The sequence below is a fragment of the Thermomonospora echinospora genome, assembly GCF_900108175.1.
Lineage (GTDB): Bacteria > Actinomycetota > Actinomycetes > Streptosporangiales > Streptosporangiaceae > Thermomonospora > Thermomonospora echinospora.
Window position 1 is genome coordinate 56,622 of sequence record NZ_FNVO01000007.1, and the last position, 41,699, is coordinate 98,320.

45 protein-coding genes, 1 tRNA gene and 1 pseudogene (1 of these 47 only partly in view) are annotated in these 41,699 nt (G+C 72.1%); 14 read left to right on the top strand and 33 right to left on the bottom strand.

What is annotated here, in order from left to right; all coding sequences use genetic code 11:
• Positions 1-66, bottom strand: partial view of a peptidoglycan recognition protein family protein gene (locus C4U03_RS17750; protein WP_103938907.1) — the 5' end (the start) only. The gene continues 1,980 nt to the left of window position 1, outside the view; the window shows 66 of its 2,046 coding nt (coding positions 1-66); the start codon lies at positions 64-66; the stop codon falls past the left edge of the window.
• A 159-nt stretch (positions 67-225) separates the two neighbouring features.
• Positions 226-987 (bottom strand): SDR family NAD(P)-dependent oxidoreductase, encoded by a 762-nt coding sequence (locus C4U03_RS17755; protein WP_103938908.1) that lies wholly within the window; start codon positions 985-987, stop codon positions 226-228.
• A gap of 115 nt (positions 988-1,102) precedes the next feature.
• Between C4U03_RS17755 and C4U03_RS17760 the strand changes: the two genes are divergently transcribed.
• Together C4U03_RS17760 and C4U03_RS17765 are read left to right on the top strand one after the other, a co-directional pair.
• Positions 1,103-1,870, top strand: a complete 768-nt coding sequence (locus C4U03_RS17760) for an SDR family NAD(P)-dependent oxidoreductase (RefSeq protein ID WP_103938909.1) — start codon at positions 1,103-1,105, stop codon at positions 1,868-1,870.
• Between the two features lie 150 nt (positions 1,871-2,020).
• Positions 2,021-2,479, top strand: a complete 459-nt coding sequence (locus tag C4U03_RS17765; RefSeq protein WP_103938910.1) for a hypothetical protein — start codon at positions 2,021-2,023, stop codon at positions 2,477-2,479.
• Positions 2,480-2,489: 10 nt separating this feature from the next.
• Here the strand turns inward: C4U03_RS17765 and C4U03_RS17770 are convergent, their stop codons facing one another.
• From C4U03_RS17770 to C4U03_RS17825, 12 genes are all read right to left on the bottom strand, one after another.
• Complete coding sequence (locus C4U03_RS17770) at positions 2,490-3,470, bottom strand: zinc-binding dehydrogenase (protein ID WP_103938911.1); 981 nt, start codon at positions 3,468-3,470, stop codon at positions 2,490-2,492.
• Positions 3,471-3,565: 95 nt separating this feature from the next.
• Positions 3,566-4,177, bottom strand: a complete 612-nt coding sequence (locus tag C4U03_RS17775) for a LysE family translocator (RefSeq protein WP_103938912.1) — start codon at positions 4,175-4,177, stop codon at positions 3,566-3,568.
• Between the two features lie 180 nt (positions 4,178-4,357).
• Complete coding sequence (locus C4U03_RS17780; protein WP_103939146.1) at positions 4,358-4,837, bottom strand: cupin domain-containing protein; 480 nt, start codon at positions 4,835-4,837, stop codon at positions 4,358-4,360.
• Between the two features lie 72 nt (positions 4,838-4,909).
• Positions 4,910-6,739 carry an ABC transporter ATP-binding protein gene (locus C4U03_RS17785; RefSeq protein WP_103938913.1) on the bottom strand — a complete coding sequence of 610 codons (1,830 nt, stop codon included), beginning with the start codon at positions 6,737-6,739 and terminating at the stop codon, positions 4,910-4,912.
• On the bottom strand, positions 6,736-7,281 hold the full coding sequence (locus C4U03_RS17790; protein ID WP_103938914.1) for a TlpA family protein disulfide reductase: 546 nt from the start codon (positions 7,279-7,281) through the stop codon (positions 6,736-6,738). Before C4U03_RS17790 ends, C4U03_RS17785 begins: the two co-directional genes overlap by 4 nt.
• Positions 7,282-7,299: 18 nt before the next feature.
• A complete protein-coding gene (locus tag C4U03_RS17795; protein ID WP_146087426.1) occupies positions 7,300-7,851 on the bottom strand; it encodes a MauE/DoxX family redox-associated membrane protein in 552 nt (183 codons plus the stop codon).
• 15 nt (positions 7,852-7,866) lie between these two features.
• Entirely contained in the window at positions 7,867-8,889 is a 1,023-nt protein-coding gene (locus C4U03_RS17800; RefSeq protein WP_103938916.1) for an MvdC/MvdD family ATP grasp protein, read from the bottom strand.
• Between the two features lie 4 nt (positions 8,890-8,893).
• The gene (locus tag C4U03_RS17805; protein WP_103938917.1) at positions 8,894-9,178 is read right to left on the bottom strand and encodes a hypothetical protein; all 285 of its coding nucleotides are present in this window, start codon (positions 9,176-9,178) and stop codon (positions 8,894-8,896) included.
• A gap of 52 nt (positions 9,179-9,230) precedes the next feature.
• Positions 9,231-9,566, bottom strand: a complete 336-nt coding sequence (locus C4U03_RS17810) for a hypothetical protein (RefSeq protein ID WP_146087427.1) — start codon at positions 9,564-9,566, stop codon at positions 9,231-9,233.
• Between the two features lie 256 nt (positions 9,567-9,822).
• Entirely contained in the window at positions 9,823-12,057 is a 2,235-nt protein-coding gene (locus C4U03_RS17815) for an AfsR/SARP family transcriptional regulator (protein ID WP_160147026.1), read from the bottom strand.
• Positions 12,058-12,368: 311 nt separating this feature from the next.
• The gene (locus C4U03_RS17820; protein ID WP_160147027.1) at positions 12,369-13,109 is read right to left on the bottom strand and encodes a VOC family protein; all 741 of its coding nucleotides are present in this window, start codon (positions 13,107-13,109) and stop codon (positions 12,369-12,371) included.
• Positions 13,110-13,348: 239 nt separating this feature from the next.
• Positions 13,349-13,948, bottom strand: a complete 600-nt coding sequence (locus C4U03_RS17825; protein ID WP_146087428.1) for a hypothetical protein — start codon at positions 13,946-13,948, stop codon at positions 13,349-13,351.
• Between the two features lie 291 nt (positions 13,949-14,239).
• Between C4U03_RS17825 and C4U03_RS17830 the strand changes: the two genes are divergently transcribed.
• On the top strand, positions 14,240-14,833 hold the full coding sequence (locus C4U03_RS17830) for a hypothetical protein (protein ID WP_146087429.1): 594 nt from the start codon (positions 14,240-14,242) through the stop codon (positions 14,831-14,833).
• Between the two features lie 382 nt (positions 14,834-15,215).
• On the opposite strand, the gene C4U03_RS17835 is transcribed toward C4U03_RS17830, so the two are convergent.
• Positions 15,216-15,288: transfer RNA gene (locus C4U03_RS17835), tRNA-Asn, on the bottom strand.
• Between the two features lie 148 nt (positions 15,289-15,436).
• Here C4U03_RS17835 and C4U03_RS17840 point away from each other — a divergent pair.
• Positions 15,437-15,829: a YtxH domain-containing protein gene (locus C4U03_RS17840; RefSeq protein WP_103938923.1), complete on the top strand. Its 393-nt coding sequence runs from the start codon at positions 15,437-15,439 to the stop codon at positions 15,827-15,829.
• 35 nt (positions 15,830-15,864) lie between these two features.
• On the opposite strand, the gene C4U03_RS17845 is transcribed toward C4U03_RS17840, so the two are convergent.
• The 10 genes from C4U03_RS17845 to C4U03_RS17890 form a co-directional block, all read right to left on the bottom strand.
• The gene (locus C4U03_RS17845) at positions 15,865-16,365 is read right to left on the bottom strand and encodes a hypothetical protein (RefSeq protein WP_103938924.1); all 501 of its coding nucleotides are present in this window, start codon (positions 16,363-16,365) and stop codon (positions 15,865-15,867) included.
• Between the two features lie 17 nt (positions 16,366-16,382).
• Entirely contained in the window at positions 16,383-17,711 is a 1,329-nt protein-coding gene (locus C4U03_RS17850; protein ID WP_103938925.1) for an MGH1-like glycoside hydrolase domain-containing protein, read from the bottom strand.
• 91 nt (positions 17,712-17,802) lie between these two features.
• Positions 17,803-18,657 (bottom strand): HAD family hydrolase, encoded by an 855-nt coding sequence (locus C4U03_RS17855; RefSeq protein ID WP_103938926.1) that lies wholly within the window; start codon positions 18,655-18,657, stop codon positions 17,803-17,805.
• Positions 18,654-19,808 (bottom strand): cysteine protease StiP family protein, encoded by a 1,155-nt coding sequence (locus C4U03_RS17860; protein WP_103938927.1) that lies wholly within the window; start codon positions 19,806-19,808, stop codon positions 18,654-18,656. Before C4U03_RS17860 ends, C4U03_RS17855 begins: the two co-directional genes overlap by 4 nt.
• Positions 19,805-21,412 (bottom strand): phosphoribosyltransferase family protein, encoded by a 1,608-nt coding sequence (locus tag C4U03_RS17865; protein ID WP_103938928.1) that lies wholly within the window; start codon positions 21,410-21,412, stop codon positions 19,805-19,807. The genes C4U03_RS17860 and C4U03_RS17865 overlap by 4 nt, the downstream gene beginning before the upstream one ends.
• On the bottom strand, positions 21,409-22,566 hold the full coding sequence (locus tag C4U03_RS17870; protein ID WP_103938929.1) for an HpcH/HpaI aldolase/citrate lyase family protein: 1,158 nt from the start codon (positions 22,564-22,566) through the stop codon (positions 21,409-21,411). Before C4U03_RS17870 ends, C4U03_RS17865 begins: the two co-directional genes overlap by 4 nt.
• Positions 22,567-22,756: 190 nt before the next feature.
• Positions 22,757-23,332: a TerD family protein gene (locus C4U03_RS17875; RefSeq protein ID WP_103939147.1), complete on the bottom strand. Its 576-nt coding sequence runs from the start codon at positions 23,330-23,332 to the stop codon at positions 22,757-22,759.
• 26 nt (positions 23,333-23,358) lie between these two features.
• Entirely contained in the window at positions 23,359-24,465 is a 1,107-nt protein-coding gene (locus C4U03_RS17880; RefSeq protein WP_103938930.1) for a DUF475 domain-containing protein, read from the bottom strand.
• 41 nt (positions 24,466-24,506) lie between these two features.
• Positions 24,507-25,085: a TerD family protein gene (locus tag C4U03_RS17885; protein ID WP_103938931.1), complete on the bottom strand. Its 579-nt coding sequence runs from the start codon at positions 25,083-25,085 to the stop codon at positions 24,507-24,509.
• A 148-nt stretch (positions 25,086-25,233) separates the two neighbouring features.
• Entirely contained in the window at positions 25,234-25,809 is a 576-nt protein-coding gene (locus tag C4U03_RS17890; RefSeq protein ID WP_103938932.1) for a TerD family protein, read from the bottom strand.
• A 199-nt stretch (positions 25,810-26,008) separates the two neighbouring features.
• On the opposite strand from C4U03_RS17890, the gene C4U03_RS17895 reads away from it, so the two are divergent.
• The gene (locus C4U03_RS17895; protein ID WP_103938933.1) at positions 26,009-27,268 is read left to right on the top strand and encodes a molecular chaperone DnaJ; all 1,260 of its coding nucleotides are present in this window, start codon (positions 26,009-26,011) and stop codon (positions 27,266-27,268) included.
• 138 nt (positions 27,269-27,406) lie between these two features.
• Here the strand turns inward: C4U03_RS17895 and C4U03_RS17900 are convergent, their stop codons facing one another.
• From C4U03_RS17900 to dnaG, 4 genes are all read right to left on the bottom strand, one after another.
• A complete protein-coding gene (locus C4U03_RS17900) occupies positions 27,407-27,883 on the bottom strand; it encodes a YbjQ family protein (RefSeq protein ID WP_103939148.1) in 477 nt (158 codons plus the stop codon).
• Between the two features lie 29 nt (positions 27,884-27,912).
• Positions 27,913-28,263 carry a hypothetical protein gene (locus C4U03_RS17905; protein ID WP_103938934.1) on the bottom strand — a complete coding sequence of 117 codons (351 nt, stop codon included), beginning with the start codon at positions 28,261-28,263 and terminating at the stop codon, positions 27,913-27,915.
• A gap of 34 nt (positions 28,264-28,297) precedes the next feature.
• Entirely contained in the window at positions 28,298-29,443 is a 1,146-nt protein-coding gene (rpoD, locus tag C4U03_RS17910; protein WP_200827301.1) for an RNA polymerase sigma factor RpoD, read from the bottom strand.
• A gap of 71 nt (positions 29,444-29,514) precedes the next feature.
• Positions 29,515-31,386, bottom strand: a complete 1,872-nt coding sequence (dnaG, locus tag C4U03_RS17915; RefSeq protein WP_103938936.1) for a DNA primase — start codon at positions 31,384-31,386, stop codon at positions 29,515-29,517.
• A gap of 75 nt (positions 31,387-31,461) precedes the next feature.
• On the opposite strand from dnaG, the gene C4U03_RS17920 reads away from it, so the two are divergent.
• Positions 31,462-32,067 carry a putative glycolipid-binding domain-containing protein gene (locus tag C4U03_RS17920; RefSeq protein WP_103938937.1) on the top strand — a complete coding sequence of 202 codons (606 nt, stop codon included), beginning with the start codon at positions 31,462-31,464 and terminating at the stop codon, positions 32,065-32,067.
• A 64-nt stretch (positions 32,068-32,131) separates the two neighbouring features.
• Here C4U03_RS17920 and C4U03_RS17925 read toward each other — a convergent pair whose 3' ends face one another.
• Both C4U03_RS17925 and C4U03_RS17930 read right to left on the bottom strand, forming a co-directional pair.
• Positions 32,132-32,776 carry a Rid family hydrolase gene (locus tag C4U03_RS17925; protein ID WP_103938938.1) on the bottom strand — a complete coding sequence of 215 codons (645 nt, stop codon included), beginning with the start codon at positions 32,774-32,776 and terminating at the stop codon, positions 32,132-32,134.
• Positions 32,777-32,787: 11 nt separating this feature from the next.
• Complete coding sequence (locus tag C4U03_RS17930) at positions 32,788-34,395, bottom strand: flavin monoamine oxidase family protein (protein WP_235017943.1); 1,608 nt, start codon at positions 34,393-34,395, stop codon at positions 32,788-32,790.
• A 230-nt stretch (positions 34,396-34,625) separates the two neighbouring features.
• On the opposite strand from C4U03_RS17930, the gene C4U03_RS17935 reads away from it, so the two are divergent.
• Genes C4U03_RS17935 through C4U03_RS17960 form a run of 6 tightly spaced genes read left to right on the top strand, consistent with a single transcriptional unit; the run spans position 34,626 to position 39,076 of the window.
• Positions 34,626-34,928 (top strand): urease subunit gamma, encoded by a 303-nt coding sequence (locus tag C4U03_RS17935; protein WP_103938940.1) that lies wholly within the window; start codon positions 34,626-34,628, stop codon positions 34,926-34,928.
• Positions 34,925-35,236, top strand: coding sequence for an urease subunit beta (locus C4U03_RS17940; protein WP_103938941.1), 312 nt, complete (start codon positions 34,925-34,927; stop codon positions 35,234-35,236). Before C4U03_RS17935 ends, C4U03_RS17940 begins: the two co-directional genes overlap by 4 nt.
• Positions 35,229-36,965 (top strand): urease subunit alpha, encoded by a 1,737-nt coding sequence (locus tag C4U03_RS17945; RefSeq protein ID WP_103938942.1) that lies wholly within the window; start codon positions 35,229-35,231, stop codon positions 36,963-36,965. Before C4U03_RS17940 ends, C4U03_RS17945 begins: the two co-directional genes overlap by 8 nt.
• Positions 36,965-37,630 (top strand): urease accessory protein UreF, encoded by a 666-nt coding sequence (locus C4U03_RS17950; protein ID WP_103938943.1) that lies wholly within the window; start codon positions 36,965-36,967, stop codon positions 37,628-37,630. The genes C4U03_RS17945 and C4U03_RS17950 overlap by 1 nt, the downstream gene beginning before the upstream one ends.
• A gap of 19 nt (positions 37,631-37,649) precedes the next feature.
• Positions 37,650-38,312, top strand: coding sequence for an urease accessory protein UreG (gene ureG, locus C4U03_RS17955; RefSeq protein ID WP_103938944.1), 663 nt, complete (start codon positions 37,650-37,652; stop codon positions 38,310-38,312).
• Entirely contained in the window at positions 38,309-39,076 is a 768-nt protein-coding gene (locus tag C4U03_RS17960) for an urease accessory protein UreD (protein WP_103938945.1), read from the top strand. The genes ureG and C4U03_RS17960 overlap by 4 nt, the downstream gene beginning before the upstream one ends.
• Here the strand turns inward: C4U03_RS17960 and C4U03_RS17965 are convergent.
• Complete coding sequence (locus C4U03_RS17965; RefSeq protein ID WP_103938946.1) at positions 39,025-39,417, bottom strand: MerR family transcriptional regulator; 393 nt, start codon at positions 39,415-39,417, stop codon at positions 39,025-39,027. The two genes, C4U03_RS17960 and C4U03_RS17965, sit on opposite strands and share 52 nt — an antisense overlap.
• A gap of 102 nt (positions 39,418-39,519) precedes the next feature.
• On the opposite strand from C4U03_RS17965, the gene C4U03_RS17970 reads away from it, so the two are divergent.
• Positions 39,520-40,377 carry an LLM class F420-dependent oxidoreductase gene (locus C4U03_RS17970; protein ID WP_103938947.1) on the top strand — a complete coding sequence of 286 codons (858 nt, stop codon included), beginning with the start codon at positions 39,520-39,522 and terminating at the stop codon, positions 40,375-40,377.
• 37 nt (positions 40,378-40,414) lie between these two features.
• Here the strand turns inward: C4U03_RS17970 and C4U03_RS17975 are convergent, their stop codons facing one another.
• The gene (locus C4U03_RS17975) at positions 40,415-41,083 is read right to left on the bottom strand and encodes a DUF305 domain-containing protein (protein WP_235017944.1); all 669 of its coding nucleotides are present in this window, start codon (positions 41,081-41,083) and stop codon (positions 40,415-40,417) included.
• 226 nt (positions 41,084-41,309) lie between these two features.
• On the opposite strand from C4U03_RS17975, the pseudogene C4U03_RS17980 reads away from it, so the two are divergent.
• Positions 41,310-41,699: pseudogene (locus C4U03_RS17980) on the top strand (hypothetical protein); the annotation flags it as partial.

Genomic DNA, 41,699 nt, shown 5'->3' on the forward strand with positions numbered 1-41,699 from the left:
ATGCACGACGCTCCCGGGCACCACCAGCCCCGCCGCGGACAGCACGACGACCGCGCGCCTTCTCATGACCCTCCGATCATGCGGCGAATCCGTCGTGTCACCGCGGCACGGCCCCACCCGGCAAGGGAAAGCGGCGATCGTCGATCATAGCCACGGCCGCCCTGGCGTCAGGGACATTCCGGTTACACCGGCCACGGTCTGGCCTGCCGGTGAAAGGGGGGCGGGTCAGCGCAGAACGGTGCCGCCGTCGACGTTGACCGTCTGTCCGTTGATCCAGGAGCCCTCGTCCGACAGCAGGTAGGCGACCATGCCGGCGACATCGCTCGCCTCGCCGTGGCGAGGACTGCGGGTGCGGGCGAGCATGGCTTTGAGCATCTCCGGCGGTGCGCCGTCGCGGATCTCGGGGGTCAGGATCAGGCCGGGGGTGATGGCGTTGGCGCGGACGCCGTCCCTGCCCCAGCGCGAGGCGACGTGGCGGGCCAGAGCGTTGATGCCGGCCTTGGTCACGGCGTAGGCGGGGCGCTTGGGCTCGCCCGTGAAGGAGGCGATGGAGGAGGTGTAGACGATCGCGCCGCCGCCGCGGGCGAGGAGTTCGGGAACAGTGTGGCGGGTGACGAGCATGTGGCCGCGCAGGTTGACGGCGATGGTGCGATCCCAGATCGCCAGGTCGATGTCGACGACATCGGTGTCCTGCTGGACCGCGCCCATGTCGCCGGCGTTGATGTGGACGGCGTCCAGCCCTCCGTAGGTCCGCACGGCCACGGAGACCAGTTCCCTGACGGAGGCGTCGTCGGAGATGTCGAACCGCACCGCGACCGCCCGGCCACCGGTGTCGTTGATGGCCGCGGCGGTCTCTTCGGCTCCGGCGAGGTTCAGGTCGCCGACCACGACCTTGGCGCCCTCCTGTGCCAGCCGCCGCGCCGAGGCGGCGCCCAGCCCGGTGGCGGCACCGGCGATCAGGATGACCTTGTCCTGCAGACCCTGCATGTTCCCGTGCTCCGCTTCCCCTGTGTCGAATTGCGTTCTAACCTTAGCAGAACGCAATTCTCTACAACGAGAACGTGATGTAGGCCGCACGGCGGGGCATGTCGGAGGGAAGCAGATGGGGTACGCGGACGAGCTTTTCGACCTGACCGGCAGGGTCGTCCTGGTCACCGGCGGCAGCCGGGGTCTGGGCCGGGAGATGGCCTTGGCCGCCGCCCGGTGCGGCGCCGACGTCGTCATCGCCAGCCGCAAGTACGACGCCTGCGCGGCCACGGCCGAGGAGATCGAGCGGGCCACCGGCCGCGCCGCGCTGCCCTACGGCGTGCACATCGGCCGCTGGGACCAGCTGCCGGGCCTGGTCGACGCCGTCTACGAGCGCTTTGGCAGGCTTGACGCACTGATCAACAACGCGGGCATGTCACCGGTGTACGACTCGCTCGACTCGGTGACGGAGAAGATGTTCGACGCCGTACTGAACCTCAACCTCAAGGGCCCGTTCCGGCTGTCGGTGCTGGCCGGCGAGCGGATGAAGGCGGCCGGCCGGGGCGCGATCGTCAACGTCAGCTCCACAGGGTCGATCCGGCCGCGAGCGGCGATCGTGCCCTACGCGGCCGCCAAGGCCGGGCTCAACGCGCTCACCGAGGGCCTCGCCCAAGGGCTCGGCCCGCAGGTGCGCGTCAACACCCTGATGGCCGGCCCGTTCGCCACCCAGGCCACCCGGCACTGGGAGGACGACAAGAACAAGCTCGACGAGGGGGTGCGCCCGCACGCGCTCCAGCGCATCGGGAAGCCGTCCGAGGTGGTCGGCGCCGCGCTCTACCTGATCTCGGACGCCTCCAGCTACACCAGCTCCGCGACGCTCCGGGTCGACGGCGGAATGCCCTGAAGGCGGCCCGGACCACTGAGCCCATGGCCGCCCGGCGGACTACCGGCCCCGGCGGAATGCCCTGAACGCGGCCCGGCCCCCGAGAACCTCCAAGCCGTGGATCACCGAACGGCCTCGCCGGACGGACCCGGGGTCGGGCAGCATGGACTTATGCCTGACAGGCCGGATCCTTCCACCGCCTCCTGGCGGCCCGAGCTCTTCGAGGGGGTGCCGGGCTTCCCCGAGGCGGTGGACTGGCACGTCCGCCCGGAGCCGCCGGTGGAGATCGTCTATGCCGGTGTCTACGAGGACGGCGGCACCGGCTTCATGGTGGTGCGGGACGCCACCGGGCGGAAATGGCCGTTCTGTTTCGACAGGTCCTTCGGCCGCCTGTTCACCGGGGCCCACCCCGACGACGGGCAGGCCGCCCTCGTACGTCCCGGAAGCCCGCTGGAGGCCGACGTGCTCGCTCTCATGGGCGATACGGTGCGGCGGATCATCCGTGACGGCGCCCGGCACCGGCCGCCGGAGATCCCCGAGCTGCGCGTGCTGCCGTCGCTGTACGAGGGCGCCCTCGTCCACGCGCAGGCACGCCGCCGCAGGCCGGGCTGGGCCTCGATCCAGACCTGAGTCCCTCGTGTCAGGTCAGCAGGAGGGTCTTGCCGATCACCTGGCGGGACTCGATGGCGGCGTGCGCCTCGGCGGCGCGCTCCAGGGGAAAAGTCTGGCCGATGACGGGCCTGAGCCTGCCCGCGGCCGCCTTGGCCATGGCGGTCTCGGCCAGGCGCCTGCGGTCGGCCATCCCGTACTGCACGTCGCCGATGCCACGTACGGTCACCTCGCGGCGCCGGGCCTCTTCGAGGTCGATGCCGGCGAAGTCCCCGCTGGGGGCGCCGTGGGCGGAGAACCGGCCGCCCCGCGCGGTGACCTGGAAGGCGGCACGGCCCATCTCACCGCCGACCCCGTCGAGGACGAGGTCGGGGCCCCTGCCGCCGGTGGCCTGGCGAACCTGCTCCGTCCAGCCGTCCTCGGAGTAGTCCACCACGACGTCCGCCCCCAGTTCGCGGGCCAGGGCGAGCTTGCGGGCGCTCCGAGCGGCGGCGATGACGTGCGCCCCCGCCGCGTGCGCGAGCTGGACGAACAGGACACCCATTCCTCCGGTGGCGCCCACGATCAGGACGTGCTCGCCCGGCCTGACGGCGGCGGCCTCGAAGACGCCCACGCCGGTGACGCCGTCGTGGACCAGCGCGGCGGCGTCCCGCAGGTCCAGCCCGTCCGGCACGGGGACCAGTGCCCCGGCGGCGACCGCCACCTGCTCGGCATAGCCGCCGTGCCCGCCCAGGTCGCCGGTGTAGGCGACCACGCGCCGGCCCGTCCAGCCCGGGTCGGCGCCCTCGCCGACCCGCAGCACCCGCCCGGCGACGGCTCCGCCCGGCACGTACGGGGGCGTGATCCCGAAGTGCTCGCCGGCCCAGCCCGCGCGGATCTGGGTGTCCACGAACAGGGTGTCGGCGGCGGCCACCCCGACGACCACCTGTCCGGACCCCGCCACCGGATCGGGCACCTCGCTCACCGTCAGGACCTCCGGGCCCCCGAACTCCTTGGCTTCGACGATCTTCATGATCCGCTCCCTTGCCGTCGGTACTGCCAGCAGTCTTGAACCTCAACCAATATCGAGGTCAACTCCGGCGCATGACCGAGACGCGGTCCCGCGGCCTAACGGGTGGTGAGGGCGAGCTTGGCGCCGAGGCCGACGAAGGAACCGGCGAAGATCCGGCGCAGCCAGGTCATCACCCGGGGCCGTGAGGTCACCTGGCTGCGCACCGAGGCGGCCAGGACGCCGTAGCCGGCGAAGACGACGAACGTGAGCGCCATGAACACCGCGCTCAGCTCCAGCATCCGCCACAGCGACCCCGGCTCGCCGGCGGGCACGAACTGCGGCAGGAAGGCGAAGAAGAACAGGGTCAGCTTGGGGTTGAGGAGGTTGATCAGGACACTGGAGGCGATCACCCTGGCCGCCGGGCGGGGCCCGGTCCGCGTCTCCACCACGATCGCGTCCCGGTCCCGGAGCGTGGCCCACGCCATGTAGAGCAGGTAGGCCACCCCGAGGTACTTGAGCACCTGGAACGCCAGTGCGCTGGTGTGCAGCAGCGCCGCGACACCGGTGATCGTGGCCATGATGTGCGGGACGATGCCGAGCGTGCAGCCGACCGCGGCGACGACGCCCGCGCGGCGGCCGTGCGCCAGGGCCTCCGCCAGCGTGTAGACGACGCCGGTGCCCGGGGTGGCGACCACGACGAGCGTGGTCACCAGGAATGCGATGGTCATGGTGGATCTCCTGGCGATGGGGAACGGGATCGGCCGACGCGACGCCCCGGGGCGTCCGGCCCCGGAGGGCGGCGCCGGCGTCCTCACCCTCCCGTCACCGTGGTCCGGTGGACAGGTCCAATCCGGAGCCTTCCGACCGGTCCAACGCCGGACACGCCGTTCACCACCGCACCCGGCGGGTCAGACCCAGTGGTTGTCGTGCTTGAGGAAGAACTCGGCGCGTTCCTCCTCACTGGCCTTGTCCAGGTCGATCAGCCCCTCGAAGTAGCCCTCGCGAGGTGCGCCGGGGGCGAAGTGCAGCAGCATGGAGGCGGGCTCGCCGGACTCGTTGCGGAAACCGTGGACTCCGCCGATCGGCACGTGCACGTAGTCGCCCGGCCGGGTGTCGATCCAGCGGTCGCCGTTGTAGATGCGCAGCGAGCCGGACAGGATGTAGAACGACTCCGCCAGCGTCCGGTGGAAGTGCGGCCCCGGCCCGCTCGGCTCGGCGCTCATCTCGTACCGGTAGAGCCCGAACAGCCCGCCGGTGGAGGCCCCGGTCGATAGGTAGTGGACCCTCGTGCCGTTGGGATAGACCAGTTCGGGCTCGTGTCCGTCCGGCCGGTAGACGGCGCTGACCTCTCCCCCGTCCCCGAAGTACTGCGGCTCCGGGTATGTCATGGCCGGTCCCCCTTCCAGCAGGCCCACCGTGCGGGCTTGATCACAACACCCGCCACATTAGAGGTCATCGGGTCACGGCCATGCCCGGTCCCGGTAGCCCGCCGCCTGCAGGCCGAACAGCCGGGCGTACAGGCCGCCGGCCGAAAGGAGCCCGTCGTGGTCGCCCTGCTCGACCACGGCCCCCTCGGACAGGACCACGATCGCGTCGGCGTCCCGGACGGCGCTGAGCCGGTGCGAGATCAGCAGACCGGTGCGGCCGGCGCGGTGCTCGCGCAGCCGCTGGTGCACCTCGGCCTCGGCCTCGGCGTCGAGGCCGGAGCTGGGCTCGTCGAGGATGAGCAGGTCGGTACGGTCGCGCATCAGGGCACGGGCGAGGGCGACCCGCTGCCACTGGCCGCCCGAGAGCATGACGCCGGTGCCCGGGTCGTCGTGCTCGGGGGACTCGAACGCCCGCGAGAGCATCGTGTCGTAGCCCCGTGGCAGCGCGGCCAGTGTGTCGTGGATCCCGGCGCGGCGCGCGGCGGCCACGACACGGTCCCGCTCGTCGAGCTCGGTCAGGTTCCCCAGGCCGATGTTGTCGGCGGCGCTGAGCTCGTAGGCCATGTAGTCCTGGAAGACGGTGCCGATCCGCAGCCGCAGCTCGTCGACCGGCAGGTCCCGCAAGTCCACGCCGTCCCACAGCACCGCGCCGCGGGTGGGGTCGTAGAAGCGGCACAGCAGTTTCACCAGCGTGCTCTTGCCGCTGCCGTTCGGGCCCACCAGCGCGGTGGCCCTGCCCGCCGGGATCGTCATGGTGACGCCGCGCAGCACCCACGGCAGGTCGTCGCCGTAACGGAACCAGACGTCGCGCAGTTCGACGCCCTTGCGCAGCGGGCGCACCGGTCGGCGGGTGGCAGGGGGCGGCTCGGGCAGGTCCGGTCCGGCGTCGACGACGTACCGGTAGTGGCCGAACAGCAGCAGCGCCTCATGCGTACGGCCCACGCTGCTGATCACGATGGTCAGGCCGTCCTGGACACCGGCGACCGCGGCGACGAACATCGACACGTCGCCGACCGTGAGCCGGCCCGCCCGGGCGGCGTGCACCGCCCACACCAGCCCGGCCCCGGCGACCAGGGCGCCGACCGCCCCGTGCAGGCCCTGCACGACCAGCTCACGGCGGTCCATCTGGCGGCGCCTGGCGTTGCTCCACCGCAGCTCGGCGAGCATCCGCGCGCCGAAGAGACCACCCAGCCCGTACAGCCGCACCTCCTTGGCGGCGCTGGGGCTGTTGAGCAGTTGCGCGTAGAAGAACTCACGGCGGGTGGCGTGGCCGAGCCCGCCGTGTAGGCGGGCCCGGTAGCGGCTCAGCCGGAGCTGGCCGTTCATCGCGACCAGCCCGGCCATCGCGACGGGCACCAGCATCCAGGGGTTGAGCACGGCGAGCGTGGCCACGAACCCGGCGAGCATCAGCAGTCCCTGGACCCCGCCGAGCCCGCCGGCGACCACCTCCGACGGCCCGGTCGTACCGGTCTCGGTGGCCAGGGACAGCCGGTCCTGAAACCGGGGGTTCTCCAGGTGCCGCAACCCGGGCATCCGCGCGACCGCGGCGTACAGGCGCCGCCGCGCCGTCAGGTCGATCGCCCGTCGCAGCTCCGCATCGGCGTACGGGATGGCCAGGGGCAGCAGGACGGCGGCCACACCGGCCGCGGCCAGCAGCAGGACGGGCACCATCAGCGGACGGTCGGGAACGGTGAGCCGGTCGAGCACCACCTTCATCAGCCAGGCCACCGCCACCGGGACGGCGCTCGCCACGACGGCCAGCACGACGCGCACCACCAGCCGTCCGGCGCCCGACGACCACGCCAGCCCCACCGCGGCCGCCAGGGAACGGGCCGTCCCGCTATTGCGGTCCTGGTCGGTCATGCCGGGATGGTGTCCGGTATCCGCTCGACGCTGGCGTAGCTGGCCACCATCGTGTCCCCGGACAGCAGCGCGTACGCCGGCAGGGCGCCGACCCCGAACGCCCGCACGAGCGGCCCCTGTTCCTCCTGCTCGACCAGCACCCGGGCCACCGGCGCGAGCTGTTCACGCATCTGGCCGCTGTCCGGCATGTCGCCGAGGACGACGGCCAGGACCTGGTCACGGCCCCCTGGAGCCGCCTCGGCCCGGGAGAGGAACTCCGGCAGGCTGTGCTCGCACGACGGGCAGCCGGGCGCCATGAACGCCACCAGCGTGGAGCCCTTGAGGTCCGCCCTGGAGACCAGCTCGCCGTCGACGGCGGTCACCGTGAAGTCGCCCACCCGGTCGCCCGGCGGTACCTCCAGCGGCGGCGGCGCGGCCGAGCCCGCAGACCGCGCCGGCAGCCGGCCGAGCTCGTTCAGCCGCCGGATGACCCCGAGGGTCAGCACGATGTTGATCAGGCAGAGCGCGCCGACGATCGTCGCGGCGGCCGTCGCAGTCGTCAACGGGGCCTCCTTGCCGAATCAGGTCCGCCCGTCCGGGACGACGGGGCGGACGAGGGTGACGATCTCCTCCAGCTCGATCAGCAACAGCGCGACCGCCGCACCCGCGACCGCCGCGAGCACCGGCACCGGGCCGAGCGGCGGCGGCCCCGTCCCCGTCAGCGCCGTCACCCCGCCCACGGCCGCGGCCAGCAGCAGGACCACGTTGCGGGCCAGGTGCGGCGCGCCGGGCGGGCGGCGGCCCGCACCGAAGCAGCGGCACGGCACGCGGACCCGCCGGCGGATCATCGAGACGGTGACGGCGGTGAACACTCCCAACAGCACCGCCGCCGCCGCGAAACCCGCTGGTGCCAGCGGGGACACCAGCACGGCCACCGCCGTCACCCCCTCGGCGGCCACCGCCGCGACCGCGAGGGGGGCCGCGGCCGACGGCGGGATCCGCACCCCGGTCGTCAGCCAGCGGCGGAAGTCGGCGAACGCGGCCCGGCCCGCCTTGGCGGCGCAGGAGCGGGCGAACGTGACCGCGACGACCGCCTGGCAGCCCACCGTCAGACAGGACGTCGCATCCGGCACGCCCGCTCCCCTCCCTCAGTAGCCGACCTGTGTCGCCTCACCCCGCTGGAACGGACCGCCCCGCATGAGCAGGTCGGCCATGTGATCGCCCAGCGGAAGACCCAGGTCGTGCTGCATCCACATGAACTGGCCGGCCGGATTGACCTCCAGGAACACGTACTCACCCTCCGGCGTGACGATGAAGTCCACCGCCGCGTACACCGCGCGCAGCTCCGTCAGCAGCGCTTGGGTCCGCTTGACGATCTCCTCCGGCAGCGGCCGGTAGTCCCCGTAGGGCAACACGGCCTGCTCGCCCGACTCGCCCCGCCAGTCGACCCTGGTGGTGTCCCTGTCCTGAGAGTTGATCGTCACCGGGAAGTAGGTGTCCCCGATCACGGTCAACCGCACCTCGTAGGCCTTTTCGATGTAGTCCTGGAACATGCACATCGTGTGGCCGACCCGGTCGAGGTGCTCGCGGATCTCCTCGCCGACCACCGAGGTGAGCAGCCCGCCGGGGAACGCGCCCGGGTAGTGGATCACGCCGCCGGTCTGCGCCTTGTAGACGATTGGGACGTCGGCACGTTCCAGCAGGGCGGCGACCTCCTGCGGGTCGTTGGTCAGCAGCGTGCGGGGGACCCGGAGCCCCATCCGCTTGGCCACCTCCAGTTGGTACGGCTTGAGCTCTCCGATCGCGTCGATGTCCGGCCGGTTGACCCACAGGCAGTCCGTCGCACGCAGGATGCCGCCGATGGCCTGCATGGCCTCCTTGCGCGCGAAGATCTGCTCCGGCTCGGGCATGTCGGGCCCGAAGTCGAAGGCGGTCGGACGGCGGTACCACACCGCCGAGAGGCGGTCCAGGTCCGCCTCCCGGTCGCCGTGGCGCAGGTACCGTCGCCGTTCCTCGAAGTCGGAGGTCGTGAACGTCAGCCTGCGCGGAAAGTAGCTCAGGTCGACGCGCACGACCTCCACACCCCGGTCGGTCAGCGTCGTGATGACCGGGTCGACCGTCGGGTCGAACTCCTGGGTCAGGATGAGGACCTGCTGATCGCTCAAGGTCATCGACTCAGAAGCAGACGTCGTCCCGGCAGGTGTCCGAGCCTGCATAGCAGCTGGTGCTGGTGTTGGTGTTGACGCCCGCGGAGGGAACGCCCGGGGGCAGCATCCAGGTCTGGGAGTCCTTGTCGTAGTGACCGGGCTGCGGGTCGGCGAGCTGGCCGTCCCACTCCAGCGAGTACAGGTAGGCCAGCGGCTGGTGGCGCGGGTCGGGCGCCGGCGGCAGCTCGACGTTGTGCCCCTGGATCATCGACAGGGAGACGTGCAGCGGGTCGCGGGTGAGGGTGTCGTACACGGTGTTCCTCCTTCTTCGCCGGCTGTCGCGGCGAGCTGCGGGCCGTCCGTTGTCACGACGGCGGTGGCGATGTCGGCTGGGTGATTCCGAAGATCCCGGTCACCTCTCCGGAGAACGACCACACCAGGTTGGTCTCGTCGAAGTGCCCGGCCGTGAAGACGACGTCCTGCTCGGGCTCCCACTCCGACACCACCTCGTACAGGTAGGCCAGCGGCGATCCATGGGCCAGCCTGCGGCGTTCGCGAACGTCCGCCGGCACGGCCCGGATGACCATCGAGCCGTCCTGGAGCTCCGGCGGATCGAACCGCAGGAACGCCGGGAAGTCCTCGAACACCCCCCGGTCGGCGGCGTCGCCCTCGGGCTCCCCAGAGCCGGCTGCTGTGATCACGAATGCATCGTCACCGATCACCGCTTTCAGTTCGCTCTCAACCCGCTCTCAGCCCGACCGCGCCCCTGGACCCGCTTCGCCCCAGCCGCCTTCAGAGCGGCATGACGGCTCCGCCCGACCGTTCTTCAGGCCGGTAGGCGGCTGCGAACCCGGCCATTGTTCAGACCGGTAGGCGGCTACGAACCCGGCCGTTCTCCAGACCGGTAGGCGGCTGCGAACCCAGCCGTTGTTCAGACCGGTATGAGCGGCTGCGGACTCAGCCGTTCTCCAGGCCGACGAGCCGGTCCGGTGGGAGGAGGTGCCCTGCCTGGTCTTCGCCGAGGGAGCGGCGCAGCGCGGCGTCCAAGGTGAAGCCCGGCTCCTCGGCGCGGGCGCGTTCACGAGCGTACAGCCGCAGCAGGTCCGGCATGCGGTACCGGGGCTGTCCGGTCTCGTCCTCGCCGAGGGGGTCCAGCAGCCGGGCGTCCACCAGTGACTCCAGCCGTGTCCTGGCCCCGTCGGGGGAGACGCCCAGCAGGGCGGCGGCCGCCCGGGGAGTGAAGCCGGCCGGGGGCAGCAGTCCGAGCAGCCGGAACACCCGCCGCTGGGCGGGGGGCAGATCCCGGTAGCCCGCCTCCAGGCTCGGCCGGATGGCCAGGTCGCCGGCGGCGAGCTCGTCGAGCCTGCGGTCCGGGTCCCGCAGGCGCGCGGCCAACTGGCCGGGGCTCAGCTCGGGGCGGGTGGCCAGCCGCGCCCCGGCGATGCGCACGGCCAGCGGCAGGCGGCCGCACAGGTCCGCGATCTCCCGTACCGCGGGGTCGCCGGTCGCGCCGTCCCGGCCGCACACGCGCCCGAGCAGCCGGACGGCGTCGTCCGTTCCGGGCACGTCGAGCCGCACCGGGCGGGCTCCGGTCAGCCCGGCCAGTGAGATCCTGCCGGTGACCAGCACGGCGCAACCGGACGCGGCCGGCACCAGCGGCCGCACTTGCGCCTCGTCCACGGCGTTGTCCAGGAGCACCAGAAGTCTGCGGCCCGCCGTCCGGGAACGGTAGAGGGCCGCGCGGTCGTCCAGCGAACACGGGATCACCGCGTCGTCCACCCCCAGGGCGCGCAGGAACCGCCCGAGGATGTCCGCCGGATCGACCGGACGGGAGCCGGATCCGCGCAGCTCCGCATAGAGCTGGCCGTCGGCGAACAGGGCGGCCGCGCGATGCGCCACGTGGACGGCGAGCGCGGTCTTGCCGACACCGGCCGGCCCGTCGATCGCGAAGACGAGAGGGCCGCCGCGGTCGCGGCCCGACAGCATCGGCTCGCTGATCGCGGCGATCTCCCGCCGCCGTCCGGTGAAGTCGGGAACGTCCGACGGCAGTTGCCTGGGGGACGCGGCGGGCCGGTCGTCACCCCGCAGTGCCGCCGTGTGGGCGTTGCGGACCTCACGGGACGGCGCGACCCCCAGGTCGTCGGCCAGCCGCTGCCGGACCCGCTCGACATGACGCAGCGCCTCGGCATGGCGCCCGCAGGCCGACAACAGCCGCACCAGCCGCGCCTGCAACGGCTCGTCGTAGGGCGCGGCCGCGGCCACCTCCCCCACGAGCGCGATGGCCTCGGCCGGGCGTCCCAGCCGGAACGCCAGGTCGGCGAGTTCCCCGGCGCAGTCGACGCGTGCCTGTTCCACCGCCCGCACGGCGGGGTCGGCGGCCAGCCATTCGGGGCGCCCGCCCAGCACCGGGCCCCGCCATTCCTTGAGCGCGGCCGACAGCAGGGCCATCCGGCGCTCCGGATCGCCGGTCATGGCACCGGCCGCCATCCGATCCCGGAAGCGGGTGATGTCGACGGCCCCGTCCGGCACCGTGAGCCGGTATCCGGACCCGGCATGCTCCAGGCGGTACCGCGGTCCCGCGACCTCGCGGAGCCAGGCGCGCAGCCGGTGCACGGCGCACTGCAACGCCCGGCGGCTGCCCTTCTCGGCGCCCCAGGCCAGTTCGAGGAGCCGATCCTCACCGGCGATGTCCCCCGAGGCGAGCAGCAACGCTCCCAGCAGGGCGCGCACGCTCGGCCCCGGCAGCGGCACCATCCGCTCCCGGGAACGGACGACCATTTCCCCCAGGATGAGAAACTCCACGCCGGTCCGCCTCCGGTCGTCCTCCTCGGGAACGACCGTGCGGTCGTCGCGGATCTCCCGGTGCGGCGGGCCGTTCTCCCGGGGTGGGGCGTCGTCGCCGCCGGTGATACGACCGCCGGCCTGGTGCCGCCGGTAGAGGGTGCCGAACTGGACGTCCACGAACCGGGCAGTGTCCTGCCGGCCCGTCCCGCCCTGGCCGTGATACTCGGTGACGGCCTGGCGTAGCGCCCAGCCCGACATCCGCTGCAACCTGGCCAGATGCCGCGCCCGGCTGGCCGGATCGCCGGCCTGCCGCGCCGCGGCCAGTTCCTCGGCCAAGCCCTTCAAGTACCGGTCCAGCCCACCGGCGCCGGGGTCTCCGGCGACCGGCTCGTCGACGCGGTCGGCCATCGACTGCCCTTCGTCGCTCCAGTCAAAAACGACATTAGGCACGTTCCAGAAGCGGAACAACCCCCCCAAACGGCCGTTTCTGGACATTTTTTTAGGGGTTTTGGTGTGCGAATATCCGTGCGCGGACGGTAATCACACAAGGTCTCCCGCCTGCCGCACCGTTTGCACCGTTCCGACGAACGCCGTGACCGATGGCCGGTTCAGGAGAACGGGGGATGCCGGACCTCGTCGTTCCCCTCGTCGTCCTCGGGACGCCGCCCGCTCGGGACGCCACCGCGTCGCTCCGACGTCGTGTCACCCGGGGCGTCGTGTCACTCGGGGCGTCGTCCCGTCCGGGGATCCCGTGCGGTCAGGCAGTAGATGCCGCCGACCGGATCGCGCATGACGGTCCAGGCCGTCCGCACATCGATGACCTGAGCCCCGTGCTTCTCGTGCCAGGTACGGACCGCCGCGACGTCCGAGCAGGCGAAGTCGAGATGAGATGAGGCGGGCCGGTCCTCACCCAGCCGTTGCAACAGGATCCGGACCGGCAGGGACGCATCCGGCACAAGTCGCCTGAACTCGGACGAGCCGGTGGACCGCAGCTCCCAGCCGGTCAGGTCCGCCCAGAACGCCACCTCGTTCTCATAGTCGGCCGGGCCGATGTCGACGCACACCTGATCCAGCAGGCTGCTCGCCCCGTCCGGTCCCGTCACCGCCGGAGACCGGCTGTCGGCGCCTTCCCAGGGCACCAGGCAGAAGAGCTGCCCTGCGGGCGACCGCAGCACCGACAGGCCCGGCTCTCGGCGGACGACCTCCGCCCCCAGCCCGCACGCCGTCTTCTCGGCCTCAGGAATGTCCTCGACCTCGAAGTCGAGATGCGCGCCGCCCCCGTCATGCACGCCCTGAAGCTTCAAGTGCGCGTCCCCCGCCACCGGCAGCAGCGTCGCGAACTCCATCGCGTTCCCGCGCCGCGGCGACAGCGACGACCCCGTCACCGTCGTCCAGAAGTCCGCACTCTCCTCCAGCCGCGCCAACGGCCGGTCGACGAACGCCCACACCCACCGGAACACACCGCCTCCTCTGCTCGGCACCACGCCGCAACGCACGGCGAGAACGCCCGCCGCTCCTCGCGATCCGTCTACACGGACGGATCGCGTCCTGCGGCCGGAGCCGGGGCGGGTTCCTTCCGCCGAACGCTCCCGGCGAGGCTACAGACCCACCGAGGATCCGCAAGGGAGTATCGCGGCTGCGAAGCCACCGGCACGGTGGGAGCAGTCGGCCATGGTCCGCCCACCGATGACGCCTCCCGTCACGCCGGCTGCGTAACCTCCTGGCGCGCCCTGCGCATGAACCCGGCGACCTCCTGCGGGGACTTGCCCTTCATACCAGCCATGCCCGCCGTGGTGGCGTCCGCCCAGTAGCAGGCGGTGAACTTCTGGTCCTCGCTCAGGGTCGGCAACTCGATACAAGACGCCGACCCGCCGAGCGGCCCCGGATCGACCTCGGTGACCGGCGCGTCGGCGGGATCGGTCAGCGTCCCCCGCGCCGACTTCTGAAACACGGCGATCGCCGCCTTGGGATCGGCGAACTTCCCATTGGCCCCCGCGACGACGACCTGGTCATCGCCCAAGGCAACGGTCCTCGGCGGTGGCGGCGCCGTCCCGTAGATCGCCCCCGCCGCCCCACTGGTCTGGTACTCGGGCAGATCCTCGAACACCCGCCGATTCGCCGAGACCACCAGCCGCCCTTCCCCGTCACTCTCCGGGTCCCGGGACAGCCCCGCCACCGTCTGCCCGAGCACGAACGTGCGAGGCCCCTGCGACCCCGCTGCCGTCGAGGCCTTCGTGTCCCCCGGCGTTCCTTCGTCCGCCTCGGAGAGAACCGAACACCCCGACATCGTCACCACCATGGCCGTCCCGGCCAGCACACTGATCGGCTTCCACATACCGCCATGCTGCGAGCCCCACCGTCCCCCGCACATGAGGCACCGGTCCCACCTCTCCCGGAGGGACTTTCCGGGACGACGGACCTCCCTCAACCACGGCCCCGCAGAATCCTTGGAGTCGCGTACCACCACGGCCCGTTCCCCTGAGGATGAGAACCCGGCGAACCAAGGAATTCAGCCTGGCCACCGTTGTCCGGGGCACTGACGAATGCCATGCTCGATGTGCTCCACATATCACCGAGCCAGGTGGAGGCGATGCCGATGCGGCTGCCGGGCTCCGCTCCATCGCAGGAGGAGGCCACCGGCGCGGTGGTCCACTACCGCACGGACCAGCCCGTAGGGTTGGCCGTCCTCACCCTTTTGTCCGTGGCGGCCGTGGTGGGCGGGCCGTACGCTCTGGCACGTGAACTCGGTGCGCCGCAGTTCCTGGTCAATCCTGCGGCTTTTGTCCTGGTAGTTCTTTACATATCCCGTTTCGCGACTCGGAGCGTCACGCGGACGGCCGCCGGCCGCCTGACCGTCCAAGGCCATCGGTACGGCATCGACCGGCGGTACAGGGCCGAGCTCGACGTTCACCAGGTCACCGCAATCCACCGCCTCACCTGGGCGCGGCTGAGTTTCGGCTCGGTGCGGATCCACGGGGACGGTGGCATGGTCAAGTTGCGGCCCACTGTGCGGTGCGTCTCGAAGCCGAAGGACTGGATCCGGCAGAACCGTGTCACCGGAGCCGGTACGGACCTGCAGAAACTCGTCTACCGGATGCTCCTGATCAATCCATCGATCAGCGTCAAGGGCATCGCGGCCCCGCTCTACCTCGCCCTGGATGGTCGCCGCTACCTACCGTTCTAGCGCCGGCCGAGCCGCCCCCGCCGGAACACCCCGTCCCTCGGCGTGACCGTCCGCCACCAGCCGCAGCGAGCCGACGATCCGGCGATCGAAACCCGCTGGTCGCTGCGAACGGTCTGGGCCGCCCTGATCCGGCACGAGCTCGAACGGGTCGAGTCCAGGCGCAGAGCCGGTGCCCCCTGGAGGGATCACGATCTCGTCCTCCACCGGGGGACGGTTCCCGGCACCGCCCAGACCGTCCACCGCAGGCAGATCCGTCACCCAGCGAGCCGAAGCCGTAGACGGCCCTGGTCCGGGACGGGACGAGGCTCCCCCAGAACGCCCACAGGCCCCTGCTCCGGGCTCGGAGTGGGGCCTGACCTGGTGTCCCCTGGGGGACGGGTAGCTCCCGCGATTGGACTCGAACCAATAACCTGCCGGTTAACAGCCGGCTGCTCTGCCGATTGAGCTACGCGGGATCGTGCGGTGTGGTGTGAGGGGTTCCTCGCACCGCGGCGGAACCAGATTAGCGCATCCGGACAGGTGCTCGCGCACCTATACCAGGGGGTGCGACTGGCCCCGTGTTCGCTGGGTATGGGGGTGGGACCCGAGAGCACGGAGGATGTCATGAAGATGAGGATTCCGTTCATCGCAGGTGCCGCGGTCGGCTACGTGCTGGGGACCAAGGCCGGCCGGGAGCGTTACGAGCAGATCGTCCAGCAGTCGCGGAAGCTGGCCGAGAACCCGCGGGTGCAGGAGACCGCCGGGGTGCTGCGGGCCAAGTCTGGGGAGCTGGCCGGCACCGCCAAGCAGAAGGCCGGCGACGCCAGGCACAAGATGGGCGGCAAGCGGCACGCCGAGCACGGTGAGCGCGCCGAGCACGGCGGGCCACAGACGCGGACGGAGACCGGCGGCGGGTTCGCCAAGACGTCCGCGGAAGCGACCGGGACCGGGACCCCCACCGAGACCGGAACCCCCTCGGGAACCGGGGCTCCCTCAAGCTCGTCCAGGATGCACTGAGGCGGGAGCGAGGCCCCCGGGGCGGACCTAGAGCCCTAGAGCCCTGTCTGGCGGCGCAGGTTCTCCAGGAGCTGCTCGGCCTGGGCGCGCAGCCCCGGGTCGTCCGGGTCGAGCCCGGCTTCGAAGACGAACGACCAGCGCAGCTCACCGGTGGCGGGCGAGCGGCGGCCGGTGATGCGGACCTTGCCGCCGCCGGGCAGGGCCGCCGGGTGGTTGACCACGATGGTGGAGGTGACCCGTTCGCGGATGGTCTCCGGGACCGAGCCGGGGTCGGGGAGCCCGACGTGGTGGGCGGGGCCGCCGGAGGTCTCGTGGACGGACAGGCGGCCCTTGTCCCAGGTGGCGCGGTCGATGCGTTCCCACGGCAGGCGGACGAACCCGCCGTCGCCGGTGGGCAGGTGCAGCGCCACCCCGGTGGCGACGACATAGGAGCCGCCGCGGGTGGGGGCGAAGGCCAGGGGGCGCTCGCCGCGGACCAGATCCAGGGCCTCCCGCACGGATGCGGGGAGCCGGTTGCGGGTGAACGACGGCAGCATGCGCCCCACCGTACCCATTAGGCGGCCCGGTGGGCGTGGCGGGCGCCGAGCAGATCGAGGACGAGCGAGGCCGACCAGCTGTAGTCGTGGCTGCCGCGGCCGGTGCCGTCGAACGGGTCGAAGTACTCGCGGAACCCCGACTGGCGGACTAGCCGCAGGGTGGAACCGTACAGCAGGTCGGCGACCACGGTCAGGCCGTGCCCGGTCGCGCCCAGCCACAGCAGCCAGTTGGTGTTGATCCAGGTCGGGCCGCGCCAGTAGTCGCCGCGGTCGAAGCAGGCCGACTGGATGTCGCAGGTAGGCACCGGGTATCCGGCCGCGCCCGCGAACCTGGCCGACAGCAGCAGTTCCACCAGGGCGCGCAGGGCGGGACCGGGCAGGTCGGGGTCGAGCAGGGGCCCGAAGGCACCTGCGGTGACGACCGGGATGAGGCGGCCGGTGCGCAGGTCCAGTGCCCGGAAGCAGCCGCTCTCCCGGTCCCAGAGGCGGTCCAGCAGGGCGCGGTGGATGCGCTGCGCCCGTTCCCGGTGCGGCAGCGGATCGTGCCCGGTGATCTCGGCGATCTCGGCGAGCGCGTGGGCCGAGGCCAGGTAGACGGCGTTGAACAGGGGGTCCTCGGCCGCGAAGGGGTGGTCGTCGCGCAGGTGACCGGGGTGGTAGCGCGCCTCGCGCAGCAGGACGACCAGCCGCACGTAGCGGTCGTGCTCCTCGCCGACAAGGCCGATGGGCAGGTTGCGCCGGGTGCGGTCGGGCGCGTACGCCAACGGCGGCAGGTCCAGGGCGGCCAGCGGCCGATCCCAGACCGGGCTGTTGTCCAGGCCGGACTCCCAGGGATGGCAGATGGCCGCCAATCCCGCGCCGCCCAGGTCGCGGTGGCGGGCCAGGTAGCCGTGCTGGGCGGCCAGCGGCGGATAGATCCTGGCCAGGAAGTCGCGGCTGCGTTCGGCATCGGCCGAGAACTCGTGCAGCCGCAGGGCCGCCAGGGCGTGCAGCGGCGGCTGGGTCAGACCGGAGGTGTCCAAGTCACGGGGCGCGCCCGGGATCGTGCGGCTGCGCCACAGGTCGGGCCCGGGGAAGTAGGCGTGCCGGGCGACGTGGGAGTTGAAGACGATGTGCGGGAGCAGCCCGTCGGACCACTGGCCCCGGAACACCGACAGCAGTTCGCGTTCGGCGCGGTCGCGGCGGTGCCGGGCCAGGCCCATGCTGATGAACGCCGAGTCCCAGCTCCACTGGTGCGGGTACAGGCCCGGTGAGGGAACGGTCCCGCACCCGGTCCAGTTGTCGTCCAGGACCTGGGCCGCGGCCCGCCACAGCGCGGTCTCGTCACCGGTCAGACGAGGGCTCATGCTCCCAGGGTGACCCTCCGGTAGCCTCCTGCCTAGAGTCAGCGCCGATCGGTACCGATCGGTTCCGGTACGGGATCGCGCCGCGCCCGTGTCACAGGAGGTCGGGCTGCGGAAGGCGGCGCCAGGGGCCGGTGGCCGGGATCTTGGTCGGGTCGAGCACCCGGTCCAGCAGACGGCCGGCGATCTCCTCCCCCGCAGCGACGCCCCGGGTGACGGTGACGGCGGTGTTGGGCGCGTTCCAGCCGGTCTCGGCGAGCTCGCCGTGCGCGGGGCGCAGCGCGATGTCGGCCGCCTCCAGCAGCTCGATGTCCAGCAGCGAGTCCCCGGCGGCCAGCATCCGGTCGGCACCGGTGCGGCGGGCCACCTCCGCCGCGGCGGCGGCCTTGGTCAGCCCGGCCGGCAGGCAGTAGATCTTGCGGCCCTGCAGCGAGGTCCGCCAGCCCCGTTCGGCGCACCAGCCGGACAGGTCCTCCACCCAGCCCGCCGGGAGCGTCGGCCGGTCCACCACCGCGTAGCTGAACAGGCCGGAGGCGATCCGCAGCTTCAGCACGAACGCGCCGCCGATCCGGGTCAGGTGCTCGTGGACCTCGGCGAGCTCGGCCCCGGTGGCGCGGGCGCGCACCTGTGCAGCCCAGTCGGCGTCGTCCACCCCGTCCACCAGGATGTGGCCTCCGTTGGCGCAGATGGCGTACGACGGGGGCTTGCCGAGGAGCCGGACGCGGCGGTACTGCTCGGGCGTGCGCGTGGTCGTCGGAACGAGCGTGGTGGCCTCGGCGAGCCGCTCCAGCAGCCCGGCCGCCGTCTCCGTCACGTAGGACAGCGGCTTGGCCTGGTAGTGCTCCACGCACAGCAGCCTGGGCAGGGTCTCGTCCGGCCCCGCCAGGTGGAGGGCGGCGGCGGAGTAGATGAGGGTGCGGTCCAGGTCGGTGCACACGACGGTCTTCACTGGGCGCCGCCCTGGCCGAAGCGGGGGTGGATCAGGCCCGCGCAGGCGTAGGGGAACGCGTCCGGCTCCACCTCCACCACGGGGACGCCTCGTTCCTCCGCCAGCAGCCTGATGTGCGCCAGGTCGCCGCTCGCCAGCGCGTCGGAACGGGCCAGGATCTTCCAGGGGACGCGGCGCAGCAGTACCCGGGTCGTCTCCCCCACTCCCGGCTTGACCAGGTTGAGGTCGTCGATGCCGTACCGCTCGCCGATCCGCCGGACGGCGGCCCAGCCCGACCAGTCCGGCGTGCGGTCGGCCTCGCGCAGGGCCGGCCAGTCGCGGGCGACCCGCTCGGCGACCTCGCCGAACCGGGCGCAGACAGCGTCCAGGAAGAGCGCCGACACGTCCGCGGCGGCCAGTTCGGCGTAGAACTTGGCGCCGTGGAAGTCGTCCGGCCCGATCAGCGTGTCGTTGAGCACGGTACGGCTGACCAGGCCGGAGACGGTGGAGTTCAGGCAGGCGGACGGGATGAGGAAGTCGTCGCGGGTGCCGAAGATCTGGGCGCAGCGCCCGGGGTCGGCCAGCACCGCCAGCTCGTCGGAGAACGTGATCCCGGTGGCGCGGGCATGGGCGGACAGGGCGGCGGTCAGCTCCCGGGTGATGGCACCCTTGCCGGTCCAGCCGTCCACGAACATGACCGAGGCCGGGTCGTGGTGACGGGCCAGGTAGCGCAGCGCCACCCGGTCGATGCCCCGGCCGCGCACGATGCTCATCGTGTAGTGCGGCAGGTCCAGCCCGTGCGCGATGCGCGCCCAGCGCCGGATCAGCACGCCGACCGGGGTGCCGGCGCGGGCCAGCGACACCAGCACCGCCCCGCGGCCCCGCTCGGCGAGGATCATCTCAGTGATCAGCCCGACGGCGTGGGCCAGCCGGGACGCCGAGGCGTCCAGCGCCTCGTGGAACAGCCGCAGGTACCGCGGGCCGGGCTGGTACTCCACGGGCAGCGACTCGGCGTAGTGGGCGCGGCCCGCCTGGATCGCCGCCTCCCGCTCCTCGGCGGGCGCCTCCAGCCGGGCGTGGGACAGGTCCTTCAGCAGCCAGGCGACGTCCTCGGCCGGGTAGCTGCCGAAGTCCGGCCCGTACAGCGGCCGGGGCAGGGTCTGGACGCTCAACGGGTCCCCTTCCGGACGGGCGTGTGGACGGGCACCGCGGCCACCACGACCGGGGCGATCTCGCGCAGCCGGGCCAGCAGCCCGGCCCGCATGCCCGGCGTGTCACCGGCCTTGTCGACCACCAGCACGATCGCGTCGAACGCGCGGGACGGGTCGGCGCCCGCGGCCACGTTGTAGGCGTAGCGCTCCCCCGGGCCGTCGGCCGGATCGTCGTGGGCAGGGAACGCCAGCCGGGTCCGGATGGCGTATCCGGGCTCGTCCACGGCCAGCACCGGGGAACGCGTCGTGGTCGAGTACCGCACGTCCACGGCGGGCAGCAGGTCGGCCAGCGCCTCGGCCAGCCGCAGCGGCGCGTACATCAGCTCCTCGAAGCCGAGCACCAGCACCCGCCGGGCCCGGCCGGGCAGTGCCTCGGCGAGCGTGGTGGCCATCGCGGGCAGCTCCTTGTCCAGCCGCTCGCGGTGCTCGGGCATGAAGCCGTGCCGCCCGCCCTCGGGCAGGTCGCCCGGCCAGCCCGGGTCGACGCGGACGACGGGGTGGTCACGGCCGGGGAGCGCCGCCGTGGGAGGCGCGGCGGCGGTGGCAGCGACCAGCGCCTGACCCGCCTCCAGCACGTCCGGCGGCAGCTCCACCCGGCCGGACACCAGCGCCACCGCGTCGATGCGCGTACCCAGCTCGTCGGCGAAGGCCGCCATCCGCGCCCGGTCCCGTGGCCCCCGCACGTCCACCAGGGCGGCCAGAACGTAGCGGTCGCGCGGGCGCAGGGCGTGCAGCGCACGGATCGTGTTGAGCACCGTGTTGCCGGTGGACAGCTCGTCGTCGACCAGCACCACCGGCCCGTCCGCCTCCATCAGTGCCCGGTCGGCGGGCAGCAGCAGGTGGCTGGTGGCGTGGCTGTGCTCCTCCTCGAACCCCCCGTAGGGCGGTATCCCGGCCACGGGACGGCGGGTCGAGTGCAGGTAGCCGGCGCCGCCCAGCGCGTCGGCCACCGAGTGCCCCAGGGCCGTCGCGGTCTCGGCGTACCCGATCACCAGGGCGCCCATCGGCGCGCCCTGGCCGGCCAGCAGAACGTCCCGCAACCGCGCCGCCGCCCGCCCGGGTGCCGCGCCGCCCGGCATATCGGCGGCGCCGGGCGAGCCGGTGGCGCTGTGCAGACCCGGCGGCAGGCTCGTCCGGGAGTCCGACGCCCGGCCGCCGAACCCGGCGGTACCGAGATGCGAGGACGACCGTGCGTTCCCCTCCTCCCCCTCCGCCGGCCAGAGCCGCAGGTCGTCCCCTGCGCTGGGGGTCGTCTCCTTGATCGGGACGCCGCCCGCCGCCTGGTCGGCCAGCGCGGCGCGCAGGGCATGGCCCGCGGCGGCGGCCGTTCCGGCGGGCAGGTCGGTGATCAGGCGGCCCAGCAGCAGGCCCGCACCGTGCACCAGGCGGGGGTCGGTCGGCACATGCTTGCCCAGCACCGCGGAGACCAGCAGATGGGCGCGGCGCGGGTTGCGGCGCACCGCCAGGCCGACCAGATCGGCCAGCCCGACGCCGAACGGGCGGTCACCGTCGGCCAGCCGTACCCCCAGGCGCTCGGCGACCCAGGTCCCGTTCCAGCCGCTCACCGGCCGCCCGCCGCTTCGAGCAGTTCCACGAACGTGACGTCCTCGGCCGCCACCCCGAACACCTGGGCGCGCAGCATCAGCCGCTCGGCCCACGCCCGGTGCGGCTTGGCCTCGTTCATCTTGTTGGCGTAGGCGCTGGCCATCGCGCCGCCGCCGGTGACGCCGAGGATGTCGGCGGCGTCGCAGTACTCCTCGTGGGTCACCACCGACAACGCGTGCACGGCGGCGACATGGGACGGATGGATCACAGTCTTGCCGATCAGCCCGTTGGCCTTGTCGAGGTGCACCTCGCGGATCAGCCCGTCCAGCTCGGCACTGATGATGTTCTCCCGGAGCGTGGTCGCGTCGCGCCGCTCGAACGGCGCCTGTCGTAGCTGGGGCTTGAACAGCCGTTCCCCAGCGGAGAAGTACTCCCACACCGGGCCGGTGACCACGAAGCCGCTGCCGTCGGCCCGGCCCAGCACGTTGACCACATCGGCGATCACGCTGGCCACCGGATGGATGTCGTAGATCGTCAGATCGGGCGGCCGGCGCAGGCCGTAGGCGGCGCACAGGTCGGTGGCGCCCAGCCGCACCGCCAGCACCAGTTCGGCGTGCTTGGCCAGCAGCCGCGCCACGTCGTGCAGCATCTCGGTACGGGTCTCCCGGTAGATCGCCTCCCGGCTCTCGATCACCGGCATGGCCAGCAGCCGGCGCGCGGCCAGCGGCGCGGTCTGCTCCAGCGCCTCCAGGAACGCTCCACCGGTGGCGGCGGTGAACTTCGGCAGCACGAACCCGCTGACCAGGTCGACCGCGTCGCCGAGCCGCCGGGTCAGGTCGTCGATCTGCTCGGGGAGGCGGACCCGGATGAACAGCAGCGGGGCGGCGGTCCCGGCGGCGTGCACGGTGCGCAGTTGCCCCACCAGGTTGGCCTCGGCGGCGGGCACCTCGTCGTCGGGGATGGCGTCCTCCAGGCACACCACCATGCTCATCACCCCGCGGCGGGCGGCCTTGGCGATGTCGCCGGCCAGGGTGGGGCGGGTGGCCGGGCTGTAGAGCGTGGCGCCGAGCGCCACCGCCAGCAGGGCCGGATCGGCGTCGCGGCCGAACGACCTCGGGTGCCGGAAGAACAGGTGCTTGCGCCGGGCGGCGGAGACGTGGTCGAAGTGTCGCATGGAAGCGATCCCTTTCCATGGTCTAACGGGCACGTCCCGACGGCCCCGGCCCGAACCACCCTTCGGAACGATATACGGGGGGCTGTACCGAATAGCACGTTTTGGATATGTGCCGGCCGTCACCTCGGCAGGACGGCGAACATGCCGAGGGCCGGTGAACCGTGAGTCCACCGGCCCTCGGCATGCACGATCACAGATGTGCCGACACCGCCGGCAGCAGATGCTGGAAGGTACGGCCGGTGGCGGTGGCGCCGATCGCGGTCATCGACCAGTCCCGCCCGTCCCGGGTCAGCTTCGCCATGATCTGCGCGGTGTGCGGCCCGGACCCCGACAGGTCGTAACGCGCCAGCTCCTGCCCGGTGGCCTCGTCGACCAGCCGGCAGAACGCGCCCGCGATCTGGGAGAAGTCCTGGCCGGTGAAGGAGTTGACGGTGAACACCAGTTGGGCGATGCCGGCGGGCAGGGCGACCAGGTCCACGTCGATCGACTCGTCGTCGCCCTGCCCCGCACCGGTGAGGTTGTCGCCGGTGTGCTGAACGGACCCGTCCTTGCTGCGCAGCTGACGGAACCAGACCGCGTCGACGAGGTTGCCGGAGGGATCGAACAGCAGGCAGGAGGCGTCGAGGTCGATCGACTGCCTCCTCCTGCCGAACAGTCCCCTCCGGACGACCGCGTCCCAGCCCAGCCCCATCCTGACCTTGCCGAGCGTGCCCCCGTCCGGCTTGGCCAGTGAGACCTTCTGCCCCTTGTGCAGCGAGATGGACATGGTCGGGTTCATCCCTTCGTCAGTGACTAACTCCCTGACACACCCGTGGGATGCAACTCCTTGCCCTCGCCGGCCTCGTCGCCGGGCTCACCGTCGCCCTCTCGCCGGTTGCGCAGCACCGAGGACAGGAACGCCGCGATGATCAGACCCGCGCCGAGCCCGCCGGTGATCCACTCGGGCACGTGGGAGCCGATGCTGATCAGCATGCAGGCCGCCAGCGCGCCGATGGCCCAGTGCGCCCCGTGCTCGAGGTAGACGTACTCGTGCAGGGTGCCCTTGCGGACCAGGAACACCGTCAGCGACCGGATGTACATGGCGCCGATGCCCAGGCCCAGCATGATGACGACCGGGTCGGTGCTGATCGCGAACGCCCCGATGACCCCGTCGAAGGAGAACGAGGCGTCCAGCACCTCCAGGTAGAGGAACAGGAAGAACCCGGCCTTGCCGGTGGCCAGCACCAGCCCGTTGGGACCGGTGCCCCCCTTGCCCTCACCCTCCTCGCCGAGATCGCCCCCGTCGGCGAACAGCTCGCCCAGCCCGTTGACCAGGATGTAGGTCACCATGCCGAGCACACCGGCGATCATCACCTGGCCGGGGTCGTCGGCGAAGTTGCCGGCCACGAAGGCCAGCGAACCGCCGGCGACGACCACCGACAGCTGGTCGAGCTTGCCGATCCGGGCCAGCGGCCGTTCCAGCCACGGCAGCCACTTGTCGGCGCGTTCCTCGAACACGAAGTCCAGGAACAGCATCAGCAGGAACATGCCGCCGAAGGCCGCGATCATCGGATACGCCTCGTGCATCCGGTCGGCGTACGCCTCGTGGTCGTTGAACGCCAGGTCGATGGCCTCGATCGGGTTCAACTTGGCGGTGATCCCGACGATCAGCAGCGGGAAGACCAGCCGCATGCCGAACACCGCGATGGCGATACCGATGGTCAGGAAGATCTTCTGCCAGAACGGGCTCATCCGGTCCAACACCTTGGCGTTGACCACGGCGTTGTCGAACGACAGCGAGATCTCCAGGACGGCGAGGACGGCCACCAATGCCAGTCCGGCCGGGCCGCCGTACAGCAGCGCGGCGACCAGGCCCAGGGCGGTGACGGCGAACGACCACCCGAAGGTGCGAAGAATCATGAATGTGTTTCTGCTAGACGTGGCGGGGAAACGTCAGCGTGTCAGCCCACGTTGACGCCGAAGTCCATGGCGATGCCGGCCAGGCCCGAGGCGTACCCCTGGCCGACCGCCCGGAACTTCCACTCTGACTGGTAGCGGTACAGCTCGCCGAAGACCATCGCGGTCTCGGTCGAAGCGTCCTCGGTCAGGTCGAAACGGGCCAGCTCGGAGTTGTCGGCCCGGTTGACGATGCGGATGAAGGCGTTGCGGACCTGGCCGAAGCTCTGTCCGCGGTTATCGGCGTCGTAGATCGACACCGGAAAGACGATGCGCTCACACTCGGCCGGAACCTGGGTGAGGGTGACGTTGATGACCTCGTCGTCCCCCTCGCCCTCACCGGTCAGGTTGTCACCGGTGTGCTCCACCGAACCGTCCGGGCTGCGCAGGTTGTTGAAGAACACGAAGTGCTGGTCGGAGATGACCTTGCCGGCGCTGTTGAGCAACAGCGCGGAGGCGTCCAGGTCGAAGTCCGCGCCGGTGGTCGCGCGGACGTCCCAGCCCAGGCCGACCGCCACCGCGGTCAGGTTGGGCGCGGCCTTGGACAGTGAGACGTTACCGCCCTTGGCGAGGGAAACTCCCATGGTCGGGCTGCTCCTACTCCGTTGTGGTGCCTGTGATCCCTTGCGTGTCCCCCGATGCCGGCCCCTGGTGCGCGGGGCGGGCGGCCGCAGCCGGATGTGCGGCGGAACGCGATCGCCTGGTCCGGATCCCCGGGGCCGGGCGACCCGGTCAGAGGTTGACGCCGAAGTCCGTCGCGATGCCAGCCAGCCCCGAGGCGTACCCCTGGCCGACCGCCCGGAACTTCCACTCGGCGCCGTTGCGGTACAGCTCGCCGAAGACCATCGCGGTCTCGGTGGAGGCGTCCTCGGACAGGTCGTAGCGGGCCAGCTCGCTGCCGTCGCCCTGGTTCAGCACCCGGATGAAGGCGTTGCGGACCTGGCCGAAGTTCTGCCCGCGGCTGTCGGCGTCGTAGATCGACACGGCGAAGACCACCCGCTGCGCCTCGGCGGCCATGCCGGCGAGGTTCACCTTGACCTGCTCGTCGTCGCCCTCGCCGGCGCCGGTGAGGTTGTCACCGGTGTGCTCCACCGAGCCGTCGGGGGTCTTCAGGTTGTTGAAGAACACGAAGTGCTGGTCGGAGAGCACCTTGCCGGAGGCGTCCACGACGATCGCCGAGGCGTCCAGGTCGAAGTCGGTACCGGTGGTGGTGCGCACGTCCCAGCCCAGGCCCACGGTGACCGCGGTCAGACCCGGGGCCTGCTTGGTGAGCGAGACATTGCCGCCCTTGCTCAGACTGACACCCACAGTACCTCCTGGATTGATCTTCGAATCGCCGTCGGCCGAGGTCCGACATCCATAAGACGTCGTGGCGATGCTATCCGTTCCCTTACCGTCCGTCCGCCCCCGAATAACAGAACCGAACCGCCCCCTGCCGGTGAACACATCGCCCGATGTGGGCGAGACTGGGGGACGTACCGGACGCGGAACGAGCGGCGGAGGCGCAGTGCGGGGAGCGGGCGAGCAGCGTCGGCGCGGCCGCCGTGACACGGCCGCCCAGGCGGCCAGGACGGCCGCGCTCGCGGCGCGGGAGAGCGCTGCGAGCGCCTTCTACGAGATGGACCAGGCGCAGCGGTACGTCGGGGGGCGGGTCACCGTCTTCGCCGACCTGGACCCGGCCGCCGCGGTCTCCGCCCAGCGCGAGTTCGCCGCTCTCGACGAGCGGGCCGACGCCGCCTCCGCGAGCTATATCGCCGTCCTGGACTCCCACGACCTCAACGACGAGGAACGGTCCGCGGCCGAGTACGACGCCGCGCGCCGGGCCCTGACGGCGGTGACCGAGGGGCTCACCAAGGCCACCGCGGACCTCAACGGCTTCGCCGCCCGGCTGGGCACCCGGCTGGCCGGCCTGGAGGCGGCGCTGGACCAGCTGCCGCCCCGGCTGACGGCCGCCCGGGACGCGGTGGCGGCGGCCGAGGAGGCGGTCTCCCGGGCCCGGGCGGCCGGGCTGGACGCCGAAGAGCCGGCGGCCGGGCTGACCCGGGCGCGCGACACGCTGGCCCGGCTGTCGGCGCAGGGGCTCGGCGGGCTGGGCCTGTCCGGGGCGCTGGATGCGGCCGAGGAGGTGCGGCGGCTGGCCGAGGCCGCCCGCGAGCAGGCCGAGGAACTGCCGAAGGCGGCCGAGAAGGTGCGCCACTCGCTGGCCTCGGTGCGTACCCGGGCCCAGGTGGTGGCCGGACGGGCCGGGCCGGTGCGGGAGGCGATGAGCCGGCTGCTGCGCGGCTACTCGCAGGCCTGCTGGCAGGACCTGCGAAACGCGCCGGCGGCGATCGAGGAGGGGGTGGCCCGGGCCCAGGAGCGGATCGCCGAGGCCGAGGCGCACGTCGGGCACGGCCGGTGGCGGCAGGCGCAGCAGGCGGTGACCGCCGCGCGCACCGAGCTGAGCGCCGCCGATCGGCGGGCCGGGCAGGTCACCGGCCGGCTGGCCGAGCTGGACGCCGCCGCGGCCGATCCGGCCGGACCCGCCGAGGCCGCCAGGTTCGTGGTCCGCGACGCCCAGAAGCTGGTGGTCACCGCCGGCTCGGCGATCTCCCCGCAGCACGCCCGGACCTTGGACGGGCTGGTGGAACGGCTGGAGGCCGCGCCACAGCGGCTGCGCGGCGCCCACCCCGACTACTGGGCCTACCTACGGGAGCTGGAGTCGATCAAGACCGCCGCCCGCGACGTCGTCGAACGGGTCCGGGCCGAACGCGCCGGCCGTCGCTGACCCCGGTCCCACCGCCGGGCGAACGGCACGACGTCTCTGCGGACCCACCGCCGGGCGAACGGCCGCCGGCCGATGACCGGGCCGCTGCTCGCCCGCGCCGGAACCGACCTGGACGCCGCCAGGGGGCGGCCCGGCCGGTCACCTCGGGTTGTCGCCGTGCAGGCCGATCGTCAGGTTGCGGCCGACCATGGGCGGGCGGCCGGGCTGCGGCTCCACGTACGGCGGCGGGGCCGGCTGGCCCTGGGGGCCGGTCTTGGCGTACTGGTGCTGACCTTGCGCCTGGCCGTGGGCGGGCTCGGCCACCACGGCGGTGCCGTAGGCGCACACCTCGTGGCCGCCCCGGCCGCCGCCGACGAGGGCGTTGTCGAAGCACATGCCCACAACGGCGTTGGCGCCCATCCGCTGGGCCTCCTCGGCCAGCCGCTGCACCGCCTCCCGGCGGGTGGGGGCCAGGCCGAGCCCCGGCTGCTCGCCGGTCGACCTGCGGAAGGTGCCGCTGCTGGGCGACGGGCCCGGGACCATGCCCTGATCGTTGTGCACGGCCACCCCGAGCACCGGGCCGAGCACCCTGCGGATCTCGAACCCCGGCAGGCCATCAGTCGTGACGATCAGCATGCTCTCCACCGTAGACGACCGGTGGACGTTCATGTCCCGTCAACGACCTCTTCGACCACGCTGGTGCCCGATCCCGGCTGGGACTCCCACTGCCAGGTCTCCTCCAGCCTGAGCCGCCCGTCGTCCAGCACCCGCACCACCGACACGCAGTGGCCGTTCGCGGTCTGCCCCTCGACGTTGAGCTGGCTGTAACGGAAGTCGAGGCGGTCGCCGTCGCGGGTGCCCACCAGGTGGCCGCGCCGGATCGCGCCGCCGCTGTAGGCGGCCCAGATCTCACCGTCCCGCTCGTGGTACTCGAAGGTCGTGCCGGTGCCGACCTCACCGCCGGTCACGTCGGCGACCGCGCGAAACCGCCTGCCGTCCAAAGAGGGAGCCGTCATAAGAACGATCCTAGGGACGGCTCCCTCCCGGACGTCAGTCGAGGTACTCGCGCAGCATCTGGGCGCGGGAGGGGTGGCGGAGCTTGGCCAGCGTCTTGGACTCGATCTGGCGGATGCGCTCGCGGGTCACCCCGAACTCGCGCCCGACCTCCTCCAGGGTGCGGGGATGGCCGTCGGTCAGGCCGAAGCGCAGCTGGATGATGCGCTGCTCCCGCTCCGACAGCGTGCACAGGATGTCCTCGAGCTGGTCCTGGAGCAGGATGAACGCCGCGGCCTCGATGGGGACCACCGCGTCGGCGTCCTCGATGAAGTCGCCGAGGTCGGAGTCCTCCTCCCCAATCGGCGACTGCAGGGACACCGGCTCCTGCGCGATCCGCTGGATCTCCATGACCCGCTCGGCCGACAGCCCCATCTCCTTGCCGATCTCCTGGGGGACGGGCTCGCGGCCCAGGTCCTGGTGCAGTTGCCGCTGCACCCGCACCAGCTTGTTGATGGTCTCCACCATGTGCACCGGGATCCGGATGGTCCGGGCCTGGTCGGCGATCGCCCTGGTGATGGCCTGGCGGATCCACCAGGTGGCGTAGGTGGAGAACTTGAAACCTTTGGTGTAGTCGAATTTCTCGACGGCGCGGATCAGTCCGAGATTGCCCTCCTGGATGAGGTCGAGGAACAGCATTCCCCGGCCCACGTAGCGTTTGGCGATCGAGACCACCAGGCGCAGGTTGGCCTCGATGAGGCGTTGCTTCGCACGAGCTCCCTCCCGCGCGAGCAGTTCGAGGTCGAGCCGTTCCACCGGGGAGATGATGGCCGCCCGGGCCAGTTTCTCCTCGGCGAACAGTCCCGCCTCGATCGATTTGGCGAGTTCGACTTCATCTTCTGCCGTCAGCAGCGGTACGCGCCCGATCTCCCGCAGGTAGATCCGGACCAGATCGCTCGTCGGCGCCCGCTTGCCGAGATCGCCCTCGTCAGCTCGCGCGAGATCCTCGCTCTCCCCCGGAGACTCGAGAACCTCCACCCCCTGCTCGGCGAGCATCCAGACGACCCGGTCGAGCGAGTCCGCCGGCAAATCGGAACGATCGATCGCGGCGGTGACGTCGTCGACGGTCACACCGCCGCGTTCTCTTCCACGCGCGACGAGGTCCGCCACCTGGTCAACCGATGGCGCTTCGCTTGGCAGCACCGAAGGGCCCACAGTGACAGTGTGCGGCAAACGAGTGCTAGATCACAGCACCCATTTTCACGCGAAGTGTGCTATGGCGACCCGATGGCACGCTCACGCATCACACGTCGCTGCTGCTCAAGGGCCACCAGATCGCCGAACAACCGGTTGTAGTCCTCGGGCCGCTCGACCGGATTCAGCCGTTCGAGTTTAGCCTTCAGCGCGGCGATCTCACTGGTGAGCTGGCGCTCCCAGATTCGGGCGAGTAGCTCGGCGGCATATCGGTTGTCCGTTTCCCCGGAGAGCCGCAGCGGCTCCACCGCGAGCCGGGTGACCAGCGCCGCCACCTGCTCGCTGGGCGCCTCCTCGCGCAGCCGCACCGCCCAGTCCGTCCCGTCGGCCGCGGCCGTCCCGCCGGCCTGGGCGATCAGCGCGCGCACGGCGGCGTGCGGCGGGGCCGTGAACGCCGACTCGGGCAGCTCGTCGAAGGCCGGGCCGAGGGTCGCGGGCCGCTGCACCGCGAACTTCAGCAGCTCCCACTCGCGCTGCACGTCCGGGTCGGCCGGGTCCTGCCGCGGCCCCTGGGGCGCCGGCCGCTCGGCGGCGCCCGCCCGCTCCCGGCCGCCCGCCTGCCGCGGCCCGCCGCTCTGCTCGCGGACGCGGCGCAGCACGAACTCCTCGTCCATGATGCCCAGCCAACGGTCCAGGCTGGCGGCGTACATCTTGCGCAGCCCGGCGTCCTTGATGCCCGCCACCACCGGGGCGGCGGCGTCCAGGGCGGCCAGCCGGCCCTCGTTGCTGCCCAGGTCGTAGCGCTCGATGGTGGCCCTGATCACGAACTCGAACAGCTGGGTGCGGGAGGCGACCAGATCGCGCACCGCCGCGTCCCCGTGCTTGAGCCGCAGGTCGCACGGGTCCAGCCCGTCCGGCTGCACCGCCACGAAGGTCTGCGAGCCGAACCGCTGGTCCTGCGCGTAGGCGCGCAGCGCCGCCCGCTGCCCGGCCGCGTCGCCGTCGAAGGTGAAGATGATCTCGGCCCGCGCGTCCGGCTGGTCCATCAGCAGCCGGCGCAGCAGCTTGGTGTGGTCCTCACCGAAGGAGGTGCCGCAGGTGGCCACCGCGGTCGGCACCCCGGCCAGGTGGCAGGCCATCACGTCGGTGTAGCCCTCCACGATCACCGCCTGGCGGCGCCGCGCCATCTCCTTCTTGGCCAGGTCCGCCCCGTACAGCACGGTGCTCTTCTTGAACAGCGGCGTCTCGGGGGTGTTGAGGTACTTGGGCCCGTCGTCGTTGTCGTACAGCTTGCGCGCGCCGAACCCGATCACGTCGCCGGTCATGTCGCGGATCGGCCACATCAGCCGTCCCCGGAACCGGTCCACCGGCCCGCGCCGCCCCTCCCGGGCCAGCCCGCCATTGATCAGCTCCCGGTCGCTGAACCCGCGTCCCCGCAGGTGCCTGACCAGGGCCTCCCACTCGCGGGGCGCGTACCCCACCCCGAAATGCTCGGCGTGCGCGAGGTCGAACCCCCGCTCGGCCAGGAACCGCCGGCCGATCGACGCGTCGTCGGAGGCCAGCCGTTCGGCGTAGAACTGGGCGGCGGCCTTGTGCGCCTCCACCAGCCGGGCGCGTTGCCCGTCCTGGCGCGGGCTGTAGCCGCCCTCCTCGTAGCGCAGCTCAACGCCCGCCTTGGCCGCCAGCCGCTCGATCGCCTCCGCGAACGTCAGGTGCTCCATCTTCTGCACGAAGGTGATGACGTCGCCGCCCTCACCGCAGCCGAAGCACCAGTACAGCCCCCGGGAGGGGGTCACGTTGAACGACGGGGACTTCTCGTCGTGGAAGGGGCACAGGCCCTTCAGGTCGCCGCCGCCCGCGTTGCGGAGCTGCAGATACTCCCCCACGACGTCGGCGATCGGCGACCGCTCACGGACGAGCGCGATGTCCTCGTTGCGAATCCGGCCTGCCACGCCGCGAGTCTAGTCCCGGCGTCCGACATCCCGGGCCGTCCCGTAACACGGGTCACGGTGGGCATATTGACCACCATGACGAGATCCATCGTGTGGGTGAAGCCCCAGGGGGCTGAACTGGCGGAGGTGGCGTTCGAGGGCGGCTCGCTGACCGCCTCGGGCTGGGCTCTCGGAGGCGACCCGGTGCCGTACCGGCTGGAGTACGAGCTGGCGACGGTCGACGGGTACGTGACGTCGACGCTGCAGGTCCGGGTGGAGGGCGTCGATCCGGACAGCGGGCCGTGGCGGCGTTCGATCGAGCTGGTCAACGGCCCGGACGAGGTGTGGACGGTGCGGGCCAAGGCCGAAGGGCATGTGGCGCTGCCGCCGCCCGGCGGGGACGCCGCCGCCGTGCGGGGCGCCCTGGACTGCGACCTGGGCCTGTCGCCGCTGACCAACACGATGCCGGTGCTGCGGTCGGGGCTGCTGGAGGGCGGCGGGCCGGTGGAGTTCCTGACGGCGTGGGTCTCGGTGCCGGACCTGACGGTGACGCCGTCCCGGCAGACCTACACGTTCGTCCGCCGGGACGGCGAGCACGCGATCGTCAACTTCGCCGTCCCCGGTTTCACCGAGGACATCGTCTTCGACCGGGACGGCCTGGTGGTGGACTACCCGGGCATCGGGCGGCGGACCGGCCCCTGAGGGGCGTTCAGCGCACGCGGGCCGCCCCGCCGGGGGGCTCTCGTCCACCGGCGGGGCGCCCTGCTCAGCGGTGGCGGTAGGCGGCGACCACCTCCACCTCGACCAGCCAGCCCTGGACCGGCAGGTTCTCGATCTCCAGCGTCACCCGGGCCGGCCGGGCCGGGTTGACGTACAGGGGCGGGGCGGGCGCCGCCGTGCCCAGCGGCACGTTGACGACCTTGCCGGTGACCAGGTCGGTGTTGGCGTAGAACTGGCGGTAGGCGCGGTTCCAACCGGCGAAGTCGGCGGTGTCGGAGCCCGGCGGGTTGCTCAGGTAGGCGCGCATCGAGATCACGTCGCGGGGGGTGAGCCCGGCGGCCTGGAGGTTGGCGCTGATCTGCCTGAGCGCGTTGATGGACTGGGCCTCGGTGAGGGTGACGCCCGGTGGCAGGGCGCCGCCGGGGAAGTCGACGTAGCGTTCGGGCGTCCCGGCGGGCGCGGAGGTGTTGGTGCCCGCCGGGCCCAGGCCACTGGAGGTGTAGGTGGTGACCAGGGAGCCGACGCCGACGCCGTTGGCGATGGACGGGTTGCTCTGCCCCTCCGGCAGCGCGACCTTGACCTCGGTGGGCTTGGGCGGCTTGGGCTTGCGCTCGGGGGCGGCGGAGGCGGCCCCGCCGAAGCCGACCAGCATGGTCAGGGCAACGGCCCCGGTAACGATCTTTCGACGCATCGTTGTCCCCTCTAGGACTTCAGCACTCGCTGGTGGAGCTCGGACACGACCTTGCGGGCCGACTCGAAGGAGCCGTGCTGCCAGGCGATCTCATAGCTGAGCCAGTCGCCGCAGTAGTAGACGTTGCCCTGGGCCTCGTTGAGCAGCTTGTACTCGGCGCCCCGGGAGGGCCAGCTGATCCAGCCGCCCTCGATGTGCTCCTGCCGCTTCCAGGCGATGGACACTGACGCCGCGATGTCCTTGCGGTACTTGTCCCCGTGGATCTTGGCGCCCTGGTTGAGCGCCCTCGTGAGCCGCTGTTCGTGGGTCATGGCCGCGTATGTGTCGGCGGCGGCGCCGAAGTTGTAGTAGCCGATGAGCAGCCCGCGGCGGTCGTTGTAGCCGTAGGACGGGTACCAGATGGTGGCCAGGTCCAGGTCGGTGTTGGTGATGCCGCCGTAGATGTTGTCCTCCAGCTCCCACCAGCGGCTGCGGTACTCCAGCCCGATCTTCCCGGTGGCGGCCGGGACCGGGGTGGACAGCGCCGCCTGGACTCCGGCGCCCAGGTTGTGCGGGATCTTGGCGAGGATGTTCGGCGGCAGCGTGGCGATCACATAGTCGGCCTCGGCGACCTTGGTGCGGCCGCCGGCGACGTACTCGACCCGCACCCCGCTCGCCAGGTTGGTGATCTTGGTGACTTTGGCGCCGGTCTTGATCTTTCCGTGGCCGACCGCCCTGGCCAGCGCCCTGGGGATGGCGTCCATGCCGCCGACGGGCTGGAACATCAGCATCGCCTGGCTGTAGCCGAACTCGAAGGAGAATGACCGGCCGACGCCGCTGGCCAGCACCTCCGACAGCGACGGTGGCGGCCCCAGGGGGGTGCCCGCCTGATGTCCGGCCCCCGGGTCGACGGTGTAACCGCGCCGGTCGGTGCCGGTGTAGGCGTAGCCACTGGTCTTAGAACCGATCGCGCCGAAGCCGGACAGGAACGACAGCAGCCGTTCCTTGTCGGTGGCGGTGAGCCGCTGGTCCAGGGCGCCCTGGTCGGTGGCCTTGGCGAGCAGTTCGGAGATGTAGCCGAACACGTCCGCCTTGGCGGTGCGCCATTTGACTGGGGCCTTCATACCGGCCGACTCGTTGTAGATGAGGGCCTCGGCGTTGGAGTTGGTGAAGACCTCCAGCGGGACGCCCAGTTCGCGGCAGTAGTCCATGGTGGTCATCCACTGCGCGATACGGGCGGGCCCGGCGTTCATGTACTGGCCGTCGCTGAACCGGACGCGCTGGGTGGCGCCGCCCATCTCCGCCAGCCGGTCGCCGCCCCGCAGCGTGCGGTTGCGCCCGCCGACCCGGTCCTGGGCCTCCAGGATCGTGCAGTCGTATCCGGCCTTGCCCAGCTCGTAGGCGGCGGCCAGCCCGGCCACACCCGCCCCCAGGACCAGCACCTTCGCGGCGCCCCGGCCGCGCAGCCGGAAGTCCGAAGGGCTCGGCGGCTGGAAGGGCACCTTGGTCGCGGCCTCCGCCGAGGGCGCCAATCCCAGCGCTCCCATGGTGGCGAACATCGCGCCCGCGCCGCCGGTCGCGCCCACCCGGGTGAGGAAGGAGCGCCGGCTGTATCCCTGCTGTTGTTCCCTCGTCGGCAAGGGACACCTCCAAGATCTCGACGCCCGGAGTCTCGGACTGTCCCATTTCGCCCAAAATGCGAGCCCGTAAGGGGCGCGTTACCAAAAGATCACCACCTCGGCCACGGAACCCGAGGCCAGTCACCGGCCCCCTTCCCCGGCGGCGCCCCCATCGAGATCGTTCGTTAATTCGCAGTTAAATCCGCAACCGGGGCGTTGTGGTGCGGCTTCGGGGCACTAGCGTCGAGCAGGTGCTGATCACCCCACATGAGCAGGAACGACTGCTGATCCATGTGGCCGCGCAGGTGGCCCGGGAGCGGCGGGCGCGCGGACTGCGGCTCAACCATCCGGAAGCCACCGCGATCATCGCGGCGTACGTGCTGGAGGGTGCCAGGGACGGGCGGGGGGTGGCCGAGCTGATGGAGGCCGGCCGTACCGTGCTCACCCGGGACGACGTGATGGAGGGCGTCCCGGAGATGCTGGACTCGGTCCAGATCGAGGCCACGTTCCCGGACGGCACCAAGCTCGTCACCGTGCACAGGCCGATCCCGTGATCCCGGGCGAGGTGGTGCCCGGCGAGGGCCCGGTGGAGCTGAACCCGGGACGCGAGCGGGTGGCGGTGACCGTGGTCAACACCGGGGACCGCCCGGTTCAGGTCGGGTCGCACTACCACTTCGCGGTGGCCAACCCCGCGCTGGAGTTCGACCGCGAGGCCGCCTGGGGACGCCGGCTGGACGTCCCGGCGGGCACCGCCGTGCGGTTCGAGCCCGGGATCACCCGGGAGGTCTCCCTCGTCCCCCTGGCCGGCCGCCGCGTGGTGCCCGGCCTGCGCGCCGAGAGCGCCGGAGCACTCGATGACTGAGCTTTCCCGCGCCCGGTACGCGGCGCTGTTCGGGCCGACCGTGGGCGACCGGATTCGGCTGGCCGACACCGACCTGTTCATCGAGGTGACCGAGGACCGCTCCCGGGGGGCGGCCGGGGCCGGTGACGAGGCGGTGTTCGGCGGCGGCAAGGTGATCCGCGAGTCGATGGGCCAGGCCCGCACGACCCGCGCCGAGGGCGCGGTCGACCTGGTGATCACCGGTGCGGTGGTGCTGGACCACTGGGGGATCGTCAAGGCCGACGTGGGGATCCGCGACGGCCGGATCGCGGCGCTCGGCAAGGCCGGCAACCCCGACACCATGGACGGGGTGCATCCGGACCTGGTGATCGGGCCGTCCACCGAGGTGCTGGCGGGCAACGGCAGGATCTTGACCGCCGGGGCGGTCGACTCGCACGTCCACCTGATCTGCCCGCAGTTGCTGGAGGAGGCGCTGGGCGCCGGGGTCACCACGATCCTGGGCGGCGGCACCGGCCCTGCCGAGGGCACCAGGGCCACCACGGTGACCGGCGCCTGGTACCTGCACCGGATGCTGGAGGCGCTGGACTCCTGGCCGGTCAACGTGGCGCTGCTGGGCAAGGGCAACACGGTGTCGGCCGAGGCGCTGTGGGAGCAGCTGCGCGCCGGGGCATCCGGGTTCAAGCTGCACGAGGACTGGGGGTCCACGCCCGCCGCGATCGACGCCTGCCTGAAGGTGGCCGACGCCTCCGGGGTGCAGGTGGCGCTGCATTCGGACACCCTCAACGAGGCCGGGTACGTGGAGTCGACGCTGGCGGCGATCGCCGGCCGGTCGATCCACGCCTACCACACCGAGGGGGCCGGCGGCGGGCACGCGCCCGACATCATCACGGTCGCCGCGCACCCCAACGTGCTGCCGTCCTCGACCAACCCGACCCGGCCGCACACCGTCAACACCCTCGACGAGCACCTGGACATGCTGATGGTGTGCCACCATCTCAACCCGTCGGTGCCCGAGGATCTGGCGTTCGCCGAGTCGCGGATCCGCCCGACCACCATGGCGGCCGAGGACGTGCTGCACGACCTGGGCGCGATCTCGATGATCGGCTCGGACTCGCAGGCGATGGGCCGGATCGGCGAGACGGTCATCCGCACCTGGCAGACCGCGCACGTCATGAAGGCCCGCCGGGGCGTGCTGTCGTGGGGCAACGGCACGCGTTCCCCAGAACCCGCCGACAACCTGCGGGCCCGCCGGTACGTGGCCAAGTACACGATCAACCCGGCGATCGCGCACGGCCTAGACGGCGAGATCGGCTCGGTGGAGCCGGGCAAGCTGGCCGACCTGGTCCTGTGGGACCCGGCGTTCTTCGGGGTGCGGCCCGCCGTGGTGGTCAAGGGCGGCGTGATCGCATGGGCGGCGATGGGCGACGCCAACGCCTCCATCCCGACCCCGCAGCCGGTGCTGCCCCGCCCCATGTTCGGGGCCGCGCCGGCGGTGGCCGCCGGGACGTCGCTGCACTTCGTGTCGCAGGCGGCGGTGGACGACGGGTTGGCCGAGAAGGTCGCGGTGCGGCGGGCGCTGGTGCCGGTCAAGGACACCCGGCGGATCGGCAAGGCCGACATGCCGCTGAACGACGCGCTGCCGCGGATCGAGGTGGACCCCGACACCTTCACCGTCACCATCGACGGCGACGAGGTCGAGCCCGCCCCGGCGACCGAGCTGCCGATGGCCCAGCGCTACTTCCTGTTCTGATGGACGCCGGACTGCTCCTGCTGGCCGACTCGCGGCTGCCCGCGGGCGCGCACGCCCACTCCGGAGGGCTGGAGCCGGCCGCCTCCGCCGGGGCGGTCACCGACGTGGCCGGGCTCACCGGCTTCCTACGCGGGCGGCTGGCCACCACCGGCCTGGTCACCGCCGCCCTGGCGGCCGCGGCCTGCGCGGGCGGCAGCGGCGGCTGGGTCCGCCTCGACCGGGAGGCCGACGCGCGGACCCCCTCCCCCGCCCAGCGGCAGGCGTCCCGGGCCCAGGGCCGTTCGCTGCTGCGGGCGGTGCGCACCGCCTGGCCGAACGCGGGGCTGGAGGCGCTGTCGGCCGTCGCCGAGGCCGGGCCGCACCATCCGATCGTGCTCGGCGCGACGACCGCTGTGGCCGGGGGCGGGCCCGGCGAGGCGGCGGCGATCGCGGCGTACGGGGCGGTGACCGGCCCGGCGTCGGCGGCCGTCCGGCTGCTGGGGCTGGACCCGCTGGCCGTCCACCGGGCGCTGGCGGGCCTGGCGCCACACATCGACGCGGTCGCGGTGCGGGCGGCCGGGTATGCGACCGGTGACCCGGCGGACCTGCCCGCTGCCTCGGCGCCGCTGCTGGACCTGTACGCCGAGCTTCATCTGCACGCCGACCTGCGCCTGTTCGAATCCTGACCCCGCTGGAGGAACTGCTTTGGGTGCCTTTCACGGCGACGACCCGCACACCGCCCCGGACACCGGCGGCCGGGCGCTGCGGCTGGGCATCGGCGGCCCGGTCGGCAGCGGCAAGACCGCACTGACCGCCGCGCTGTGCCGGACGCTGCGCGCGGAGCTGTCGCTGGCCGTGGTGACCAACGACATCTACACCACCGAGGACGCCGACTTCCTACGCCGGGCCGCGGTGCTGTCCGACGACCGGATCAGCGCGGTGCGGACCGGCTGCTGCCCGCACACCGCGATCCGCGATGACATCTCCGCCAACCTCGACGCCGTCGAGGCGCTGGAGCACCGGCACGGGCCGCTGGACCTGGTGATCGTGGAGAGCGGCGGCGACAACCTGACCGCCACGTTCAGCCGGGGCCTGGTGGACCGGCAGATCTTCGTGCTGGACGTCTCCGGCGGGGACAAGGTGCCGCGCAAGGGCGGCCCCGGCGTCACCACCTCCGACCTGCTGGTGATCAACAAGACCGATCTGGCGCCGCTGGTCGGCGCGGACCTGGCGGTGATGGCCCGGGACGCGGCGGCGGTGCGCGGCGACCGCCCCGTCCTGTTCACCTCCCTGCGTGAAGAGCCGGGCGCGCCGGCGGTGGCCGACTGGGTGCGCGGGCTGATCCACCACCGGCATCCCGTGGGATGACGCGACGGTACGCGGCCCACGCCGGGGTGAGCGCCGAACTCGGGCCGGACGGGCGGACGCGGCTGACCCGGCTGCGTTCGGACGGCCCGCTGGCGCTGCGCGAGACCCCGGACGCGCTCTACCTGGTGGGCGCGGCGGCCGGGCCGCTGGGCGGGGACGAGCTGACGCTGGACCTGGAGGTCGGGCCGGGCGCGCGGCTGGCGGTGCGGTCGGCGGCGAGCACGCTGGCGCTGCCCGGCGCCGGGGAGTCCCGCCTCACCGTGCGGGCGTGGGTCGGCGCGGGCGGGTGCCTGGACTTCGCGCCGGAGCCGACCGTGGCGGCCGCCGGGTCCCGGCACCGGGCGCTGGCCGGGATCGACCTCGCCGAGGGGGCCGCGCTGCGCTGGCGGGAGGAGCTGATCCTCGGCCGGCACGGCGAGCAGCCCGGACGGCACACCGGCCGCCTCGACGTGACGGTCGGCGGCGTCCCGCTGCTGCGCCACGAACTGTGCCTGGACGAGGAGGCGGCCGTCCGCAGCGGCGCCGTGCTCGGCGGTGCCACGGCGGTCGGCTCCGTCCTGCTGGCCGGTCCGGGCCTGCCCGTCCCGCGGGCGCACGCCGGCGACGGGCTGGCGGTGCTGCCGCTGGCCGGCCCCGGCGTGCTGGTCACCGCGCTGGCCGCGGACTCGGCGACGCTGCGCCGCCGCCTGGACGAGGGCGAGGCGCTGGCCCGTCAGGCGGAGACGGGGTCGGCGGCGGGGGCCGGGGCGGTCAGTTCGCGGTAGATGCCGATCTTCCACTGGATGTGCTCACGCTGGCGGCTCAGCAGGTCGATCTGCTCGGCCACCCGCCGGTCGTGCTCCTCCAGCAGGGCCCTGCGCTCGGCGGCCGTGTGCTCCCCCGCCCGGGCGAGCTCGGTGTAGCGCAGCATCTCGGCGATCGGCATGCCGGTGTCGCGCAGACAGCGCAGCAGGCGCAGCCAGGTCAGGTCGTCGTCGCTGAAGCGGCGGCGGCCCGCGCTGTCGCGCGCCACGCCGGCCAGCAGCCCGATCTTCTCGTAGTAGCGCAGCGTGTCGAGGCTGAAGCCGGACCGCTGGGACGCCTGGGCCGGAGAGTAAAAGTTCATCCCGCCAGGATGCCGGATTTGACCTGGAGCGCGCTCCAGGTACCAGGCTGGACGGTGGATACCGACCCGACGCAAGACCCGACGCAAGAGGACGAGGAATCCATGCGAATCGGCATTCAGGTGCCCGCCTTCGACTTCTCCGGCGGCACCGAGCAGATCGGTCCGGCGTTCGCCCGTGTCGCCAGGGACGCCGACCAGGCCGGGCTCGACAGCCTGTGGGTGATGGACCACTTCTTCCAGATCGGCATGGTGGGACCGGCCGAGCAGCCGATGCCGGAGGGTTACGGCGCGCTGGCGTACGCGGCCGCCCTGACCGAGCAGATCACCCTGGGCACGATGGTCACCGGCGTGATCTACCGGCATCCCGGGGTGCTGGTGAAGACGGTCACCACGCTGGACGTGCTGTCGGGCGGCCGGGCCTGGCTCGGCATCGGGGCGGGCTGGTACGAGGAGGAGGCGCGCGGCCTGGGCCTGCCCTTCCCGCCGACCGCCGAGCGGTTCGAGCGGCTGGAGGAGACGCTGCAGATCGCCCTGCGGATGTGGGAGGGCGACGAGAGCCCCTACCAGGGCCGGCACTTCACGCTGGAGCGCCCGCTGAACTCGCCGCAGTCGCTGCAACGCCCGCACCCGCCCATCCTCATCGGCGGTGGCGGGGAGAAGAAGACGCTGCGGCTGGTGGCCAAGTACGCCGACGCCTGCAACCTGTTCGCCTCCCCGGAACTGCCGCACAAGCTGAAGGTGCTGCGCGAGCACTGCGAGCGGGAGAAGCGTCCGTACGAGGAGATCGAGAAGACCGTGCTGGCCGTCCTGGAGGCGGGCGCCTCGGTGGACCAGGTCGTCGACCAGGTCGGCACGCTCGCCGAGCAGGGCGCCGACCACGTCATCTTCTCCGCCCGCCAGGCCGACAAGGTGACCGGCGTGCTGGCCCACGTCCGCGAGCAGGTGGGCAGGGCCGCCTGACGAGGGCGCCGGGCGGCCGTGCCCACGACCGCCCGACTCACTCGCGCAGCAGGTCGCGCATCCGGACGATCTCCGCCCGCTGGGTGGTCAGCACGTCCTTGGCCAGTTCCTGCACGGTCACGTCGGTGCCGTCCTTGGACAGCACGTCGTTGGCCATCGTCAGGGCGCCCTCGTGGTGCTTGATCATCAAGGTGAGGTAGAGCCGGTCGAACTCCTCCCCCTGGGCGGCCTGTAGCCGGGCCATCTCCTCGGGGGTGGCCATGCCGGGCATGCCGGCGTGCGAGGCGGCCGCCGAGGGCGCCCCGTGCCCGCCGTGCCCACCGTGCCCGCCGCCGGGCCGGCCGCCGGGCTGTCTGCGCAACCACGACTGCATGACGGAGATCTCCGCCCCCTGGGAGACGTCGATCCGCTCGGCCAGCGACTTGACCTTGGCGTCCGACGCCTGCTTGGGCGCCAGCACGGACATCTCCAGCGCCTGCTGGTGGTGCGGGATCATCATCTGGACGAAGGTGATCTCGGCCGCCGTGGGCGGCTTGGCCGAAGTCGGTCCCGCCGTGATCGTCTTGTTCGGCTCACCCGGCCGGCCCGGCGCGATCACCGTGGCCTTGGGCGCCGCGGCCGGCTCCTCCTCCCCGCTGCACCCGACCAGCAGTCCGCTGACCAGGGCGAAAGCAATTCCGAGGCCGGCCCATCGCTGTCCGCTCAAGCTTCCCCACTCCTTCGTGTCCCGACGACGGGACGGTACCGAGTGGACGACTCGTCGCAAAAGGCATCCCGGTATCAACATGCTCACAAGTGGACAAAGGGGTGGCGGAATCCGACACCTCAAGAAATACTCCGGGCGTCCACTGTCATCGGGGGAGTCTGTGAAGGAGCACAGCGTGACACCTGCCCTCACACGGAGATCCGCGCGACGGGCCATCGTCGGCACGTTGACCGGTCTCGTGCTGGCACTGTCGGGATTGGTGGCCGCCGGGCCCGCCGCCGCCGACGTCCCGGGGGTCGACGAGATCGTCAAAAGCCCCAACATGCAGCACCTGGCGAACATCCCCAAGCAGGGGACGTTCGCCAGCGAAGCCGCGCTCAACTCCGACCTGGCCTTCCAGGGCGACTACGCCTTCGCGGGCAACTACAACGGGTTCACCGTCTACAACATCGCCAAGCCCGGCGAGCCTTCGGTCGTCACCCAGGTGAACTGCGTCGGCTCGCAGAACGACATCTCGGTCTCCGGGAACCTGCTGTTCCTGTCCACCGACTCCTCGCGCAGCGACGACTCCTGCCAGAGCACCTCCAAGCCGGTCACCGACCCGACCGCCTGGGAG

What these genes read in the sequence shown, in the direction of transcription:
- C4U03_RS17755 (WP_103938908.1), bottom strand. Translation starts at nt 987, where the DNA reads ATGCAGGGTCTGCAGGACAAGGTCATCCTGATCGCCGGTGCCGCCACC.
- C4U03_RS17760 (WP_103938909.1), top strand. Translation starts at nt 1,103, where the DNA reads ATGGGGTACGCGGACGAGCTTTTCGACCTGACCGGCAGGGTCGTCCTG.
- C4U03_RS17765 (WP_103938910.1), top strand. Translation starts at nt 2,021, where the DNA reads ATGCCTGACAGGCCGGATCCTTCCACCGCCTCCTGGCGGCCCGAGCTC.
- C4U03_RS17770 (WP_103938911.1), bottom strand. Translation starts at nt 3,470, where the DNA reads ATGAAGATCGTCGAAGCCAAGGAGTTCGGGGGCCCGGAGGTCCTGACG.
- C4U03_RS17775 (WP_103938912.1), bottom strand. Translation starts at nt 4,177, where the DNA reads ATGACCATCGCATTCCTGGTGACCACGCTCGTCGTGGTCGCCACCCCG.
- C4U03_RS17780 (WP_103939146.1), bottom strand. Translation starts at nt 4,837, where the DNA reads ATGACATACCCGGAGCCGCAGTACTTCGGGGACGGGGGAGAGGTCAGC.
- C4U03_RS17785 (WP_103938913.1), bottom strand. Translation starts at nt 6,739, where the DNA reads ATGACCGACCAGGACCGCAATAGCGGGACGGCCCGTTCCCTGGCGGCC.
- C4U03_RS17800 (WP_103938916.1), bottom strand. Translation starts at nt 8,889, where the DNA reads ATGACCTTGAGCGATCAGCAGGTCCTCATCCTGACCCAGGAGTTCGAC.
- C4U03_RS17815 (WP_160147026.1), bottom strand. Translation starts at nt 12,057, where the DNA reads ATGGCCGACCGCGTCGACGAGCCGGTCGCCGGAGACCCCGGCGCCGGT.
- C4U03_RS17825 (WP_146087428.1), bottom strand. Translation starts at nt 13,948, where the DNA reads ATGGTGGTGACGATGTCGGGGTGTTCGGTTCTCTCCGAGGCGGACGAA.
- C4U03_RS17830 (WP_146087429.1), top strand. Translation starts at nt 14,240, where the DNA reads ATGCCGATGCGGCTGCCGGGCTCCGCTCCATCGCAGGAGGAGGCCACC.
- C4U03_RS17840 (WP_103938923.1), top strand. Translation starts at nt 15,437, where the DNA reads ATGAAGATGAGGATTCCGTTCATCGCAGGTGCCGCGGTCGGCTACGTG.
- C4U03_RS17845 (WP_103938924.1), bottom strand. Translation starts at nt 16,365, where the DNA reads ATGCTGCCGTCGTTCACCCGCAACCGGCTCCCCGCATCCGTGCGGGAG.
- C4U03_RS17850 (WP_103938925.1), bottom strand. Translation starts at nt 17,711, where the DNA reads ATGAGCCCTCGTCTGACCGGTGACGAGACCGCGCTGTGGCGGGCCGCG.
- C4U03_RS17870 (WP_103938929.1), bottom strand. Translation starts at nt 22,566, where the DNA reads ATGCGACACTTCGACCACGTCTCCGCCGCCCGGCGCAAGCACCTGTTC.
- C4U03_RS17875 (WP_103939147.1), bottom strand. Translation starts at nt 23,332, where the DNA reads ATGTCCATCTCGCTGCACAAGGGGCAGAAGGTCTCACTGGCCAAGCCG.
- C4U03_RS17880 (WP_103938930.1), bottom strand. Translation starts at nt 24,465, where the DNA reads ATGATTCTTCGCACCTTCGGGTGGTCGTTCGCCGTCACCGCCCTGGGC.
- C4U03_RS17885 (WP_103938931.1), bottom strand. Translation starts at nt 25,085, where the DNA reads ATGGGAGTTTCCCTCGCCAAGGGCGGTAACGTCTCACTGTCCAAGGCC.
- C4U03_RS17900 (WP_103939148.1), bottom strand. Translation starts at nt 27,883, where the DNA reads ATGCTGATCGTCACGACTGATGGCCTGCCGGGGTTCGAGATCCGCAGG.
- C4U03_RS17905 (WP_103938934.1), bottom strand. Translation starts at nt 28,263, where the DNA reads ATGACGGCTCCCTCTTTGGACGGCAGGCGGTTTCGCGCGGTCGCCGAC.
- C4U03_RS17920 (WP_103938937.1), top strand. Translation starts at nt 31,462, where the DNA reads ATGACGAGATCCATCGTGTGGGTGAAGCCCCAGGGGGCTGAACTGGCG.
- C4U03_RS17925 (WP_103938938.1), bottom strand. Translation starts at nt 32,776, where the DNA reads ATGCGTCGAAAGATCGTTACCGGGGCCGTTGCCCTGACCATGCTGGTC.
- C4U03_RS17945 (WP_103938942.1), top strand. Translation starts at nt 35,229, where the DNA reads ATGACTGAGCTTTCCCGCGCCCGGTACGCGGCGCTGTTCGGGCCGACC.
- C4U03_RS17950 (WP_103938943.1), top strand. Translation starts at nt 36,965, where the DNA reads ATGGACGCCGGACTGCTCCTGCTGGCCGACTCGCGGCTGCCCGCGGGC.
- C4U03_RS17960 (WP_103938945.1), top strand. Translation starts at nt 38,309, where the DNA reads ATGACGCGACGGTACGCGGCCCACGCCGGGGTGAGCGCCGAACTCGGG.
- C4U03_RS17965 (WP_103938946.1), bottom strand. Translation starts at nt 39,417, where the DNA reads ATGAACTTTTACTCTCCGGCCCAGGCGTCCCAGCGGTCCGGCTTCAGC.
- C4U03_RS17970 (WP_103938947.1), top strand. Translation starts at nt 39,520, where the DNA reads ATGCGAATCGGCATTCAGGTGCCCGCCTTCGACTTCTCCGGCGGCACC.